This is a genomic window from Bradyrhizobium sp. ERR14, from assembly GCF_014198235.1.
Taxonomy (GTDB): Bacteria; Pseudomonadota; Alphaproteobacteria; order Rhizobiales; family Xanthobacteraceae; genus Bradyrhizobium.
Window position 1 is genome coordinate 1 of record NZ_JACIHD010000030.1, and the last position, 55,349, is coordinate 55,349.

General features: G+C 65.3%; 56 protein-coding genes and 1 tRNA gene. 29 read left to right on the top strand and 28 right to left on the bottom strand.

Annotation, left to right across the window (positions count from 1 at the left end; all coding sequences use genetic code 11):
* Positions 1-78 precede the first annotated feature (78 nt).
* Positions 79-163: transfer RNA gene (locus GGD62_RS37485), tRNA-Leu, on the bottom strand.
* A 219-nt stretch (positions 164-382) separates the two neighbouring features.
* Complete coding sequence (locus tag GGD62_RS37490) at positions 383-625, bottom strand: FliM/FliN family flagellar motor switch protein (protein WP_011088012.1); 243 nt, start codon at positions 623-625, stop codon at positions 383-385.
* Positions 626-720: 95 nt separating this feature from the next.
* Between GGD62_RS37490 and lipB the strand changes: the two genes are divergently transcribed.
* Positions 721-1,458 carry a lipoyl(octanoyl) transferase LipB gene (gene lipB / locus GGD62_RS37495; RefSeq protein ID WP_183713647.1) on the top strand — a complete coding sequence of 246 codons (738 nt, stop codon included), beginning with the start codon at positions 721-723 and terminating at the stop codon, positions 1,456-1,458.
* Positions 1,459-1,484: 26 nt separating this feature from the next.
* Here lipB and GGD62_RS37500 read toward each other — a convergent pair whose 3' ends face one another.
* Positions 1,485-1,955: a 4-oxalocrotonate tautomerase family protein gene (locus GGD62_RS37500; RefSeq protein ID WP_183713649.1), complete on the bottom strand. Its 471-nt coding sequence runs from the start codon at positions 1,953-1,955 to the stop codon at positions 1,485-1,487.
* Between the two features lie 113 nt (positions 1,956-2,068).
* On the opposite strand from GGD62_RS37500, the gene GGD62_RS37505 reads away from it, so the two are divergent.
* The gene (locus tag GGD62_RS37505) at positions 2,069-2,923 is read left to right on the top strand and encodes a LysR family transcriptional regulator (RefSeq protein ID WP_183713652.1); all 855 of its coding nucleotides are present in this window, start codon (positions 2,069-2,071) and stop codon (positions 2,921-2,923) included.
* A 4-nt stretch (positions 2,924-2,927) separates the two neighbouring features.
* Here GGD62_RS37505 and GGD62_RS37510 read toward each other — a convergent pair whose 3' ends face one another.
* Genes GGD62_RS37510 through GGD62_RS37520 form a run of 3 tightly spaced genes read right to left on the bottom strand, consistent with a single transcriptional unit; the run spans position 2,928 to position 5,600 of the window.
* Entirely contained in the window at positions 2,928-4,364 is a 1,437-nt protein-coding gene (locus tag GGD62_RS37510; protein ID WP_183713654.1) for a TIGR01777 family oxidoreductase, read from the bottom strand.
* Complete coding sequence (locus GGD62_RS37515) at positions 4,361-5,026, bottom strand: DUF4166 domain-containing protein (protein ID WP_183713657.1); 666 nt, start codon at positions 5,024-5,026, stop codon at positions 4,361-4,363. The genes GGD62_RS37510 and GGD62_RS37515 overlap by 4 nt, the downstream gene beginning before the upstream one ends.
* A 16-nt stretch (positions 5,027-5,042) precedes the next feature.
* Positions 5,043-5,600, bottom strand: a complete 558-nt coding sequence (locus GGD62_RS37520; RefSeq protein ID WP_183713660.1) for a GbsR/MarR family transcriptional regulator — start codon at positions 5,598-5,600, stop codon at positions 5,043-5,045.
* 144 nt (positions 5,601-5,744) lie between these two features.
* Between GGD62_RS37520 and GGD62_RS37525 the strand changes: the two genes are divergently transcribed.
* Positions 5,745-7,265, top strand: a complete 1,521-nt coding sequence (locus tag GGD62_RS37525; protein WP_018320638.1) for a PAS domain-containing sensor histidine kinase — start codon at positions 5,745-5,747, stop codon at positions 7,263-7,265.
* Between the two features lie 69 nt (positions 7,266-7,334).
* Here GGD62_RS37525 and GGD62_RS37530 read toward each other — a convergent pair whose 3' ends face one another.
* The 4 genes from GGD62_RS37530 to GGD62_RS37545 form a co-directional block, all read right to left on the bottom strand.
* Complete coding sequence (locus tag GGD62_RS37530; RefSeq protein ID WP_018320639.1) at positions 7,335-7,634, bottom strand: acylphosphatase; 300 nt, start codon at positions 7,632-7,634, stop codon at positions 7,335-7,337.
* On the bottom strand, positions 7,631-8,497 hold the full coding sequence (locus GGD62_RS37535) for an oxaloacetate decarboxylase (protein WP_183713663.1): 867 nt from the start codon (positions 8,495-8,497) through the stop codon (positions 7,631-7,633). Before GGD62_RS37535 ends, GGD62_RS37530 begins: the two co-directional genes overlap by 4 nt.
* A gap of 147 nt (positions 8,498-8,644) precedes the next feature.
* The gene (locus GGD62_RS37540; protein WP_018320641.1) at positions 8,645-10,660 is read right to left on the bottom strand and encodes an acetyl/propionyl/methylcrotonyl-CoA carboxylase subunit alpha; all 2,016 of its coding nucleotides are present in this window, start codon (positions 10,658-10,660) and stop codon (positions 8,645-8,647) included.
* 163 nt (positions 10,661-10,823) lie between these two features.
* Positions 10,824-11,915, bottom strand: coding sequence for a putative zinc-binding metallopeptidase (locus GGD62_RS37545; RefSeq protein WP_183713665.1), 1,092 nt, complete (start codon positions 11,913-11,915; stop codon positions 10,824-10,826).
* Positions 11,916-12,119: 204 nt separating this feature from the next.
* On the opposite strand from GGD62_RS37545, the gene GGD62_RS37550 reads away from it, so the two are divergent.
* From GGD62_RS37550 to GGD62_RS37560, 3 genes are all read left to right on the top strand, one after another.
* Positions 12,120-14,597, top strand: coding sequence for a PAS domain-containing sensor histidine kinase (locus GGD62_RS37550; protein WP_183713668.1), 2,478 nt, complete (start codon positions 12,120-12,122; stop codon positions 14,595-14,597).
* 81 nt (positions 14,598-14,678) lie between these two features.
* Positions 14,679-15,929 carry an arsenic transporter gene (locus GGD62_RS37555; RefSeq protein ID WP_183713747.1) on the top strand — a complete coding sequence of 417 codons (1,251 nt, stop codon included), beginning with the start codon at positions 14,679-14,681 and terminating at the stop codon, positions 15,927-15,929.
* Between the two features lie 127 nt (positions 15,930-16,056).
* Complete coding sequence (locus GGD62_RS37560) at positions 16,057-16,293, top strand: hypothetical protein (protein WP_183713671.1); 237 nt, start codon at positions 16,057-16,059, stop codon at positions 16,291-16,293.
* 68 nt (positions 16,294-16,361) lie between these two features.
* Here GGD62_RS37560 and GGD62_RS37565 read toward each other — a convergent pair whose 3' ends face one another.
* Positions 16,362-17,726, bottom strand: coding sequence for an MFS transporter (locus GGD62_RS37565; protein ID WP_018320646.1), 1,365 nt, complete (start codon positions 17,724-17,726; stop codon positions 16,362-16,364).
* A gap of 24 nt (positions 17,727-17,750) precedes the next feature.
* The gene (locus tag GGD62_RS37570; protein ID WP_018320647.1) at positions 17,751-18,518 is read right to left on the bottom strand and encodes a GntR family transcriptional regulator; all 768 of its coding nucleotides are present in this window, start codon (positions 18,516-18,518) and stop codon (positions 17,751-17,753) included.
* Between the two features lie 182 nt (positions 18,519-18,700).
* On the opposite strand from GGD62_RS37570, the gene GGD62_RS37575 reads away from it, so the two are divergent.
* The 3 genes from GGD62_RS37575 to GGD62_RS37585 are packed head-to-tail and all read left to right on the top strand — an operon-like array spanning position 18,701 to position 21,733.
* Positions 18,701-19,900, top strand: coding sequence for a mandelate racemase/muconate lactonizing enzyme family protein (locus GGD62_RS37575; protein WP_018320648.1), 1,200 nt, complete (start codon positions 18,701-18,703; stop codon positions 19,898-19,900).
* A 12-nt stretch (positions 19,901-19,912) separates the two neighbouring features.
* Positions 19,913-20,680 (top strand): SDR family oxidoreductase, encoded by a 768-nt coding sequence (locus GGD62_RS37580; protein WP_183713674.1) that lies wholly within the window; start codon positions 19,913-19,915, stop codon positions 20,678-20,680.
* Positions 20,681-20,701: 21 nt separating this feature from the next.
* The gene (locus GGD62_RS37585) at positions 20,702-21,733 is read left to right on the top strand and encodes an L-idonate 5-dehydrogenase (protein WP_179738502.1); all 1,032 of its coding nucleotides are present in this window, start codon (positions 20,702-20,704) and stop codon (positions 21,731-21,733) included.
* A gap of 74 nt (positions 21,734-21,807) precedes the next feature.
* Here GGD62_RS37585 and GGD62_RS37590 read toward each other — a convergent pair whose 3' ends face one another.
* Positions 21,808-22,725: a DUF3280 domain-containing protein gene (locus tag GGD62_RS37590; protein ID WP_183713677.1), complete on the bottom strand. Its 918-nt coding sequence runs from the start codon at positions 22,723-22,725 to the stop codon at positions 21,808-21,810.
* 190 nt (positions 22,726-22,915) lie between these two features.
* Between GGD62_RS37590 and GGD62_RS37595 the strand changes: the two genes are divergently transcribed.
* Positions 22,916-24,298 (top strand): sensor histidine kinase, encoded by a 1,383-nt coding sequence (locus GGD62_RS37595; protein ID WP_183713680.1) that lies wholly within the window; start codon positions 22,916-22,918, stop codon positions 24,296-24,298.
* The gene (locus GGD62_RS37600; RefSeq protein ID WP_028140919.1) at positions 24,295-24,957 is read left to right on the top strand and encodes a response regulator transcription factor; all 663 of its coding nucleotides are present in this window, start codon (positions 24,295-24,297) and stop codon (positions 24,955-24,957) included. Before GGD62_RS37595 ends, GGD62_RS37600 begins: the two co-directional genes overlap by 4 nt.
* Positions 24,958-24,986: 29 nt before the next feature.
* Here the strand turns inward: GGD62_RS37600 and GGD62_RS37605 are convergent, their stop codons facing one another.
* Positions 24,987-25,970: a VOC family protein gene (locus GGD62_RS37605; RefSeq protein ID WP_183713682.1), complete on the bottom strand. Its 984-nt coding sequence runs from the start codon at positions 25,968-25,970 to the stop codon at positions 24,987-24,989.
* Between the two features lie 144 nt (positions 25,971-26,114).
* On the opposite strand from GGD62_RS37605, the gene GGD62_RS37610 reads away from it, so the two are divergent.
* From GGD62_RS37610 to GGD62_RS37625, 4 genes are all read left to right on the top strand, one after another.
* Complete coding sequence (locus GGD62_RS37610) at positions 26,115-26,906, top strand: DNA-binding transcriptional regulator (protein WP_183234573.1); 792 nt, start codon at positions 26,115-26,117, stop codon at positions 26,904-26,906.
* 76 nt (positions 26,907-26,982) lie between these two features.
* On the top strand, positions 26,983-28,500 hold the full coding sequence (locus GGD62_RS37615; protein WP_183713685.1) for a bifunctional 3-(3-hydroxy-phenyl)propionate/3-hydroxycinnamic acid hydroxylase: 1,518 nt from the start codon (positions 26,983-26,985) through the stop codon (positions 28,498-28,500).
* A 24-nt stretch (positions 28,501-28,524) separates the two neighbouring features.
* Positions 28,525-29,376, top strand: a complete 852-nt coding sequence (locus tag GGD62_RS37620; RefSeq protein ID WP_183713688.1) for a fumarylacetoacetate hydrolase family protein — start codon at positions 28,525-28,527, stop codon at positions 29,374-29,376.
* A 43-nt stretch (positions 29,377-29,419) separates the two neighbouring features.
* The gene (locus tag GGD62_RS37625; protein WP_183713691.1) at positions 29,420-30,631 is read left to right on the top strand and encodes an ABC transporter substrate-binding protein; all 1,212 of its coding nucleotides are present in this window, start codon (positions 29,420-29,422) and stop codon (positions 30,629-30,631) included.
* Positions 30,632-30,635: 4 nt separating this feature from the next.
* On the opposite strand, the gene GGD62_RS37630 is transcribed toward GGD62_RS37625, so the two are convergent.
* Complete coding sequence (locus GGD62_RS37630) at positions 30,636-31,478, bottom strand: hypothetical protein (protein ID WP_183713694.1); 843 nt, start codon at positions 31,476-31,478, stop codon at positions 30,636-30,638.
* A 214-nt stretch (positions 31,479-31,692) separates the two neighbouring features.
* Between GGD62_RS37630 and GGD62_RS37635 the strand changes: the two genes are divergently transcribed.
* Genes GGD62_RS37635 through GGD62_RS37650 form a run of 4 tightly spaced genes read left to right on the top strand, consistent with a single transcriptional unit; the run spans position 31,693 to position 36,041 of the window.
* Complete coding sequence (locus GGD62_RS37635) at positions 31,693-32,577, top strand: IclR family transcriptional regulator (protein ID WP_183713697.1); 885 nt, start codon at positions 31,693-31,695, stop codon at positions 32,575-32,577.
* 1 nt (position 32,578) lies between these two features.
* Positions 32,579-33,775: a CaiB/BaiF CoA-transferase family protein gene (locus GGD62_RS37640; RefSeq protein ID WP_183713700.1), complete on the top strand. Its 1,197-nt coding sequence runs from the start codon at positions 32,579-32,581 to the stop codon at positions 33,773-33,775.
* Between the two features lie 39 nt (positions 33,776-33,814).
* Entirely contained in the window at positions 33,815-34,801 is a 987-nt protein-coding gene (locus GGD62_RS37645; RefSeq protein ID WP_183713703.1) for a tripartite tricarboxylate transporter substrate binding protein, read from the top strand.
* Positions 34,802-34,820: 19 nt separating this feature from the next.
* Complete coding sequence (locus tag GGD62_RS37650; protein WP_183713706.1) at positions 34,821-36,041, top strand: ABC transporter substrate-binding protein; 1,221 nt, start codon at positions 34,821-34,823, stop codon at positions 36,039-36,041.
* Positions 36,042-36,067: 26 nt separating this feature from the next.
* Here GGD62_RS37650 and GGD62_RS37655 read toward each other — a convergent pair whose 3' ends face one another.
* On the bottom strand, positions 36,068-36,334 hold the full coding sequence (locus tag GGD62_RS37655) for a hypothetical protein (protein ID WP_018320664.1): 267 nt from the start codon (positions 36,332-36,334) through the stop codon (positions 36,068-36,070).
* A 237-nt stretch (positions 36,335-36,571) separates the two neighbouring features.
* On the opposite strand from GGD62_RS37655, the gene GGD62_RS37660 reads away from it, so the two are divergent.
* The gene (locus tag GGD62_RS37660; protein ID WP_183713709.1) at positions 36,572-36,889 is read left to right on the top strand and encodes a hypothetical protein; all 318 of its coding nucleotides are present in this window, start codon (positions 36,572-36,574) and stop codon (positions 36,887-36,889) included.
* A gap of 188 nt (positions 36,890-37,077) precedes the next feature.
* Here the strand turns inward: GGD62_RS37660 and GGD62_RS37665 are convergent, their stop codons facing one another.
* Both GGD62_RS37665 and GGD62_RS37670 read right to left on the bottom strand, forming a co-directional pair.
* Complete coding sequence (locus GGD62_RS37665; RefSeq protein ID WP_018320665.1) at positions 37,078-37,569, bottom strand: SRPBCC family protein; 492 nt, start codon at positions 37,567-37,569, stop codon at positions 37,078-37,080.
* Positions 37,569-37,958 carry a helix-turn-helix transcriptional regulator gene (locus tag GGD62_RS37670; RefSeq protein ID WP_026202395.1) on the bottom strand — a complete coding sequence of 130 codons (390 nt, stop codon included), beginning with the start codon at positions 37,956-37,958 and terminating at the stop codon, positions 37,569-37,571. The genes GGD62_RS37665 and GGD62_RS37670 overlap by 1 nt, the downstream gene beginning before the upstream one ends.
* A gap of 285 nt (positions 37,959-38,243) precedes the next feature.
* On the opposite strand from GGD62_RS37670, the gene GGD62_RS37675 reads away from it, so the two are divergent.
* Positions 38,244-39,305 (top strand): serine hydrolase, encoded by a 1,062-nt coding sequence (locus GGD62_RS37675; RefSeq protein WP_183713712.1) that lies wholly within the window; start codon positions 38,244-38,246, stop codon positions 39,303-39,305.
* Positions 39,306-39,367: 62 nt separating this feature from the next.
* On the opposite strand, the gene GGD62_RS37680 is transcribed toward GGD62_RS37675, so the two are convergent.
* Entirely contained in the window at positions 39,368-40,192 is an 825-nt protein-coding gene (locus GGD62_RS37680; protein ID WP_183713715.1) for an outer membrane protein, read from the bottom strand.
* Positions 40,193-40,462: 270 nt separating this feature from the next.
* Positions 40,463-41,167, bottom strand: a complete 705-nt coding sequence (locus GGD62_RS37685) for an SDR family oxidoreductase (RefSeq protein ID WP_183713718.1) — start codon at positions 41,165-41,167, stop codon at positions 40,463-40,465.
* 101 nt (positions 41,168-41,268) lie between these two features.
* Between GGD62_RS37685 and GGD62_RS37690 the strand changes: the two genes are divergently transcribed.
* Positions 41,269-42,123: a GNAT family N-acetyltransferase gene (locus GGD62_RS37690; RefSeq protein ID WP_018320669.1), complete on the top strand. Its 855-nt coding sequence runs from the start codon at positions 41,269-41,271 to the stop codon at positions 42,121-42,123.
* A 3-nt stretch (positions 42,124-42,126) separates the two neighbouring features.
* On the opposite strand, the gene GGD62_RS37695 is transcribed toward GGD62_RS37690, so the two are convergent.
* The gene (locus GGD62_RS37695; protein ID WP_179738475.1) at positions 42,127-42,585 is read right to left on the bottom strand and encodes a hypothetical protein; all 459 of its coding nucleotides are present in this window, start codon (positions 42,583-42,585) and stop codon (positions 42,127-42,129) included.
* Between the two features lie 284 nt (positions 42,586-42,869).
* On the opposite strand from GGD62_RS37695, the gene GGD62_RS37700 reads away from it, so the two are divergent.
* Positions 42,870-43,151 carry a hypothetical protein gene (locus GGD62_RS37700; protein WP_018320671.1) on the top strand — a complete coding sequence of 94 codons (282 nt, stop codon included), beginning with the start codon at positions 42,870-42,872 and terminating at the stop codon, positions 43,149-43,151.
* Between the two features lie 56 nt (positions 43,152-43,207).
* Here the strand turns inward: GGD62_RS37700 and GGD62_RS37705 are convergent, their stop codons facing one another.
* The 6 genes from GGD62_RS37705 to GGD62_RS37730 form a co-directional block, all read right to left on the bottom strand.
* A complete protein-coding gene (locus tag GGD62_RS37705) occupies positions 43,208-43,501 on the bottom strand; it encodes a hypothetical protein (RefSeq protein ID WP_183234585.1) in 294 nt (97 codons plus the stop codon).
* Between the two features lie 12 nt (positions 43,502-43,513).
* Positions 43,514-43,945 (bottom strand): curlin, encoded by a 432-nt coding sequence (locus tag GGD62_RS37710; RefSeq protein WP_244550738.1) that lies wholly within the window; start codon positions 43,943-43,945, stop codon positions 43,514-43,516.
* 72 nt (positions 43,946-44,017) lie between these two features.
* On the bottom strand, positions 44,018-44,428 hold the full coding sequence (locus tag GGD62_RS37715; RefSeq protein WP_183713721.1) for a curlin: 411 nt from the start codon (positions 44,426-44,428) through the stop codon (positions 44,018-44,020).
* A 26-nt stretch (positions 44,429-44,454) separates the two neighbouring features.
* Positions 44,455-44,847, bottom strand: coding sequence for a curlin (locus tag GGD62_RS37720; protein WP_092260120.1), 393 nt, complete (start codon positions 44,845-44,847; stop codon positions 44,455-44,457).
* A 122-nt stretch (positions 44,848-44,969) separates the two neighbouring features.
* Positions 44,970-45,371: a hypothetical protein gene (locus tag GGD62_RS37725; protein WP_026202398.1), complete on the bottom strand. Its 402-nt coding sequence runs from the start codon at positions 45,369-45,371 to the stop codon at positions 44,970-44,972.
* 178 nt (positions 45,372-45,549) lie between these two features.
* Complete coding sequence (locus GGD62_RS37730; RefSeq protein ID WP_018320676.1) at positions 45,550-46,197, bottom strand: response regulator transcription factor; 648 nt, start codon at positions 46,195-46,197, stop codon at positions 45,550-45,552.
* 593 nt (positions 46,198-46,790) lie between these two features.
* Here GGD62_RS37730 and GGD62_RS37735 point away from each other — a divergent pair.
* The 5 genes from GGD62_RS37735 to GGD62_RS37755 all read left to right on the top strand — a co-directional run bounded on the left by GGD62_RS37735 (position 46,791) and on the right by GGD62_RS37755 (position 53,571).
* A complete protein-coding gene (locus GGD62_RS37735) occupies positions 46,791-48,215 on the top strand; it encodes an efflux RND transporter periplasmic adaptor subunit (protein WP_183713724.1) in 1,425 nt (474 codons plus the stop codon).
* Complete coding sequence (locus GGD62_RS37740) at positions 48,212-48,937, top strand: ABC transporter ATP-binding protein (protein ID WP_028140949.1); 726 nt, start codon at positions 48,212-48,214, stop codon at positions 48,935-48,937. Before GGD62_RS37735 ends, GGD62_RS37740 begins: the two co-directional genes overlap by 4 nt.
* Complete coding sequence (locus GGD62_RS37745; RefSeq protein ID WP_018320679.1) at positions 48,934-50,157, top strand: ABC transporter permease; 1,224 nt, start codon at positions 48,934-48,936, stop codon at positions 50,155-50,157. Before GGD62_RS37740 ends, GGD62_RS37745 begins: the two co-directional genes overlap by 4 nt.
* Positions 50,158-50,208: 51 nt before the next feature.
* Complete coding sequence (locus GGD62_RS37750; RefSeq protein WP_183713727.1) at positions 50,209-50,520, top strand: response regulator transcription factor; 312 nt, start codon at positions 50,209-50,211, stop codon at positions 50,518-50,520.
* A gap of 1,197 nt (positions 50,521-51,717) precedes the next feature.
* Entirely contained in the window at positions 51,718-53,571 is a 1,854-nt protein-coding gene (locus GGD62_RS37755) for an alkaline phosphatase family protein (protein ID WP_183713730.1), read from the top strand.
* A 39-nt stretch (positions 53,572-53,610) separates the two neighbouring features.
* On the opposite strand, the gene GGD62_RS37760 is transcribed toward GGD62_RS37755, so the two are convergent.
* Complete coding sequence (locus GGD62_RS37760; protein WP_018322334.1) at positions 53,611-54,183, bottom strand: hypothetical protein; 573 nt, start codon at positions 54,181-54,183, stop codon at positions 53,611-53,613.
* A gap of 392 nt (positions 54,184-54,575) precedes the next feature.
* Between GGD62_RS37760 and GGD62_RS37765 the strand changes: the two genes are divergently transcribed.
* Positions 54,576-55,235, top strand: a complete 660-nt coding sequence (locus tag GGD62_RS37765; RefSeq protein ID WP_183713732.1) for a peroxiredoxin — start codon at positions 54,576-54,578, stop codon at positions 55,233-55,235.
* Positions 55,236-55,349: the final 114 nt, after the last annotated feature.

Sequence of the window (55,349 nt, forward strand, 5' to 3'; positions counted from 1 at the left end):
AACGAAAAGCGCCGGAAAAGCGCGGCGAGGATTTCGCTGCGTTTTCAATTGGGTAGCGATTTAAGGGAGAGACTTTATTGGTGCGCTCGGAGGGACTCGAACCCCCACGATTTTACTCACTGCCACCTCAAGGCAGCGCGTCTACCAGTTCCGCCACGAGCGCTTTGGGGATGCCGGCTTGAGGCTTGAAGGCCGGCCGGATCAACGGCGCCGATCTAACAAATCCATCAGAGGGGTACAAGCCTGCAAAGGCCCTGAATTCCACAGCTTTGCAGGAAAGTTCCTGGCCTTCCCCCGAATCGGCCCTTACCGCAGGTCCAGTGCCCTACCGCATGCCCGGGCCGCGACCGCGTGCACCGGGCCCTATCGGGTCCCCGGGCCGCTACCGCGTGCCCGGCGTGCGCGGCAGCATCTGCTTGACCTCGACCGCGATCCGGTTGCGGTCGACCAGCACGACGCCGGAGGCGACCGGCAGATTATTGGCCAAAACCTTGACCTCATCGGCCTCGGTTGCGTCCAGCTCGATGATGGCGCCGCGGGAAAGACGTAATACTTGATGGATCGGCATCGTGGTCGTCCCGAGGACGACCATGAGATCCACGGTGACTTTATCGAGAGTGGGCACTGTCAGGACCGCCGCAACCAGGGACTAAGGACCAAGGACTTAGAACAAGGCCTTGGCATTTGCGCCTGCAATGATCACCACGTTATGGTTAGCCAATGGTTAATTTGCCCCAAAACCCGCGCCAAGAGCTGGATTTGACGTCGTTTTCGGCGTCCCGGGGCCAGCCCGTGGAGTGGCGAATCTCGGACGCGCCGGTGCCCTATCCGGAGGCGGTAGCCGCCATGGAAGCCCGGGTCGCCGCCATTGCCGCGGGCGAGGCCCCGGAGCTGGTCTGGCTGCTCGAACACCCCCCGCTCTACACCTCCGGCACCTCGGGCAAGGATAGCGACCTGCGCGATCCCCGATTCCCGATCTTCGCCACCGGGCGCGGCGGGCAGCTCACCTATCACGGGCCGGGCCAGCGGGTTGCCTATGTCATGCTTGACCTCAAGCGCCGTCGGCCGGACGTCCGGGCCTATGTCGCGAGCCTGGAGGAGCTGATTCTGCGCACGCTCGCCGCCTTCAATGTCCGCGGCGAGCGGCGCGAGGACCGGGTCGGCGTCTGGGTCAGGCGGCCCGACAAGGGCGAAGGTTACGAGGACAAGATCGCGGCGATCGGCGTACGGCTGAAGCGCTGGGTCTCGTTCCACGGCATCGCCATCAATATCGAGCCGGACCTGTCGCATTTCGCCGGCATCGTACCGTGCGGCGTGGTCGATCCCCGCTACGGCGTCACCTCTCTGGTCGATCTCGGCCAGCTCGTGACCATGGCTGAGGTCGACATCGCGCTTCGGCAGGCGTTCGAGGAGCTGTTCGGGCCGACCAAAGCGTTGGTGCCGGAAGCGGCCGCCTAGCATTGCTTCCTGAACAATTCCGAAGTTCAGTTCCGGGCAGCAAGCTGACGATCAGGCCGCGGGTGAGATGGCTCACCCGCGGCCTGCAGCGACACGTCGAGCTTGCCGGCGATGTAGCGGCGCTCCTGGGTGAGGCCGCCGAAACCGTAGGCATCGCCCTTGACTTCGTCGACATGCAGATAGGTCTCGGGATGCAGCGGCCCCAGAATCTCGGCCATGCGCTTGAACATGGCGGCGAGATAGGCCGCCTTTTCGTCCTTGGTGTTGGTGCCTTCGGTGACGTGGATGTCGATCCAGTAGCTGGCAAGCTTCTGCTCGGCGAGCGACTTGCCGCCGGCGAACCAGTCGCTGGCCTCGACCGACTTCACGATGATGGCAGTCACCTTGGGATCCTTGTGCAGGATCTTTGCGGTGAGCTCGGACACTGCGTTGGCGATCTCGGCCCTCAGCGAGGGCGACTGGCGGGACGAGGTGTAGGACACGGTGATCAGCGGCATGGTGGCTCTCCTCAAGATGCAGCGCGGGATTTGCGCGGCGTTGGTGAGAAGCTAGACCTTCCCTCGTCATTTTGATATCTTATCTCTATTGATACCAGTGATAACGATCCATAATGACAGCCACCCTCGACATCGCCACGATCAAAGCCTTCCTGCTGGTCGCCGACCTCCAGAGCTTCACCCGCGCCGCGGAGGCGCTCGGCACGACGCAGGCGGCGGTCAGTCTCAAACTGCAGCGGCTGGAAACATTGCTGGGAAAACGCCTCGTCGAGCGCTCGCCGCGCGCGGTCCGGCTTACGGCCGAAGGCGCCAGCTTCCTCGATCGCGCCCGCGCGCTGATGGCGGCGCATGACCGCGCGCTGTCCGGCGAGGCCCCGGCTGCGCAATCGCTCTCGCTCGGCATCTCCGATCACGCGGCAGGCCCCGAACTGGTGCCGCTGCTGGAACGCCTGCACGCGATGTCGTCAAATCTCACCCTCGCCGTCACCATCGGCTTCTCGCGCGAGATGCAGGATGCCTATGACGCCGGCGAACTGGATGCTGTGATCGTGCGCCAGGAAGGCAGCCGCCGCGGCGGCGAGAAGCTGACGGAGGACGGGTTCGGCTGGTTCGCCGCACGACGCTTCACCCTGCCGAAGGGCGAAGCGCTGCCGCTTGCGACCCTCGCCCCGCCCTGCGGCGTCCGCGCCATCGCCGTGCGCGCGCTCGACAAGGCCGGCCTCGCCTGGCGCGAGCGCTTTGTCGGCGGCGGCGTCACCGCGGTGGTCGCAGCTGCATTGGCCGGGCTTGCGATTGCGCCGCTGGCGCGGCGGATCGCGCCTCCCGGGCTGGTCGACATCGGGCCCGCGCACAAGCTGCCAAAACTCGGCAGCTCGAAGGTGATGCTGCATTCGAAGGTCAGCGATCCCGCCAAGCTCGCGGCGCTACGCGCGGTGGCGGCGACGTTCCGGAGTGCGGCCACGACCTGATGCCTCACAGGATCGCCTCGAACGCGCTACGCAGCGTCTCGTGCCGGAACACAAAGCCGCGGCTCAGCGCCTTGTTCGGCAGCACGCGCTGACCGCCAAGCAGCAGCTCGTCGGCGAAGCCGCCGCCGATCCGGCGCAACAGGCCGCCGGGAATGCGGAAGATCGCGGGCCGATGCAGGCGGCGGCCGAGCTCCTCGGTGAACTTTGCGTTGGTGACGGGGATCGGCGCGGTGGCGTTGACGGGGCCCGACAGATCGGGCGTTGCCATCACATAGGCGATCAGCCGGATCAGATCGTCGCGCTCGATCCAGGACATCCACTGCCGCCCGGTGCCGATGGGACCACCGAGGCCGAACTCGAACGGCGTCAGCATGCGCGTGACGAAGCCGCCTTCGGTGCCCAGCACGAGGCCGATGCGCAAGCAGACGACGCGGACACCAAGCTCCTCCGCCGGCCGCGCCGCTGTCTCCCACGCCGCGCAGAGCTCGTGGCTGAAACAGGCGTGCGACTTGGCGGACTCCGTCAGTACCTGGTCGGCCCACAATCCGTACCAGCCGATCGCGGAGCCGCTGACCAGCACCTCGGGCTTGCGATCGAGCCGTGCGATCAGTTTGACGACCTCACCGGTCATGTCGACGCGTGAGCCAAGAATCTTCGCCCGCTTCGCCTCGGTCCACAAGCCGTTGCCGATCGGCTCGCCGGCGAGATTCACGATGGCGTCGATCGGCGTGTCCGAAGCGAGCTGATCGAGGCTGGTGATCAGCGTGACCGGCGGCGGCAACATCTCCGCCTTGGCGGGGTTCCGGATCAGCGCGATGACGTGGTGCCCTGCCCCGCCAAAGCTCGCCGCGAGACGGCTGCCGATGAAGCCGGTGGCGCCCGTGATCAGCACGGTCTTGCGGCCGGGGAGCTTCTCGACGAGCCCCTCGGCGGGAACGCTGCGCATGCGGCCGAGCCGGCGCATCGCTGCAAAATCCCTGAGGCCGCAGAGCGCGGCGCCTACCGCGCAGGCGGTCGCGGCGATGCTGAGCAGACCCTGATAGACGACGATCACGCCAAAGGGCTGCATTGCCCAGTCGATCAGCACGGGCAGCAGCAGCACCAGAATGGCGCCGTAATTGATCGCGAGCAGCGTGTGGTTGATGCGCTCGCTCGGCGGCAGTTTCCGGCTCAGATCCTCCTCGACGAAATCCATCAGCGTGATGACGATCTCGGCGACCAGGATCGCGACGACCAGCATTGCGAGCACGCCATAGACCTCGAGCCAGCCGAGCAGCAGGAATAAGAGCGCATAGAGCATGTTGCGGATGCCATGCAGCTTGAGTTCGAAGCGCTGCGACACCCGCCAGGCCAGGCGCTCGGTAAATTCGTGGTGATAGAAGGTGTCGAACACGCCCATCACGATCTGGATGGCGATGAGCGTCCACAACAGCGGCGTCATGATACGGCCTCCCTGAAGGTGGCGGACTGGTGGATCAGCGCGCCGTAACGTGGATGAATGACATCGAGGGTGAAGCGGAATGCGCCGTCGCCGAGGTCGCGGTGCGTCACCGTGAGATCGCCCGGCGTGAGCCAGCGCGGCAAGGGGATCCACAGGCGTCCGAGCTGGAGCCCATAACCGGCGCTGCGGAAGGTCAGCGTCTGGTCCTCGACCGCGGTGCGGAGCGCCATCGAGACGCCGAAGCCGACATATTCCTCGAGCCCGGTCGGACCGGCAAAACGCTTGGCGGAATGGATCACGTGCGGAAAGCCGCGCTTGCGCGCGCAGATGCGAGTCCAGGTCTGGCCGCCCGTTGCCGCATCCTCGGTGACCGTGACGATCATCGGCACACCGGTGTCGCGGCCGGTCGGCAGCGGGCCACCAATCAGGCGCGCAGCTTGGGCGAACCACCAGCCGATCTCGCTGAAGGAGACCTCGTCGACCACGCCGACATAGACGACGCTCTCGCCGTCCGCGACGCGTTTGGAGAAACGCCGCCAGGTCGCGAGCGGCAGGCGGCCCCAATCCTCGTCCGACAGCAGCGCGCGGAAACGGCGGTCGTCGAGCAGTTTGGTGTGAGCGGAGGTCGATGCGTTGGAGCCTGATAATCGAGCCGACGTCATCGCACCCTCCTCAGCGCTATTTGGCCTTGCCCAGCGGCAGCAGGCTGACGATCTTCTCGCCAAGCCGCATCAAGGCGACCAGCCGCGGCCGCGGCACCTTCAGCATCTGCATGAACCAGTGATCGGCGAGCTCGGTGAAGGTGAGCATCTCCTTCAGCCGCTTGGCTGCGACCGGGTTGATGGTCGGATCGCCGGCGGCATCGGACACGCAGGCCCTGAGCGCCGTGATCGCCGGATCGAGCTCCCGCTCCTTGCGCCGCGCCGCTATTCTGGCGGCGACCTCCCAGATGTCGGTCTCGGCCTCGTAATGGTCGCGGCGGTCACCGAGGATCGGCACCCGCCGGATCAGGTTCCAGGCGAGCAGCTCCCTGAGCGAGTTGGAGACGTTCGAGCGGGCCATGCCAAGCGTGTCGGCGATGTCCTCAGCGGTCATCGGCGCCTCGGCGAGATAGAGCAGCCCGTGAATCTGGCTGACCGAGCGATTGACGCCCCACTCGTCCCCCATGTCGCCCCAATGCAGGATGAAGCGCTCGACGGCGGTTGGGAGTTTCTTCTTTCCGGTTATTTCTGTCATTACAGAAATATCTGACGACAACGTCCCCTTGTCAAGCGGGCTTCGTCCCGTATACGGGTGCGGGACATCTGCCTAAAAATGTCCCAACTTCAGGGAACCATCCGCTTTCTGTGGCGTTTGCTCCCGTCGAGGCAGGGTCCCGGAATGATCGGAAAGTTCAGTCAACAGCGAGACTTGTTCGAGAGCGAGCGCAGTTTCCGGCTGTTGGTTGAGGGAGTTGCGGACTACGCGCTCTACATGCTCGACCCCAGGGGGATCATCACCAGCTGGAATATCGGCGGCGAGCGCATCAAGGGCTATTCGCCCGGGGAGATCCTCGGCCAGCATTTCTCCCGCTTTTACACCGAGACCGACCGTGCCAACGGCAAGCCGGCCCGCGCGCTCGGCATCGCGCGGGAAAAGGGCCGCTATGAGGAGGAAGGCTGGCGCGTCCGCAAGGACGGCACCTTCTTCTGGGCAAGCGTCGTGATCGACCCGATCTACGAGGACGGCGAGCTGGTCGGCTTCGCCAAGATCACACGCGACATCACAGAACGACGCAATACGCAGCTCAAGCTCGAGGCGATGCAGAAGCAGCTCGCCGAGTCCCAAAAGTTCGATGCGCTGGGACAGCTCACCGGCGGGGTCGCGCACGACTTCAACAACCTCCTGATGATCATCAGCGGCAGCCTGCACATGCTGAAGCGGGGTCCCGACGACGCGGCCAAGGTTCAGCGCGCGATCTCGGCGATCGAGACCGCCACCAAGCGCGGCGCGGCGCTGACCAACCAGCTCCTCACCTTCGCGCGGCGGCAGAGCGTCAATCCGCAGGCGATCGATTTCGCCGAACGCATCGCGGAGATCCGCGAGGTGCTCGATGCCGGCGTCGGCAGTTCCGTACGCCTGGCCTTCGACATCGGCCACGATGTCTGGCCGGTCAAGACCGACGCCTCCGAGCTCGAGACCGCGATGCTCAACCTTGTCATCAATGCCCGCGACGCGATGCCCGACGGCGGCACGGTGACGATCGGCGCGCACAATGTCGTGCTGGACGAGGTGCCCCTCGCCGGCGACTTCGTCGCAATCGACGTCACCGATACCGGGCTCGGCATTCCCTCCGACGTTCTCGACAAGATCTTCGAGCCGTTCTTCACCACCAAGCCGATCGGAAAGGGCACCGGCCTTGGCCTGTCCCAGGTGCACGGCTTCGCCCATCAGGCCGGCGGCACGGTGAAGGTCGCAAGCGAGCTCGGCAAGGGCACGACGTTCACCATCCTGTTGCCGCGCGGAGAAGACACGCCGTCGCGAGAGACGGCTGGGGGACCATCCTTCCAAGGCAGCGGCACGGTGCTGCTGGTCGAGGACAATCCCGACGTTGCGCTGGTCAGCATCGGTCTCCTGGAGCAGCTGGGCTACCATGTCCGCCGGGTCGCCGACGCCGAAGCCGCCTTGCGCGAGATCGAGAAAAACGGCGTCGACTTCGTGTTCTCGGACATCGTCATGCCCGGCAAGATGGACGGGCTCAGCCTCGCCCATCGCCTCCGTCAGATCCGCCCTGGCCTGCCGATCCTGCTCGCCACCGGCTACAGCGACGTCGCCGCCGGCGTGCGCGGCGATTTCCCGATCCTGCGCAAGCCCTACGAAATCCACGAGCTGAGCGAAGCAATCGCCAAGCTGCCAAGGTGAGGCTTCGTCTTCACCTCTCCCCGTAAGAACGGGGCGAGGGAGCGCATCATCTGCGCGGCGAGAACCGCCCTACACTGTCGGCAACACCGAGAACGCTTCCCCTGCCCTGCGCAGGTTCAGCTCATCCGCGCTGGCCGTCTCACTCGTCACGCTGTCGACGCGCGAGGACGGGGGGCCATGGCGGCATAGCGCGACCATGTCGGCGACGTGCTTTGGCGCGCCCGCGAACAGCGCTTCGACACAGCCGTCGCGGCGGTTGCGGACCCAACCTTCGAGGCCGCTCGCAGTCGCCTGGTACTCGACCCAGGCCCGGTAGCCGACGCCCTGGACGCGGCCGCGGATCATCACCTGAAGGATCGCCCGGCTCATTTTTTCAGCCCGAGAAAGTCGGCGATACGCGCCTTGACGTCGGCCTCGCGCATGACGCGGCTGGTCAGGTCCGATGATGCCAGACCTCTCAGCGCCTTCGGCGCCGTGCCCTCGCGCAGCGCTTTCTGCGTTTCATACACGGCTTGCGTCGCAGCGGCGATCGGCGCGTGGCCCTGAAGCGCGATACGCACGCGCTGGCCGGCGAGATAGTCGAGCGCGCTCAGCTCCTCCGGCGCACCACCGAGCACGATCGGCAGGCGCGTGGCGGCCGCGACGGCCTCGAGCTCCGCGCGCGACTTGATGCCGGTAAAGAACAGCGCATCGACCCCGGTCGCCTCATACGCCTGCGCGCGGCGGATCGCGTCCTCGATCGAGGTGATCGAGGCAGCTCCCGTGCGGCCCATGATGACCAGCGAGGCATCGCTGCGGCCATCGAGCGCGGCCTTCATCTTGCCGACGCCTTCCTCGAGCGAGATCAGCTGCGTCCTCGCCTCACCGAAGGCGGCCGGCAGCAGCGTGTCCTCGATGGTAAGGCCGGCGGCGCCGGCCGCCTCCAGCTCCTGCACCGTGCGACGAACATTGAGCGCATTGCCGTAGCCGTGATCGGCATCGACCAGCACCGGCAGCACTGCGGCGCGCGACATCCGCCGCATCTGCTCGGCAAGCTCGGTGAGCGTGATCAGCGTGACGTCGGGGTCGCCGAGCACCGCGAGCGATGCGACCGAGCCGCCGAACATGCCGAGCGGAAAGCCGAGGTCTTCGGCGATGCGGATCGAGATCGCGTCATAGACCGAGCCTGGATGGATGCAGGCCGAGCCCGACAGGATGAGGCGCAGTTTCTCGCGGCGGGAACGAAAGGCCATGGTGCCTCACTCCAAAATCCTCATCCTGAGGAGCGCGCTCTTGCGCGCGTCTCGAAGGATGCAGGCCCGGCTGTGGCCTCGCCCTTCGAGACGCCGCGCAAGCGCGGCTCCTCAGGGTGAGGGTCGACTGTCGTGCTCCGGAGCGCCTTACGCAAACTCCAGAATCAGCGCGTCCACCGCGAGCGTCGCGCCCGCGCTGGCGTGAACCTTCTTCACGGTGCCGTCCTGCTCGGCGCGCAGCACATTCTGCATCTTCATGGCTTCGACCACCGCGAGCGTCTCGCCGGCCTTGACCTCCTGCCCTTCGGTCACCGCGATCGAGACCACGAGCCCGGGCATCGGGCACAGCAGCTTCTTGCCGGTGTCGGAGGCCGTCGTCACCGGCATCAGCCGCGCCGAGGTCGCTTCCGCTTCGGTCCAGACATACACGGGGACCTCGACGCCCTGATGCGCGAGGCGAATGCCGTTCGGAATCGGCCGCGCCTGCACCGCGACGAAGTGGCCGTCGATGGTGCCCTGCCAGACTGGATCGCCCGGCTTCCACGGCGATTGCAACAGATGCGCATTGCCGGCCTTGCCCTCGGCATCGACGAAGCGGATCGCGATCGCATCACCTTCGCGCGCGACCTCGAGCTGGATCTCCTGGCGGTCGAGCCAGACCGCGCGACGGCGCTCGCGCTGCACGACGCGGCCGCCCAACTGACCGGAGATCTGCCGCTTGCGTTCGCCGAGCACGTGATCAATGGCGGTGCCGACCGCGGCGATGCGCCGGGCGACCTCGCCTTCCGGCACGCGCACGGCAAAGCCCTTGGGAAATTCCTCGGCGATGAAGCCGGTCGAGAGCCGTCCCTCGCGCCAGCGCGGATGATGCATCAGCGCCGACAGGAACGGGATGTTGTGCCTGATGCCGTCGACATAGAACGAATCCAGCGCGGTCGCCTGCGCCTCGATCGCGGCCGCGCGCGAGGGCGCATGCGTGACGAGTTTTGCGATCATCGGATCGTAATGGATCGAGATCTCGCCGCCCTCCTGCACGCCGGTGTCGTTGCGGATGGTGATGCCGTCGTGGCTCACTTCCGCCGGCGGACGATACTTCACGAGCCGCCCGATCGAGGGCAGGAAGTTGCGGAACGGGTCTTCGGCGTAGAGGCGCGATTCCACCGCCCAGCCCGTCAGCGTGACGTCCTTCTGCGCGATGGCGAGCTTCTCGCCGGCGGCAACGCGGATCATCTGCTCGACGAGGTCGATGCCGGTGACGAGCTCGGTGACGGGATGCTCGACCTGGAGGCGCGTGTTCATCTCCAGGAAGTAGAAGCTCTTGTCCTGCCCCGCGACGAACTCGACGGTGCCGGCGGAGTCGTAATTCACCGCCTTGGCCAGCGCGACGGCCTGCTCGCCCATCTTGCGGCGGGTGGCCTCGTCGAGCAGCGGCGACGGCGCCTCCTCGATGACCTTCTGGTTGCGGCGCTGGATCGAGCACTCGCGCTCGCCGAGATAGATGACGTTGCCGTGCTTGTCGCCCAGCACCTGGATCTCGATGTGGCGGGGATCGACGATGAACTTTTCGACGAAGACACGATCATCACCGAACGAGGCCTTGGCCTCGGCCTTGGCGAGATTGAAGCCCTCGGCGACCTCGGCCTTGGAATGGGCGATGCGCATGCCCTTGCCGCCGCCGCCGGCGGAGGCCTTGATCATCACGGGGTAGCCGATCTCGTCGGCGATGCGGACCGCGTGCTTGTCGTCCTCGATGACGCCGAGATGGCCCGGCACGGTCGAGACCTTAGCCTTGGCCGCCGCCTTCTTCGACTCGATCTTGTCGCCCATCGCCGCGATCGCGCCCGGGTTCGGGCCGATGAAGACGATGCCGGCGGCTTCCAGCGCGCGCGGAAACGCCTCACGCTCGGACAGGAAGCCGTAACCGGGATGCACGGCTTGCGCGCCCGTCTTGCGGCAGGCCTCCACGATCTTCTCGATCACCAGATAGCTCTCGGCTGCCGCCGGCGGACCGATCAGCACGGCCTCGTCCGCCATCTCGACATGAAGGGCGTCGCGGTCGGCTTCGGAATAGACGGCGACCGTCTCGATTCCCATCTTGCGGGCAGTCTTGATGACCCGGCAGGCGATTTCGCCGCGATTGGCGATCAGAATGCGTTTGAACATGCTTTTCTTGAGTCTCGACCTTGGGCGGGACCCTTCCCTGGCCGTTGGGGCCTATGGGACGGGCCGTGTGGCTCCCGTGGTACATCAAAATGGGCCGGAGGCAACGGTCTAAATCCGGGCCATCTGGCGTACCAGCGCAAGACCGAAACGGGCTCGGCGAGCCCTAGGGACGCCCTGCGGCGCCCTGCGCCTTCCCAGACTTGGCGACGTCCCGGACCAGGCCATGAACGAAGCCCAGCTTGCCGACCACGGCGGGCGACAGGATGAAGGGATAGAGGTCGCGCAGGCCCATGGCGCGGTTGACGCTGTTCATGGCGAAGGTGAAGGGCAGCCATGCGTTGACCAGCGCCTCGACGTCCCTGGCCTCATAGGGGTTGAAACGGATGCGCGCCGTCAACTCCCCGTCGCGGTCGACCTTGGGACGCACCTCCATGCCGAACTCGGCGGCCATCTCCAGGGTGTCGACGATGTGAAGATAATGCGCCCAGGTCTCGGCGAAATCTTCCCAGGGGTGCATCGTGGCATAGGCCGAGACATAGTTCTGCTGCCAATCCGGCGGCGCGCCTTCGGCATAGTGACGCTGCAGGGCCTGGCCGTAATCGGCGGAATCGTCACCGAATACCGCGCGGCATTCCTCGAGCTGGCCGCCGCCCTGCACCAGCACATCCCAGAAATAGTGCCCGACCTCATGCCGGAAATGCCCGAGCAGCGTCCGATAGGGTTCGCCCATCTCGAGCCTGCGCCGCTCGCGCTCGATGTCGTCGGTCTCGGTGAGCGCGATCGTGATCAGGCCGTTGTCGTGGCCGGTCATGACCTTCTCTGCGCTGTTCGGATCGTCGGCAAGGAAATTGAAGATCAGACCATGCTCGGGATCGTCTTGCCGGGCCTGGAGCGGCAGCTTCCAGCGGATCAGGGAATAGAACAGACGGTGTTTCGCCACCTCCAGCTCGCGCCAGCCGGCAAGCTGGGCGGGGTCGGACAAATCCGGCACGATGCCGTTGTGGCGGCATGCGCGGCAATAGCCGTTGCTCTCGCCCGTATCCGTCAGCCAGTTGCAGGCATCGTACTCGGCATTCCGGCACAGCATCCGGCTTTCGCCCTTGTCGGCCAAGATTCGCCAAGCCTCTCCGTCGGGCTCGATCGCCGACATTGTCTCCTTCTCCGGCAGGAAGGCGACCCGATGGCCGCAGCGTTCGCAGGCACGGTTCTCGAAATAGAGAATGTTGCCGCAGGCCTGGCAGACAAAGAGCTTCAAGATTTATCCTCTTCGGAAAGAGAGCCTTATCAAAGACGTTCGTGACGCCTCGCGAAGACGCCTCCGCCGGCCGATCGTTCCAGTCTCCGGAACAAATTGCCAGACCCAGCGTTTCACCGCCGTCCGTTTCATGGCGCCTTTCCAAGCCCAATCCCTCTAAACAATGGCCATCACGCTCCGTCTGTGTGAATATCGGTCCGGCACGTGCGCTCCCGCATGACAACGGCCGATGCCTTGAACGATCCCTTGCCCGAGACCATCGCCGCCGAAAGGCTGCGCCAACACCTCGAAGACGTCGCGCGCGAGCGCGACAACGCCTATCGCGCGCTCCAGGAGCGCGAGGCCGAGCTGGCGCGCATCCAGCGCATCGGCAAGGTCGGCGGCGTCGAGGTCGATTTTCGCGAAGGCTTCAAGAACCGCCGCTCGCCCGAATACCTGATGATCCACGGCCTGCCGCCGGAGGCTGCGGAGGAATCGCACGAGGATTGGGTCAATCGCATCCATCCCGACGACCGCGACGCCACCGTCAAGCACTTCATCGAGGCACTCGCCGGTACGAGCGAAGACTACAGCGCCGAGTACCGCATCGTCCGCCCCAACGACGGCGAGACCCGCTGGATCCGGGTCGTCGCCAAGATCGAGCGCGACAAGGACGGCCGCGCCATCCGCCTCGTCGGCGCCCATATCGACATGACCGACCACGCGCTCGCGCGCGAGACGCTGCGCGAGAGCGAGGAGCGCTTCCGGCTGATCGCCGACAGCGCGCCGGTGCCGATCTGGGTGACCAAGCTCGATCGCAAGCGCTCCTTCGCCAACCAGGCCTATGTCGATTTCGTCGGCCTGCCCTACGATCAGGCCATCGACTTCGACTGGCGCAAGGTGCTGCACCCCGACGACCTGCCGCACGTGCTGCAGCAATCGGTCCAGGGTGAAGCGTCACTCAAGCCCTTCGTGCTGGAAGCGCGCTACAAGAATGCCGGCGGCGAATGGCGCTGGCTACGCTCGGAATCGCAGCCGCGCTGGGACCCGACCGGCAAGCATATCGGCTTCATCGGCGTCGCCCACGATATCACCGTCGCCAAGCAGGCCGAGATCGAGCTCAGGCGGCTCAACGAGACGCTGGAAGAGCGCATCGCCGAGCGCACCGCCCAGCTCGAATCCAACGAGGCGCGACTGCGCGCGATCCTGGAGACCAGCAACCAGTATCAAGGCCTGGTCAATCTCAGGGGCGAGCTGCTTTACGCCAACAACACCGCCCTCGACGGCATCGGGGCGAGCTCGTCGGATGTGATCGGAAAGCCGTTGTGGGAGACGCCCTGGTTCAGCGCGACGGAGGGCATGAGCGCGCTGGTGCGCGAAGCCTTCCACACCGTGCTCAAGGGCGAAGCCGTGCGGCTGGAGATGCGGCTGCGCCTTCCCATCGGCGAGCGCGATTTCGACTTCGGCATGCGCCCCGTGCTGGACCGTCACGGCAACATTACCGGCGCCGTCCCTGAAGCCGTCGACATTACCGAAAGCCGGCGCGGCGAGGAAGCGCTGCGGCAGTCGCAGAAGATGGAGGCGATCGGCCAGCTCACCGGCGGTGTCGCCCACGACTTCAACAATCTCCTCACCATCATCCGCTCGGCTACCGATTTCCTGCGCCGCCGCGAGCTGCCGGAGGAGCGCCGCCGCCGCTATGTCGATGCCATCTCCGAGACCGTCGAGCGCGCCTCCAAACTGACCGCCCAGCTTCTGGCGTTCGCGCGCCGGCAGCCGCTGAAGCCGCAGATCTTCAACGTCGGCAGCCAGGTCGAGGGCGTGGCGCAGCTGGTCAGGCCGCTGGTCGGCGGCCGTATCGACATCGCGGTGGAGATTCACGATGCCGACTGCTTCACCGTCGCCGACATCGCCCAGTTCGAGGCCGCGCTGATCAACCTCGCCATCAACGCCCGAGATGCCATGAACGGCGAAGGCCGCCTGATCATCGCCGTGCGCAAGGTCTCCGGGATTCCCAGCCTGCGGGCGCAATCGGCGCGCGGCGGCGACTACGTCGCGATCTCCGTCACCGACACCGGCAGCGGCATCGCGCCGGAACATCTCGACTCGATCTTCGAGCCGTTTTTCACCACCAAGGAGGTCGGCAAGGGCACCGGCCTCGGCCTCAGCCAGGCTTTTGGTTTCGCCAAGCAGTCCGAGGGCGACGTCGCGGTGACGAGCACCCAGGGCAAAGGCGCGACCTTCACCATCTATCTGCCGCAGGCACAAAGCCCCGCGACCGACAAGGAGGCCGCGGCACTGACCCATGAGGCCGCGGCCACCGGGCGCGGCTATCGCGTGCTCGTGGTCGAGGACGACGACGAGGTCGGCCGCTTCTCCACCGAGCTTCTGGAAGATCTCGGCTACGTCGTTCGCCGCGTCGCCAACGCCAACGCCGCGCTGGCGATCCTCGGCGAGAACGAATTTGCCGTCGACCTCGTGTTCTCCGACGTCATCATGCCCGGCATGAACGGCGTCGAGCTCGCCGGCATCATCCGCGAGCGCTATCCGGGCCTGCCCGTGGTGCTCACCTCCGGCTACAGCAACGTGCTCGCCGAAAACGCCCATCGCGGTTTCGAATTGATCCAGAAGCCTTATTCGGTGGAATCGCTGTCACGCATCCTGCGCAAGGCGATCACGGAGAAGCTATCGGTGGCGCGGTGACGCGAGCCGAGATTTGAGGCTGGCGGATCGATCCGGGGCACGGTAGTCAGGAGCGGTTTTCCGGAGATCAACTTGCCGACCGTGCCGTCTGACGCCATCTGGGCCTGGAGCATCATCGTCGTCGCGACAGCAGGCGTCATCATCCGCCCCTTTCGCCTGCCCGAGGCGGTCTGGGCGGTGATCGGCGCGAGCGCCCTGGTGCTATCAGGCTTGCTGCCGTGGCAAGACGCGCTTGCCGGCATCGAAAAAGGCCTCGACGTCTACCTCTTCCTGATCGGCATGATGCTGATCGCCGAGCTCGCGCGCCTCGAGGGCCTGTTCGACTATCTCGCCGCGCTCGCGGTCGAATACGCGGCCGGCTCGCCGCAACGGCTGTTCCTGCTGATCTATCTCGTCGGCACGCTCGTCACGGTGCTGCTCTCCAACGATGCCACCGCGATCGTGTTGACGCCCGCCGTCTATGCCGCGACGCGCGCAGCCGGCGCCAAGCCACTGCCCTATCTCTTCGTCTGCGCCTTCATCGCGAATGCCGCGAGCTTCGTGCTACCGATCTCCAACCCCGCCAATCTCGTCGTGTTCGGTGCGCGTATGCCGCACCTGACGGAATGGCTGCGTATGTTCGCCCTGCCATCAGTGGCCTCCATCCTGCTGACCTACGTCGTGCTGCGCCTGACCCAGCACCGGGCCCTGAAGGAGGAGACGATTGCGAGCCGCGTGCCGCATCCCAAGCTCGGCCGCGGCGGCAAGCTGACAGCGATCGGCATCGTCGCGATCGGCACCGTGCTGGTCACGGCGTCGGCGCTGGACAAGCAACTGGGCCTGCCGACCTTCATCTGCGGCGGCGTGACCGCCGCGATCGTGCTGCTGCTCAGCCGGCAATCGCCATTGCCCGTGCTGCGCGGCGTGTCCTGGAGCGTGCTGCCGCTCGTCGGCGGGCTCTTCGTCATGGTGGAGGCGCTGGTGAAGACCGGCGTGATCGGACGACTCAGCGCGCTGCTGCATGAAGCAGTCGCGCAATCCGTCCCGCAAGCCGCCTGGAGCGTCGGCATCGCGACCGCAATCGCGACCAACATCGCCAACAATTTGCCCGTGGGCCTCGTCGCTGGCTCGGTCGCGGCCAGCGATCATCTGCCCGCCCCGGTCGTCAGCGCCATCCTGATCGGCGTCGACCTCGGCCCCAATTTGTCGGTGACCGGCTCGCTCGCCACCATCCTCTGGCTGGTCGCGCTCCGGCGGGAGAAGATCGAGGTCGGCGCCTGGCCGTTCCTCAAGCTCGGCCTGCTGGTGACGCCGCCCGCCTTGATCGCGGCACTGGCGGCGGCAATCAGGTAACGCAGGCCTCGGCCCTCGAAATTCAGTGGAAGCTATTTGCGGTGCGTCAATGCCGGCGGCGACGCTGCGGCTAGAATTCCATTGTCGTGCCAATCAGACGGATATGACGCGGCAAGGAAGGTTCATCATGCAGATCCAATCGAAAGCGTTGCCGCAGAGCTCCTTTCTGCGTCGCGCGATCCGGAGCCTCACCGCAGCGAGCGAGGGCGGTGTCGAGACGGCCCATCCCCTGCTGGTCTTCTCCGCAGTGGCGTTGTTCACACTGTTCGTCATCGTGGAGGTCGACCTCCACTCCGCCCAGCTTCAGGCGCTCGGCCTGCTCGGCCATGGGATCGGAATCGATCCGGTCTTCCTGAGCCCGTAGTCGCCGGCCCCAGCGTTCCGAATTCAGTCCCGATCGCGGCGACGACGCCGCGACCGGGAAGCGCATCGTCAGTCGTTCTCGTAGCCGTAGACTTCCGGCAGGATGAAGATCGCGGCGAGCAATCCGATCAGCGGGAAGATCGCGACCATCAGCGTGGCATTCGCCTGCCCGATCGCGGCGAACACCGTCGGGAACAGGAAAATCGCCAGGAACGACGGCAGCTTCACGAACATGTAGGCGAAGCCGCTGGCGGTACCGCGATATTTCGGCTTGGCGACCATGGTCGGGATCGTCATGCAGTTCGACGCGTCCCAGTAATGGCCCCACAGCATCGCGGCGGCTGCGAACGGCAGCAGGATCTTGTTATCGGTGTAGAGCGCGAAGGCCGCGACCAATAGCGAGGCGAACACGATCGAGAAGCCGGCGATCGCGATGCCGCGGTGGCCGATCTTCGGCGTCAGCAGCGGCCCGACCCAGCCCGACAAAGCGGCGAAGGAGAACAGCGCCATCGTCACCAGGTTGATGCCGAGCACGCTCGACACGCCGACCATCACGAACAGCACCGGCAAATAGAACGCGAAGGTGGAGAACTCGCTCGCCTGGGTGAAACAGGCGATCCAGCCATACAGCGTGGCGCGCCAGCGAATCGGGTCCTTCTTGAGGTCGGCGAGGAACGCACGGGTGCTGGTTTTGGGAACCACCACGTCATGATTCGGCAGCATGTCGAGATTGTCGTTGAACATCTCGCGCGCGACCTGCTTGGCCTCGCGGTAACGTCCCTTCTGCACCAGCCACACCGCCGTCTCCGGCACGTCGTGGCGCATCAGAAGGATGATCAGCGCCGGCACCGCGCCGAGGCCGAGCGTGACCCGCCACAGCATCTCGTGCTGCATGTCGATCAAGAGGAAGATCACGATGACGCCGATGGTCAGGACCTCGCCGACCGCGAACATGAATTGCCAGCGATTGCCCATGACCTCGCGCTCGCCCTTGGCCATGGATTCCATGATGTAGGTGTAGCCAGTCGAGATGTCCGAGCCGAGCGGGATGCCGAGCAGGAAGCGGATCACGATGAGCCAGGTGACGTCAGGCACGAAGGCCTGCGCCAGCGCCAGCACGATGAACATCACCATCGTCACCAGGAACATGACGCGGCGGCCGATCTTGTCGGACAGCCAGCCGCCCAGCAGCGCACCGATCAGGGCGCCGCCCTGCGTGCCCGCCGCGGCAAGGCCCAGCATCAGCGCCGTGGGATTGTACTGCTCCTTGATGAAGATCAGCACGAAGGCGATCGAATAGAGGTCCCAGGCTTCGACCAGGATCGAGGCCATCATCAGCCAGCCGACCTTGTTGCCCTTGGGACTGTAGTTCGTGATGAGGTAGCGGACCGCGGCTTCGCTCGCGGTCGGTTGTGGCATCGCCATCGTTGTCATGCTTGGTCCTCTTTTCAAAACTCGCTACGTGCCGAGCAGCGGCTCGATGCTGCAATCGAGCAGGCGCGGATCGATCCCCGCTTCCATGCCGGTGAATATCTCGCCCATGTAGTCGATCAGCGCATCGCTCGCCTTCACAGCGTCATCGACGCGGCGGCTGGCCACCGCGGCGAGAATGGCGAGATGACAATCGATCGTGCCCGACAGATCGGCCTGCCCCGGCATGAAGCGGTGGTGGATGTAGCCGATGCGCCGGTACAGCGTGTGCAGCGGCCGCAGCGTGTGCACCAGGAACGGCTCGCCGGCGGCTTCCAGCACCAGCGCGTCGATGCGGCGGTCGATGCTGTTGAATTCGTCGAGGGTCAGGCTGGCGCGGCGCTCGCGCAGGAGACGTTCGATATGCAGCGCCTGATTGCGATGCGAGAGGCTGGCGCGATCGGCCGCAAGGCGGATCACGAACCGCTCCATGTCGCGGCGCAAGGCCAGCAGCATGCGTTCGCGCGCAAGGTCGATCGGGGCTATGTGCAGGCCGTGGCGCGGACGGATGATGATGAGCGTATCGGCGGAGAGACGATTGACGGCGTGGTGCACCGGCGTGCGCCCGAAGCCGGTGATCTGCTGCAATTCCAGCATGGTCATGAACTGACCGGGCTTGAGCTCGCAATGAACGAGGAGCTCCTCGATCCTCTGATAGGCCAGCTCGAAGAAGTTGAGACGATTGCGCCGGGAGGGCCTGCCCTCGCCGTCATCGTCGCTTCTCACCACTTCGAGCGCGCGCTTGCGCCGTGCCATGTCGTCCTCCCTGCCACCCTGCTCGCGCTGCCGAGCGGTGGCTTATTTGTGATATCCTTAAAACATGTTGTGATATATTACAAGCGGGCGTATGACTGCCTGCCGGGATCGCCGCTTTTGACCGGCATAGACACGAACAACAAGACGGGCGCGAGGCGCCTTATCATGGGAGGACTGTTGCAGTGAAGATCACTTCGATCGAGACCCTGCGCACCGAGGAATTCTCCAACGTCATCTGGGTGCGAATCCACACCGACACCGGCGTGATCGGGCTCGGCGAGACCTTCTACGGCGCGGGCGCGGTCGAGGCGCAGATCCACGACACTTTTGCCGGCCGCCTGCTCGGCCGCAATCCCCTGCACATCGAAGCCATCCACCGCGACATGCTGAACCTGCCGATGGCGCAGTCCTCCACCGGCGTCGAATACCGCGCGGCGTCCGCGATCGACATCGCGCTGTGGGACCTGTTCGGCAAGGTTTGCAATCAGCCGGTGCACCAGATGCTCGGCGGCCTCTGCCGCGACAAGCAGCGCATCTACAACACCTGCGCTGGCACGCAATATGTCCGCTCGACCAATATCAGCCCGGTCGCGAACTGGAATCTCGGGGCGTCCAAGGGCCCCTATGAAGACCTTGATGGCTTCATGAATCACGCCGATGCACTGGCCGAGAGCCTGCTGGAAAGCGGCATCTCCGCGATGAAGATCTGGCCATTCGATCCGGCGGCGCAGGAGAACAAGGGCCTTTACATCACCGCCGCGCAGATGAAGCAGGCGATCGAGCCGTTCGAGAAGATCCGCAAAGCGGTCGGCGACAAGATGGAGATCATGGTCGAGCTCCACTCGCTGTGGAACCTGCCGACCGCCAAGCAGATCGCCCGTGCGCTCGAGCCTTACAAGCCGACCTGGTACGAAGACCCGATCCGGATGAACTCGCCGCAGGCGCTGGCCGAATATGCCCGCTCGACCGACGTCTGGGTCTGCGCCAGCGAGACGCTTGGCTCGCGCTTCCCCTACAAGGACATGCTCGACCGCGACGCCATGCACGTGGTGATGGCGGATCTGTGCTGGACCGGCGGCCTCACCGAGGGCCGCAAGATCGCGGCGATGGCCGAGACCTATCACCGGCCCTTCGCGCCGCACGATTGCATCGGCCCGATCGGCTTCATCGCCGCCATCCACATGTCGTTCAGCCAGCCCAACACCCTGATCCAGGAATCGGTGCGCGCCTTCTACAAGGGCTGGTACAATGAGCTCGTCACCACCATGCCCGTGATCAAGGACGGTTTTGTCTATCCGATGGAGGGGCCCGGTCTCGGCGTCGACCTTCTGCCCGCCGTATTCGACCGCTCAGATCTCACCGTGCGCCGCTCCAACGTCTAAGGACTTTCTGACATGAGCACCTCTCTTTTCGATCTCTCCGGGCGCACGGCGCTCGTGACCGGCTCCTCCCGCGGCCTCGGCCGCGCCATCGCGGAAGGCATGGCCAAGGCCGGCGCGAAGATCATCGTCAACGGCGTCGATCCCAAGCGAGTCGAGCAGGCTGTCGCCGAGTTTCGCGCCGCCGGGCATCAGGCCGAAGGCGCAGCCTTCAACGTCACCGACGAGCCCGCAATCATCGCGGCGTTCAACGACTTCGACAAGAAGAACATCGCGGTCGACATCGTCGTCAACAATGCCGGCATCCAGCACCGCAAGCCGCTGGTGGAGTTCACCACCGACGAATGGCGCAAGGTGATCGAGACCAACCTCACCAGCGCCTTCGTGATCGGCCGCGAGGCCGCCAAGCGCATGATCCCGCGCAAGCACGGCAAGATCATCAATATCGGCTCGCTCGGCAGCGAGCTCGCCCGGCCCACCATCGCGCCCTACACCGCGGCCAAGGGCGGCATCAAGAATCTCACCCGCTCGATGGCGGTGGAATGGGCCCAGCACGGCATCCAGGCCAACGCGATCGGCCCCGGCTACATGCTGACCGACATGAACGAGGCGCTGGTCAACAACACCGATTTCAACAATTGGCTGATGGGCCGCATCCCCTCCAAGCGCTGGGGCAAGCCGGACGAGCTGGTCGGTGCCGCGATCTTCCTGGCGTCGGATGCCTCGACCTATGTCAACGGCCAGATCATCTATGTCGATGGCGGCATGATCGCCGCGATGTGATCCGCGAACCAGGAGCAAGCCATGCGCGCCGTCGTCATCCACGCCCCGAAGGATCTCCGGATCGACAATTATCCCGATCCGGCCCCCGGCCCGGGCGAAGTCCGCGTCAAGATCGCCAATGGCGGCATCTGCGGCTCCGATTTGCATTACTACCATCACGGCGGCTTCGGCGTGGTGCGCATCCAGCAGCCGATGGCGCTAGGCCATGAGATCGCCGGCGTGGTCGCGGCCGTCGGTGACGGCGTCACCGACGTGAAACCGGGCACGCGCGTTGCGGTCAATCCGAGCAGGCCGTGCGGCCAGTGCCTGCATTGCCAGGAAGGCATGCGCAACCAGTGCCTCGACATGCGCTTCCTCGGCAGTGCGATGCGCTTCCCTCATGTGCAAGGCGGCTTCCGCGAGTTCATCACGGTCGATGCCACGCAGGCGGTGCCGATCGCGGACAAGCTCTCGCTGGCGGAAGCCGCGGTCGCAGAGCCGCTCGCGGTGTGCCTGCATGCCGGCAAGCAGGCCGGCCCCCTGCTCGGCAAGCGCGTGCTGATCACGGGTTGCGGCCCGATCGGCGCGTTGATGATCCTGGTGTCGCGCTTCGGCGGCGCGGCCGAGATCGTGGTGACCGACGTGGCCGAGGCGCCGCTCGCGGTCGCCAGGAAACTCGGCGCGACGCACGCCATCAATGTCGCAGCCAATGCCAGCGCGCTCGATCCCTGGCGCGCCGGCAAGGGCGTGTTCGACACGCTGTTCGAAGCCTCCGGCAATCAGGCGGCGCTGCGCACCGCGCTCGACGTGCTCCGTCCCGGTGCGACGCTGGTGCAGCTCGGCCTCGGCGGCGAGATGACGCTGCCGATCAATTCCATCGTCGCCAAGGAATTGCAACTCCGCGGCACCTTCCGCTTCGATCCCGAATTCGAGCTCGCTGTGCGCCTGATGGGCGAAGGCCTGATCGACGTGAAGCCGTTGATCACGGCCACCATGCCGTTCGAGAACGCGGTCGCCGCGTTCGAGCTCGCCAGCGACCGCTCGCAGTCGATGAAGGTGCAGCTTACTTTCTGAGCATGATCCGGAAAAGTGTGCAGCGGTTTTCCGAAAAGATCATGCTCAAACAAAGATCTAAAGAGCGATGAGTCTCATCGCTCTTTAGCTGCGCCGGCGGCCTGCTGGCTCTCGATCAGCCGGTCGCCGACCAGCCGCACCGCGCCCCGTTTCCACGAATAATCCGCGCCGAGGCGCAGGCCGCTGTCGCCACGCGCCAGCACCGCGCCGGTGCGGGCGTCGCGCACCTGGAAGCCGAAGGTGTATTCGGTGCGGCTGACCCGCCGCACCACGCCGATCAGCGATTGATCCGCGCCGAGCTCTTTTGCAATCGCGGCCTCGCAGCCGCCGCAGTCGCGTAACGCGCGCGCCTTCGCCGCCTCGCCGCTCGCGCTGCCGACGTCGACGATGCGGTAGCGGCCGGACTGGCCGAGCACGTCACGCACGCCGCCGGTGGTCTCGGCGAGGTACGATGCGTCCGAAGCGGCCGAGGTGCCCCCCGATGCGGCCGTCATGTCCTCCAGCTCGAAATCGAACACCGCAAGCGCGACCGGCGCGGGCGTGCCGAGCGCCGCAATGACCTCGCGGGCGAGGAACGCCTCGGCACGGTCCCAGGCCTCGTCGTTGTCGCCGCGGAATGTGTAGAGCTTCTCGAACAGGACCTTCTTGGCCGCGGTATCGATCACGGCGACCCGCGCCCATTGCACCAGCGTGCTCGTCTTCTGGACGCCGCCGACGACCTTGAATTTTGCATCGGCTTGCCCGGCGGGCGTAAGCTGGTAGCGCTTGTCGGCCCCGACATCCCGCCGCAGCGCGGCCATGAACGCGCCCAGCTGCTTCTCGTGGGCGGCGGTCTGGTCGACCGGCTCGCCGGACGTATCCAGGTACTGGAAATCCTCGATCGACACGCCGGCCGGTGCTGCGGCCGCCGCCTCGGTGCCCGCGCCGGCAGGCCGGACACCCATGAGGACAGCAAGGAGAAAAGCAGGAAGGATCAACCGGGAGAGGTGCATGAGCGTGGCCTCGCAGATGGAGCGGTTGGCAAACTCGGCGGCAGCCTGACACCCTGCAACAGGGGCCGTCCCGGTGAGCGCCGGGAAAATTTCACGTCGTTGCACTGCGGTAACGCGTGGCGCTTTGCGCGGCTGGCGTTCTGCCGTTTAATGCGGCGGCGACAAGCCTGTTCGCGCTAGGTGCTGCCCGATGTGGAACCGTCCGAGATTCGATCTCAAGGTCCGTCTGACGTTGCGCGTGGCCGCCATAACGGCCGCCTGCTTCGCCGCAATCTCCGCCTATTTCCTGATCGCGGCCGACCGCGCGGTGCACGCGCGCATCGACGGCATCGCCGCGATCGTGGCGAAGTCGCTGGAGCTGCAACAGGGCAAGATCCAGTGGGTGGCCGGCCCGCGCGACTTTCCCAACCTTGATCCCGTCGCGGCCTATGTCATGACGCCCGGCCTGTGTCTGGCTTTCCGTGGCCCAAGCGGCGAGATGCTGCAGCGGTTCTGCAGCGGTGCGCCTGCCCCGGCGAGCCCGTCGCCGCAGGTCTTCGCGGCCTTCTATCGCAGCCTGTTCGACCCCGGCCGCGAAGCGGCGCGGCCCGTGATCGTGCGCGGCGCCAAGCTCGGCGAGACGGTGGTCTCGGTCGATCCGGCCGTGCAGACGGCGGAGGCCTGGCACGAGGCCGGCCGCCTGATGATCGCGTTTGCGATCGCGCTGCCGCTGCTGTGCTTGCTGGTCTACGCCGCGCTGGCGCGCGCGCTGCGCCCGACCCGCCTGATCCGCACCGGCCTCGAGCGGATCGCCGCCAACGACCTCTCGGCGCGGCTGCCGCCGTTCGATCTGGCCGAACTCTCCGCGATCCGCGACGGCTTCAACCATCTCGCCGAAAGCCTCGACAATGCGCTCGCCGAGCGCAGCGAGCTGACGCGCAAGCTGATCGCGCTGCAGGACGACGAGCGCCGCCATCTGGCGCGCGAGCTGCACGACGAGTTCGGCCAGTCGCTGGCCGCGATCCGCGCCCTCGCCTCCTCCGCCCGCCAGACCGCCGCGCAGGACTGCCCCGCTTTGCTCGGCGAATGCGATGGCATCGCGCGGACCGCGACCAGCATGATGGAGACGCTGCGCGGCGCGCTGTTCCGGCTGCGCCCGCCCGACGTCGAGGAGCTCGGGCTGGTTGCGAGCCTGGAAGGCCTCGTCGCGGGCTGGAACGGACGCAGCCGCGGCGAGACGCGCTTTTCGATCCATTTCGACGGCGCGGTCGAGACCCTGCCCGCCGCGATCAGCGCCAACCTCTACCGCATCGTGCAGGAGGCGCTCACCAACGCGGCCAAGCACGCCGGCGCCACCAAGGTGGACCTGCATTTGACGATGGCGGCAGACGAGATCGCGCTTGCTATCGACGACGATGGCCGGCCGAGCGATGCGTCGGTCAAATCCGGCATGGGCCTGCTTGGCATGCGCGAGCGCGTTGCGGCCTTGCGCGGCCGGATGAGCTTCGAAGTCGGTGCCAACGGCGGCTCGGCGCTGCGCGTCGTCATTCCGCTCACCGCCGCCGATCGGCAGGTGCTGGAGCATGCGGCATGAGCGCGGCCGATGCCTCGATCCTGCTGGTCGACGACCATTCGGTGGTCCGCGAGGGTTATCGCTCCGTGCTCCAAAAGCAGCCGGGCCTGCGCGTCATCGCCGAGGCTGCTGACGGCGCGGAGGCCTACCGGCTGTACAAATCCGAGGCGCCTGACCTCGTCATCATGGATCTGAGCATGCCCGGCATCGGCGGCATCGAGGCCGTGAGGAGGATCAGGCAATGGGACAAAGGCGCAAGGATCCTCATCTTCACCATGCATCAGAATGCGGGCTTCGCCGTGCAGGCGATCCGCGCCGGCGCTAGAGGTTATGTCACCAAGACCAGCCCGCCGGAAACGCTGGTGCGGGCCGTGATGGACGTGCTCGCCGGCAAGATCGCCATCAGCCCCGACATCGACCACGAGTTGGCGCTGAGCCGGCTCGGCGGCGAAAGCTCGGCCGCCGACGTCCTCACCGCCCGCGAGTTCGAGGTGATGCGGTTGCTACTCGCGGAGCGGACGACGGAGGAGATCGCCGAAACGCTGCATGTCAGCCCGAAGACGGTGGCGAATCTGCATTCCCTGATCAAGGACAAGCTCGGCGTCGGCTCCGACATCGAGCTGGTCCGCCTCGCGCTGCGCCAGGGACTGCTGACCGAGCCCGATCTCGGCGAAGCCTGAGCGTTCAGGCTACGCCGCGCGGCCACGGATCATTCGCGCGCGACCACGTGGTCCAGCCACGCGCAGTTAAGCGGCGGCACGCGGGGATCGGCGACGCGCACGCCGCGCGCCGCCGCTTCGAGCCGCATGTCGCGCAGGCGCTTGCGCTGTTCTTCCGGCATATGGAGGCGCTCGTGGCCCCACAGCGACGGGCCGTCGAACGTCTCATGCGGCTGCCAGGTCTCGGGATCGATGACGCGCGCGCCCCAGCCATATTCGATGAAGAAGCCGGAAGGGGTGTTCACGTAGAACGAGGTCATGTGGTCGTTGGTGTGCCGGCCCAGCGTGTAGGCGACGCGGCCTTCGTCCAGCTGCGCGAGATCGTAGCCTTGTCCGACATCGTCGAGGCTGCCGAGCTCGACCATGAAATGATGCATCGCCTTGCGCCCCGAGCCGACCATCGCGAAGCTGTGGTGGCGACCGTTGACATGGAAGAAGTACAGCCCGTACGGCTTCAGTCCGAAATCCGAGACGTGGAAGCCGAGCACGTCGCGGTAGAACGGCAGCAGGGGCTCGACATCCTCCACATTGAGCACGACGTGCCCCATGCCGAGCGCGCCGGTACGGAAGCCCGAGATCGGCCGGCCTGGCCTGAAGGGCTCGGACGCAAGCTCCGGCTTGCAAAAAGCTTCCAGCCGGTTGCCGGCGGGATCGGCGAACGAAATCAGCTCGGCGACATGCCGCTCGTCAGCGAGCGCGCGCGAGCCGCGCGTCACCTTGACGCCGTGGCTTTCGAGCCGTCCCGCCAATTGATCCAGCTCTGCCGTGGACGAAACTTCCCACCCCATCACCGCAAGGCCGGCATCGCTGCTGCCGTCCACGATCAGCCGCTGCTTGCGATCGTCCATGCGGAACGCGCACATCTTGCCGCCGCGATCGACCCGCTGCATGCCGAGCAGTCCCGTCGCCATCCGGCCCCACTGGTCGAGCTGCGATGAATTGATTGCGATATAGCCGAGCGCGGTGATTTCCATCGAATTCCTCCCGAAGGCATCGCGTGTGCCGCAATGCGGCGAACTTGATACCGGCCGCCCACGATCTTAACGTGGCGTTCCGCAATCGCTTCGCGTTCGCAACGATAATCGCGAGACCGCGCGCCACAAGGGAGGAAATGCGAAGTGTCCAAGGAGCGGACGGGGACGGCAGCCCCCCGGCAGTCGGAAGGCGTCCGCGCCTTCAAGCGCGGGCTCGACGTGCTGCGAGAGGTCAATCGCTCCGGCGGCATCCGTGCCGGCGACGTGGCCCGCGCGCTCGACCTGCCCCGCCCCACCGTCTATCGCCTGCTCGAGACCCTGGAGGAACTCGGCTATATCGCCCGCAGTGCCAGCGACGATCGTTTTCGCGTCACCCGCCGCGCGCTGAGCCTCGGCGACGGCTATGATCCCGGCGTGGTGATCTGCCAGGCGGCGGCGCCTTATCTCGCCGAGCTCAGCAAGGATCTGGTCTGGCCGGTCGATCTCTCCACTTACGAGAACGCGGCGATGGTGGTGCAGGAGACCACCCATTCCCGCAGCCCGCTCTCGATCGACCGCGGCATGATCGGCAGGCGCCTGCCGATGCTGCGGACGTCCGCGGGCCGCGCCTATCTCGCCGCCTGCCCGGCCCGCGAGCGCGACCTCATCGTCAATCATCTGCGCCGCATCGACGAGGCCGACGACCGCCCCTTTCTCGACGAAGCCCGCCTCGATCGCATGATTGCCGAGACGTCTGCGCGGGGTTACGCGATTCGCAGCGAGGGCGAGTATAATCCCAAGACGGCTTCGATCGCCGTTCCCATCGTGCGGGGCGGCGTCGTGTTCGGCTGTATCTCCATCATCTGGATTCGCTCGGCGCTGGGGATCGACGAGGCGATTGCGCAGTTTGCAGCGCGGCTTCAGGAGACGGCCGCGGCCATCCCGGTCGAGGACTAGGCGGATCCGTCCGCTGGGCGGACACTTGGCGCGGCGGCGTTGAATGGGCGGCATGGCTTGGGGAAGAGATAGCCCCATGCAAAATAAATCCGTCCCCGAAGAGTTCGATGTCGTGATCGTGGGCCGTGGTCCGGTCGGCGCCACGCTCGCCAATTTGCTCGGCCTGTGCGGCGTTCGCGCGCTGGTGCTGGAGCGCGAGGCGCGGACCTATCATTTGCCGCGCGCCGTGCATTTCGACGACGAATGCATGCGCGTGTTCCAGACCATCGGTTTAGCCGACGCGATCCTGCCGCAGACAATCCTCAGCCCCGGCATGCTGTTTCTGGACGCCAACGGAAAGATGCTGCTGGACTGGTCGCGCCCGCAGACATTGACCCCGATGGGGTGGCATCTCAGCTATCGCTTCCACCAACCCAATCTGGAGGACGTGCTGATCGGCGGTCTTGCCCGCTTTCCCAACGTCACCTTGCGCAACCGCTGCGATGTGTTCGCGCTCGATCAGGACGAGTATGGCGTGCGCGTCCGCTACGAAGACCTCTCGAACGGAACACTTACCGAAGTCCGCGCAGGCTATGTGATCGGCTGCGACGGCGCCCGCTCGCTGGTCCGCCGCTTCATCGGCTCCGGCATGGACGATCTCGGCTTCCACGAGCGCTGGCTGGTGATCGACGTGCTGCTCAAGCGCGCGCGCGACGATCTCGGCGATTACAGCCTCCAGCATTGCGATCCCAAGCGGCCGGCGACCTATGTGCGCGGCACCGGCACGCGGCGGCGCTGGGAGATCACGGTTCTCCCGGACGAGGATTCCCAGGAGATCGCGCAACCGGCAAAGACCTGGGAGCTGCTGTCGCGCTGGATCACGCCTGATGATGCCGAACTCGAACGCGCCGCGGTCTACACGTTCCATTCGGTTATCGCACAGCAATGGCGCAGCGGCCGATTGCTGCTCGCGGGCGATTCCGCACACCAGACCCCGCCCTTCCTCGGCCAGGGCATGTGCGCCGGAATCCGCGATGCCGCAAACCTCGCCTGGAAGCTCGCCGCGATCATCCGTGACGGCGCCGCACCCGATCTGCTCGACACCTATCAGAGCGAACGCCAGCCGCATGTGCGCGAATTCATCGAGCTCGCCATCCGTCTCGGCGGCGTGATCAACACCAAGGCGATCGAAGCGGGCCTTGCCGCCGGCCAGGCCCGAGCGAATGCGCCGGTGAAGCTCGAGGTGAAAAAGCCCCTGCTCGGCCCCGGGCTCGCGCTCGGCGAGCTGCCCTTGGCCGGACATCTCGCGCCGCAGTTCGAGCTACGGGACGGCCGCCGCGGCGACGACCGGATCGGTTACGGCCACGTGCTCCTCGTCGAGAGTGCGACCACGCACTCATCGCGTTTTTCGCAAGCCGGAATCCAAATCCTGACCAGCGACGATGCCGCGGGCATCGGCGACTGGCTTCGCGAGCACGGCATCATCGCCGCACTGGTCCGCCCGGACCGTTACGTGCGCGGCACTGCCCGTAACGACGCAGAACTCGACCGGCTCGTCGCCGCCCTCACGCCTCCAACCCAGATTTCTTCAAACCATGTGCCGTCCGCGGCCTGACCCAACAATTCTCAAGGATATCTCATGAAGCTGCTTTCTTTCATCGCCGACGGCCGCGCCTCTTTCGGCGCCGTCAAGGACAACGGAATCGTCGATCTCGGCGCGCGTATGGCGCCCTGCACCACGCTGCGGCAGTTGCTCGAAGCGGATCGCCTCGCCGAGGCGGCAAAGCTGGTCGCGTCCACGGCGCCCGATCATCCGCTCGACAAGATCAGCTTCGCCCCCGTGATCCCCGATCCCGGCAAGATCATCTGCGTCGGCCTGAACTACCGCGATCACGTCGCCGAAACCGGTCGCACCGTCACCGAGAAGCCGGCGCTGTTCGTCCGCTTTCCCTGCAGCCAGGTCGGCCATCTCCAGCCGATCGTGAAGCCGAAAGTGAGCGACGATTTCGACTATGAAGGCGAGCTCGCGCTGGTCATCGGCAAGGCCGGCCGCCACATTCCCGCAAGCCGCGCGTTCCATCACATCGCCGGCTATTCCTGTTACAATGAAGGCAGCATCCGCGACTGGCAGCGCCACACCAGTCAGTTCCTTGCCGGCAAGACCTTTGCCGAGAGCGGCAGCTTCGGCCCCTGGCTGGTGACGGCGGACGAGATTCCCGATCCGTCGAAGCTCGCCTTGCAGACGCGCCTGAACGGCACCGTCGTGCAGGACACCACCACCGACCTCCTGATCACAGGCATCCCCGAGCTGATCGCCTACACATCCACCATCTGTCCGCTCGTCCCCGGCGACGTCATCGTCACGGGCACGCCGGGCGGGGTCGGCGCCAAGCGGACGCCGCCGCTGTGGATGCGCCCCGGCGATACCGTCGAGGTCGAGATCTCAGGCATCGGAACCTTGCGCAACACGGTCACCGCCGAACCGGCCTGACCACGTCTTCGAACAATCAAAAACGACAAAGTCAGGAAACGCCATGGCCAACCTCCGCACGACATCCGCCGCCATCCTGCTGGTCACGCTGGCGCTCGCGGGCCCGCCTGCGCGCGCCGAGATCAAGGGCGATGCGATCCGCATCGGCGTGCTTACCGACATGAACGCCGTATTCGCCACTGCGATGGGTCCGGGCTCGGTCGAGGCGGCGCGAATGGCCGCGGAGGAGTTCGGCGGCAAGATCAACGGCAAGCCGATCGAGATCCTGCAGGCCGACCACCAGAACAAGCCGGATCTTGCGGCATCACTCGCCCGCAAATGGTTCAGCGACGGTGTCCAGGCGATCGCGGATGGTGGCAGCTCCGGCGCGGCACTCGCGGTGCAGGAGCTCGTGCGCGGCAACGGCAGGATCTTCCTCGTCTCCGGCGCCGGCGCCAATCAACTGACCGACGAGGCGTGCGCGCCGACCAGCGTGCAATGGACTCAGGATGCCTATTCCACCGCGACCGCCGTGGTCTCCGGCATCATGCAGACCAGCAAGGAGCCATGGTTCTTCATCACCGGCGACTATGCCTTCGGCCATTCGATCGAAGCGACCGCACGCGCCCGTATCGGTGAGCTCGGCGGCAAGGTCGCCGGCAGCGTCAAGGCGCAGCTCGGCACGCCCGACTACTCGTCGTTCCTGCTGCAGGCGCAGTCCTCGGGCGCCAAGATCCTCGCCATCAACGTCGCCGGCGACAACGCCACCGCAATCAAGCAGGCCGAGGAATTCGGCCTCGCCGACCAGGGCATCAAGATCGTGCCGATGTCGTTCCAGAACGTCGATATCGCGGCTGTCGGGCTGAAGGCGACCCGTGGCGACCTCATCGTCACCTCGTTCTTCGAGGACGTCTCGCCCGCCGCCCGGAAATTCTCCGACGCCTTCTATGCACGCCGCAAGGCCATGCCCTCGCAGATCCAGGCCGGCGTCTATTCCGCCGTGCGTCACTATCTGCAGGCGATCAAGGACACAGATTCCGACAACAGCGCCGCCGTGATGGCGAAGATGAAGGCGACGCCGGTGTCGGATGCCTACACCCCCAACGGCCGCATCCGCGAGGATCAGCGCATGGTGCACGATCTTTATCTGGTGCAGGTCAAGACACCCGAGGAATCCAAAGGACCCTGGGATTTCGTCAGGCTGGTCGCGACCATCCCGCCCGACCAGGCCTTCCGTCCGCTCGACCGCAGCAAGTGCAGCCTGGTCGGTAAATAACCGCTCAGGCCAAGTACCGCGCCAGATAGCCTTCCATCGCATAGAGCGCGCAGAGGGCGAGGCTCGACCACACAGCGGCGCTGAAATACAGGAACATCCAGGTCAGCTCGCCCTTCCAATGGGCGATGTCGTGAGTCACCACCCAGCGCGTCGAGACGTCATGCAGGCCTTCGAGGAAGCCCAGGAACCTGCCGCCCTCGGCGTGCCCGGCCCGCCAGCGGCTGAGATACATCGGCACGTCGACGGTGACGAGGAAGGCGAGGAAGCAGGCGATGCCGACGATGCCTGACATCAGCGCCCAGCGCACCGGGCCCTGGAATTCCGGCATCAGGCGGCACAGCGCGATGCCGGCGAGGAAGAAGGTCACCGCCCACAGCGAGTTCTCGATCGCGTTGTAGAGGAAGTTGGTCGTCACCACCGCGTACCAGGAGAAACACTCCGCGATGATGATGATCGGCACGATCACGAGCGCGATGTTCACCGCGGTCTCGGCGCCGGTCATCTTTCCGAACTGATGCAGGATGATGGCCCATTGCGCGACGAAGCAGAGCTCGGCCACGGTCGCAACCGTTCGGCCGACGACGACGCTCGAGAGCCAGGTGTCGAACAGGCAGATGCGCTGCACATCGGCGCGCGGCAGGAATGAGCGGAACGCGCAGCCGAACACATAGCCGGCACACAGCAGCAGCATCAGCCCGATATCCGAGCCGCCACCGAGGCTGCCTGCAGGCGTCGGGTAGAATTCGCGGTACAGCATGAACCACACCAGGATATTGGCGCCGCTCACGAGCGTGAGGGATCCCCACCACCACGCGAGGGGATTTGACCGCGCCTGCCACTGCAACATGAACCGCTCCGCAAAATTATCGATCTGACATGTCGTCGTAATAATCCTGTCACAACACGACATGCAATCACGACAAAAATCTGTGTGTGCGGCGCGGTCCGGCGAGTCCTTCAACGAAAACCTCGACGCGATATCGGTGTCCACATATCGGACAATTTTGCCATTTTCGCCGAATCTATTGGACAGAAGCGATTTCGCCGTCTGATATTCGGGGATGACCCCGAGAGATTCATCCAAACCGCGACATCCGCTCTCCTCCGCCGCCGCAGTGCTGGCGGAGAGTGTTGACGACGCCGCCTTCGCCACGACGCTGGCAAAGGGGCTCGTCGTGCTCGAGGCGTTCAAGGCCGGGAGCACGCTGCTGGGCAACATGGAGCTGTCGGCGCTGACCGGCATTCCGCGGCCGACGGTGGCGCGGCTGACGCACACGCTGGCCGAGCTCGGCTACCTCCGCTACGACGCCGAGCGGGCCAAGTACCGCGTCGCTGCGCGGGCACTGCGGATCGCGCATCCTCTGCTGGCCGGAATGCAATTCCGTCAGATGGCGCGGCCCCTGATGCAGGAGCTGGCGCTCAGCGTCCGCGGCACGGTCTCAATCGGCCTGCTCGACGCGACGTCGATGATCTATGTCGAGACCGCGCGCTCCGGCGACGTCGGGCCGCACGCGCCCGACATCGGCATGCCGATTCCCGTGGTGATGACGGCCATGGGCCGCGCCGCGGCGGCGACCCTGCCACCAGCCGATGCAGACCGGCTCGAACGGAACATCGGTGCTGAAGACCCCGAGCTGTGGTCGGCCTTCCGCGACAAATATCGGGCCGGGATCGCGCAATGCAAAAGCCGCGGCTTCTGCACATGCTGGGGCGAGTACATGGCCTCCATCCATGCCGTCGCCGCGCCGCTGTTTCACACGAGCGAATCGAGGCAGTCGTTCTCGATCAATTGCGGCATCCCCGCCTTCCGGCTCCAGCCGGGCCAGCTGGAAGGCGAGATCGGCCCGCGCATCGCGGCACTCGCCGACAGCATCCGCGCCATCGTCGGACAGGCCGAGCTCGCGCCGCCGCGCAAGACCAAGAAGATCACAAGCGCCGGAAAATGACATGGCTGGACCGCTCGAGGGACTGAAGGTTCTCGACATCGCGACGATCATTGCCGCGCCGTTCGCCGCCACGCTGCTGGCCGACTACGGCGCCGAGGTGCTCAAGATCGAGATGCCCGGAAACGGTGACGGCGTAAGGTCGTTTCCCCCGTTCAAGGATGGCAAGCCGCTATGGTGGAAGGCCGCCAATCGCAACAAGAAGTTTGCCACGCTCGATCTGCGCACGGGAGAAGGACTTGCGCTGTTCAAGCAGCTGCTTCCGCGCTTCGACGTGCTGATCGAGAATTTCCGTCCGGGAACGCTCGACCGATGGGGTTTGCCTAAGGAGGTGCTGTGGTCGATCCAGCCGCGCCTCGTGATCCTGCGCGCCACCGCCTTCGGGCAGGATGGACCTTATCGCGAGCGACCTGGCTTCGCCCGTATCTTCGAGGCCATGGGCGGGCTCACCTACATCACGGGCGAGAGCGATGGCGAGCCGACCCATCCGGGATACCCGATCGGGGATTCGATCGGCGGCCTGTTCGGCGCCGTTGGCGTGCTGGCGGCGCTGTGGAAACGGGCGCGCGATCCCGATGCGCCCGGCGAGGAGATCGATCTTTCGCTGACTGAGGCGACCTTCCGCCTGCTCGACGTCCTCGCCATCGAGCACGATCAGCTCGGCACCGCTCGCAGCCGGATCGGCAATTCCAACGGCTATTCGGCGCCGGCCGCCGTGTTTCGCACCAGCGACGATCATTGGGTGACGCTCGCAGGCTCGACCAACGCGCTGTTTGCGGCGAACTGCCGGGCGATCGAGCGGCCCGACCTGATCACCGATCCGCGCTTTGCCAGCAACGACCGGCGCGTCAGGCACGCCGCCGAGCTCAACGACATCTTCGCCGGCTGGTGTGCCACCCATCCCCTTGAGGAGGTCCTCGCGCGATTCAATGCCGCGCAGGGAACGCTCGCCCCGATCTATTCGATCGACCAGATCGCCGACGACCCGCAAGTGAAGGCGCGCGAGGTGATCACCCGCGTTGCCGACAAGGATTTCGGCACGGTCGCCATGACCAATGTCGTGCCGCGCTTCACCAATGACCCCGCGCGATTGCGTCACGCCGCCGGCGACGTCGGCGAGGACAATGACGAGGTGTTTCGCAATTGGCTCGGCCTTTCGGACCAGGAGATCGAAAGGCTCACCGCGCGAAAGGTGATCTGAAATTAACAAGACCAACAACAAAAAGGGAAGAAGAAAACAGTGACATCATTCACGGTCACACGCCGAACCCTGCTGGGCACGCTCGCGGGCGGGCTCGCCGCCGGCTCAGGCCTGATGGCACAGGCCGAGGATGCATGGCCCTCGCGCATGGTGCGGCTGATCTCGCCCTACGGGCCCGGCGGCTCCAACGACATCTCGTTGCGATTGCTCGCCGAAGAGTTCGGCCGCAGTCTCCGTCAGCAGTTCATCGTCGAGAACAAGCCGGGTGCCGGCACCCGCATCGCCAACGACATGGTCGCCCATGCCCCGGGCGACGGCTACACCCTTCTCTATGTCGCGGCCCCCTACGCGACCGCCGAGGCGCTGTTCGGCAAGCTGACCTACGACCGCAAGGACCTGCAGCCGGTCGCGATGGTCGTGGTCGCGCCGCTGTTTCTCATCATCAGCGCCGATGCGCAGTTCAAGACGCTCCCCGAGCTGATCGCCTACGGCAAATCGAAACCCGATGGGCTGACCTTCGCGTCTCCGGGCGCCGGCTCGCAGCCGCACCTCGCCGGAGAGCTGCTGTTTCGCGACGCCGGCGTCAAGGGCCTGAACATTCCGTTCCGGGGCGATGCCGCCTCCTACACCGAGCTGCTCGCCGGCCGCGTCGATGCCGCACTGACGGCGCTGCCGACCGCCCTGCCCTACATCCAGAGCAGCAAGTTCACCGTGCTCGGCGTCGCATCGGCCGAGCGCAGCGCGCTCTACCCCCAGGCGCCGACACTGCGCGAGCAGGGTTTTCCCAACGTGGCTGCCGCCGGCTGGTACGGCTTCATGGCGCCCGCCACGACGCCGCGCGCGATCGTCGACAAGCTCCAGGGCGAGGTCCTGCGCGCGCTCGCCGAGCCGGCGATCAAGGACAAGCTAACCGCCCAGGGCCTCGAAGTGCGCGCCGGCACTGCGGCCGAGTTCGGCCAGTTCATCGACGCCGAGAGGGAGAAATGGACCAAGCTGATCCGCGACGCCGGTCTCAAGGGCGAATGACCATCGGGAAGGATCGGACATGACAAGCACTCTTCTCAAACACATCGCGGCCTCCGCACTGCTCCTCTCGCTGTCGGGTGCGGCAGCGCAGGCGCAGAAGAAATACGATTTGGGCGCGTCCGACACGGCGATCAAGGTCGGCCAAACCGTGCCGCTCAGCGGCCCGGCTTCGGCCTATGCCGTGATCGCCAAGACCCAGGCCGCCTATATGAAGATGATCAACGACCAGGGCGGCGTGAACGGCCGCAAGGTCGAGCTGATCCAGTATGACGATGCCTATTCGCCGCCGAAGACCGTGGAGCAGACCCGCAGGCTGGTCGAAAGCGACGAGGTGCTGCTGACGTTCCAGATCATCGGCACCGCGCCGAACGTCGCCGTGAGGAAATATCTCAACGCCAAGAAAATCCCTCAGCTGTTTGCCGCGACCGGCGCCGCGCGCTTCACCGATCCCAAGAACTTTCCCTGGACCATGGGATTCAATCCCTCCTACCTGGTTGAGGGCCGCATCTACGCGCAATATTTGCTGAAGAACCACCCGAACGCGAAGATCGGCGTGCTCTACCAGAACGACGACCTCGGCAAGGATTATCTCGCCGGCCTCAAGGCCGGTCTCGGCGACAAGGCGAAGATGATCGTGGCCGAGACGTCCTACGAGATCACCGAGCCGACGATCGACTCGCAGATCCTGCGGCTGAAGGATGCCGGCGCCGACGTGCTGTTCAGCGCCACCACGCCGAAACAGGCGGCGCAGGCCATCAAGAAAGTCGCCGAGATCGGCTGGAAGCCGCTGCACATCATCGACATCAACGCCTCCTCGCTCAGCGCCGTGCTGAAGCCGGCGGGGCTGGACAATTCCAAGGGCGTCGTCAGCGTCGGTTACGTCAAGGATGCCGCCGATCCCGAATGGAAGGACGATCCCGGCATGAAGCGCTACCTCGCCTTCATGGCAAAATACTATCCCGACGGCGACAAGGATTCGAACCTGAACGTCTATGGGTACATCACCGCGCAGCTGCTGGTTCAGGTGCTGAAGCAATGCGGCGACGACCTCACTCGCGACAACGTGATGCGGCAAGCGGCCAGCCTCAAGAACGTCGAGCTCGACCTGACGCTGCCGGGAATCTCGGTCACGACCTCGCCGACCGACTATCGCGTCAACAAGCAGTTCCAGATGGTGCAGTTCGATGGCCACCGCTGGCAGAAGCTCGGCGACATCGTGACGGACGAAGCGAAAGAGTGAGGCTGTGAGAGACGCGGTGCCGGCGCTCATTGCCCTCCCGCGAGGCGGCCGCCGCTGCGGATGACATCGTCGCGTTGATCGACATGGCGCTGATATTCGGAGATCGCGCGATTGGCCATCCGGATCCGGTTCGTGTGCCCCTCCTCGACCATCATGGTGATGCGCTGCGCCAGAAACACGCAGGCCGCGAACTCATCGCCGATGGCGCCCGTCCGCGTGAGAAAGTTCCAGGCGATCTCATAGGCCTGCTCGGCGGCAGGGTTGCGGTAGTCGCTGAAGATAATGTGCGTCATCACCGGCAAAGCCGCAGGGCAGCGATCGTTCCTGTGGTCCCTGCCGACGTCCCCCAATCATGGGCTGCATTGAGTCCCCGATGGTGTTCCGGTCCCCGGAACGAAATGCACTTCCGCTGGCAGACACGTTCCGACGCTGGGTCGCAGGCCTCCAGTTCGATGCACCCGCAACGCCTCGCGTAGGAACGGTTGGCCGCGCGCGTGATTGGTCCGGCATGAACCTCAGGGAGACACAACATGCGTAAGACAATGCTGACGATCTTCACAGCTGCAATGCTCGCCGGCGCTTCCGTCGGCGCAGCATTCGCTCAAGGTGCTGGTGGCGGCGCAGGCGGCGGAGCGGGAGCCGGTGGCGCGGGGGCCGGTGGTGCGGGCGCAGGTGCTGGTGCAGGCGGTAGCGGCGCTGCCGGAGGAAGCGGAAGCGCTGGAGACGGTTCCGGCGGCGGCAGTGGTGACACCACCCATACGCAACGCGGCGGACAGGGCGCGTCCAGCGCTCCAGGCATGCGCAACGAGACCACCCCACCGACGAGCGGCACCGCACCGCGGCGCTAGCGCATGATCCGGAAAAGTGTGCGGCGGTTTTTCGAAGAAACCATGCTCAAACGATAAATAGAGCGCGATGACGATTCATCCTGATCTCATCGCGCTTCAGTCGCCTCGTTGATCGCCCTCTTCGGAAACCGATCCTTCGAGATGACGAAAGCGGTCCCCGCGAATCCTTCGCCGGGACCGCTTTGTCTTCACCGCTTCATGCCCGCCACATAGGCCGCGAGCTTGTCGAGAGTCTGGTAGCCGTATTCGACGGCGCCGAAGCCGATCATGCCATCGCGCTGCGCGGTGCTCGAGGCCAGCTGGCGCATCATCAGCACGGTCTTGCCATTGCTCTGCTCGGCAAAGGTGACGGTGAAGCGGAACATGCCGGGATCCTCGTCCTGGTCGACGCCGTGGTCCATCTCCATCAGCTGCGGCCGCTCGATGCGGCGGAAGCGCATGCGGTTCGGATAGACCGTGCCGTCGGGGCCGATCATGTTGAAACGCCAGACGCCGCCGACGCGTACGTCGATCTCGAAGGTCTCGACCTTGAATCCCTTCGGCCCGAACCATTGCGGCAGATGCTTCGGGTCGGACCACGCCTCGAACACCAGATCGCGCGGCGCGTCGATCACGCGCGACATCACGATCTCACGGTCGAGCGACCATTGCGACAGAGCGGGATTGGCAGAATTCGTCATCACTCAGAACCTTTCCGTTTGGTTGTTCGGGACGGCCGCTTGGCAGCCGCCCGCTCCTTCTCTTTCTTGAGCTTCATCACGTAGGCTTCGAACCGGTCGAGCCGAGCCTCCCAGATTGCGCGCTGCTGCTGGAACCAGTCCTCCGCACCGAGCAGCGCATCCGGGCTGAGACGGCAGGTGCGCACGCGGCCGGATTTCTCCGACAGCACGAGCCCGCTCGTCTCCAGCACATGGATGTGTTTCATGAAGCTCGGCAGCGCCATGGCGAAGGGATCGGCGAGCTCCCCGACGGAGGCCTCGCCGGCGCACAGCCGCATCACGATCGCCCGTCTGGTGGGATCGGCGAGCGCTGCGAAAACCTGGTCGAGGCGGGGCGATTGGTTAGCCATGAAGCTCACTATAGGCGACCCGCGCATCGGCGTCAACAATTGTTAGCCCACAAGCTAAGTAATTTGGATCGCAGGCCGCGCAACGGAACCTGAAACGCGCAATTGTGAATTGGGCCGCCGGGCGCTTCCCGCTAAATGCGACCGGGGGCACCATTGCATCATTCGTCAGGGCACGTGCCGCCTTTTGTCACATCATCATCGTTCACCAGGCGGGCGCTCGCCCGGGCCGCGCTTGTTCCCCTTGCGATCGCGCTTCGCCCGCGCCGCGCCTCCGCGGATTCCGACATGATCGCGCAAATGCGCGACATCGTCGCAAACGAGCTGGCGCCGACCGTAACGCCGGGCCATGCCGGCGGCCTCGCCGCCGCCCTCTATGCCGGACGGCATGTCGAATTCTTCAACTACGGTCTTGCCGATGACGCCACCAAGCGGAAGGTGACGCCGGACACGCTGTTCAACCTCGCGTCTTTAAGAAAGCCGTTCGAGGCGACGCTGGTCGCACTCGGCACGCTCCGCGGCGAGCTGCGGCTCGATGACCGCGTCCCTAAATATCTTCCCGAGCTCGACGGCGATTACATCCGCCGCGTCAGCGTCGGCGAGCTCGTCACGCACACCTCGGGGCTGTTGCTGCCGACCGACCATCCGCCCTGGCCTAACGATCAGTTCACGCGCGAGCAGTTCATCGCCATGCTGAACGCCTTCGCGCCGGCGCCCGGCGTCGCACCCGGCCGGCAGCGCATCTACACCCATGCCGGCTACGTGCTGCTTCAGCTTGTGCTCGAGCGCTGCTACGGCACGCCGATCGGCGCGTTGGTCCAGCACCGCATTCTCCGCCCCCTCGCCATGGACGCCAGCTTCATCCCCGAGCGCGGCGCGGACAATCGCGCCGTCATGGGCGGAGCCTGGATGCGGCGCGTGGTCCAGGGCTATTCCGACCAGGGCACGGCGATCGGCCCAATCGGCGACCAGCAGAGCTATTTTGATTTTCCCGGCACCGGCCAGATGTTCTCTTCCGCCCGGGATGTTGCCACCTTCGCGGCAGCCTGCGTCGACGGCCGGACGATCGATCCACAATTGCGCGAGGCGCTGCGGATGACGCAGCGTGAGGTCTTTCGCATCGACGACAAGTTCGGACAGGGCATGGCCTGGGAGACCGTGCGTCTGCCTGATGTCACCGTCATCGACAAGCCCGGCGGCCTCAACAATGCGTCCGGCTATATCGGCCTCGTTCCGTCACGGCGGATCGCCATCGTCCTGCTCGCCAACCGCGGCGAATATCCGCACGAGATCGCGCGCTACAAGATCCTGCCCGCGCTGGCGCATCTGCTGCCATCGCACGCAGGCTGAGCTTTAGAACAGAAAGCCCCGGCCAGGCCGGGGTTTTCCACGCCAGGATTGGAACGGGATGCTCAGTATCTGGCGACGACCGGTCCGCCGAACTTGTAGTTCACGCCGACGCGCACGATGTTCGACTTGAGATCCACCGAATGGGTGAAGGTCTGGGCCGGCAACGCCACACCGACGTTGAAATTATTGCTGGTCATGCTGCTGCGGCCGAGGTCGACGTAAAGATATTCGGCCTTCAGCGACCAGCCGTTGCCCACGGCGTATTCGCCGCCGACGCCTGCTGTCCAGCCGACGCGGGTGTCGCGGATCGCTCCGGACTCGGTCGCGCCAGCAAAGGTGTCGGTGAAGCTGAAATTGCCCTTTACCTCGGCGATGGCGGCGCCGCCGGTGGCGTAAATCAGCCAGCTCGGCGTCGCGAGGAAGCCAATGCGGCCGCGAATGGTGGCGAGCCAATCGGCCGAGACCGACGAATTGACAGTGAAGGTGGTCGGCGCGCAGCAGGGATACACGGCCGTGCTGCTCGCGCTGCCCTTGAAGCCGAAATAGTTGATGTCACCCTCGAGGCCGAGCACGGCGTTATTGACCTGCCAGTTGTAGCCGGCGGTGAAGCCGCCGGTCACACCGGAGCTGTTGATGTGCTGGGCGCCGACCGTCCCGATGGCGGTCACGCTCGAATCCGCGAAATAAGCGGCCACCGGAAACAGCGTGGTGGTGGCGGGGTTCGCGCTGCCCCACTGCCCGCCGACATTGCCGCCGACGTAGAAGCCGGTCCAGTTATAGACTGGCGCCATCACCGGCGCCTTGGTGTAATGCGCCGCGAGGTCGGCTGCCTGAACGGATGCGGTACCCAAGACAACAGAAGCGATCGCCAGCAAAAACTTGTTCATTCCAGTCTCCTTGCCCCACGCGATTGACCGCGCTTCGAATGCGCGCAGGTAAAAGGCAACCGGCGCAGTTAGGGCATAGGGCGGGCGCCGCTGCTCGTCTTGGGCTGCGGCGCAGTTCGCAAGGACTGTGACGTAGTGTGCGCTTCAGATCGTACGTACGGATGGCGGGTGTGACCGAGGAGCCACGCCTCGTCCATCATCAGCGGCGCGCGACGCATGCCCGTGTCGCCTCACGACAAGGCCGCCAGAAATGCGATTCGAGACTGCGCTTCAGACCGAGCGCGTCAGCCCGCCATCGACGCGGATGTTCTGGCCGGTGATGTAGGCCGCGCCGTCGGAGGCCAGGAACGAGACCGTCGCGGCGATCTCCTCGACCTTGCCGTAGCGCTTCATCGGCACACTGTCGCGGCGCGCGTCGAGCTGCGGCAGGCTGTCGATCCAACCGGGCAGGACGTTGTTCATGCGGATGTTGTCGGCCGCATGGGTATCGGTGAAGATCTTGGTGAAGGCGGCAAGGCCCGCGCGGAACACCGCCGAGGTCGGGAACATGGCGCTGGGCTCGAACGCCCAGGCGGTCGAGATGTTGATGATGGCGCCACCCTTCTGCGCCTGCATGATCGGCGTCACCAGCCGCGTCGGGCGGATCACGTTCAAGAGATACGTGTCGAGGCCGGCGTGCCACTGCTCGTCGGTGATCTCCGTGATCGGCGCACGCGGCCCGTGCCCGGCGCTGTTGACGAGCACGTCGATGCGTCCCCACTTCGCCATGGCGCCCTCGACGAGGCGCTTCAGATCGTCATTCTCCTTGTTGGAGCCGGTGACGCCGAGCCCGCCGAGCTCGGCCGCCAGCGCCTCGCCCTTGCCGGAGGACGACAGGATCGCGACGCGAAACCCGTCCGCCGCCAGCCGCCGCGCAGCCCCTGCCCCCATGCCGCTGCCGCCGGCGGTAACGAGCGCAACTTTCTCTGCTGCCATGACCGATCATCCCTTCAGTTGAGGCGAGCCGCAGGCTCGGCCTATCATGAGGCCTTCTACAGCCAGACCTGTCGGCAGGTCCATGGTCGAAGGCAACCGTCATGAGCAACCCGAGAAGTGATTTGCTGATCCGCAATCTGCGCCCCGAGGAGATCTCCCTCGCCATCGACTGGGCCGCGGCCGAGGGCTGGAATCCGGGCCATCGCGATGCCGCCTGCTTTGCGGTTCCCGACGCGCAAGGCTTCTTCGTCGGCGAGATCGATGGCGAGCCGGTGGCGACCGTCTCCTGCGTCAATTACGATGATCGCTTCGCCTTCCTCGGCTTCTACATCGTGCGCGATAGCTTTCGTGGCGCGGGCCATGGCCTGCGCATCTGGAATGCGGCGATCGCGCATGCGGGCGCGCGCGTGATCGGGCTGGACGGCGTCGTGGCGCAGCAGGACAATTACAGGAAGTCCGGTTTCCAGCTGGCCTACGCCAACATCCGCTATGGCGGCATCGTCGCCGCGCGCTCGAGAGCGCCCACTGAGGTCGTTGCGCTCGACACGATTCCGTTTGCGCTCGTGGAGGCCGACGATGCCACCGTCTTCCCGGCCCGGCGCAGCGCCTTCCTGCGCGCCTGGATCGATACATCAGGCCATGTCGGCCGCGCCCTCGTGCGCGACGGCAAGCTCGCCGCATGGGGCGTGATCCGGCCCTGCCGGACCGGCTGCAAGATCGGCCCGCTCGTCGCCGACGATCGCGCGGCGGCGGAGGCGATCGTGCAGGCTTTGCTTGCGAGCGCCGATGTCGGCGAAATCTTCCTCGACGTCCCCGCCGTCAATCGCGAGGCGATCGCGCTTGCGGAAGCGCTTGGCCTCAAGCCGGTGTTCGAGACGGCGCGGATGTACACGGGAGCGATCCCGCCGCTGCGCATCGACCGCGTCTTCGGCGTGACCAGCTTCGAGCTGGGCTAAAACTCAGTAGCAGCGCGTGATGTTGACGGTGTGCTCGCTGCCGCCGCGGCCGGGCACCGTCACCTGCTCGGTCGGGCAGCTCGGCACATAGGGCCGGTCGGACGGCACGACGTTCGGCGGGAAGCGATGCGACCAGTCCCAGGGGACATCATAGGTGTAGGTGTAGCGCACGTCGGTGGAGACCGGCTGCCCGGCATCGCCGAAGGGCTGGCTGTAGCCGGCGCCGTCGTAGAAGAACCCGCCGCCGCCCGGCCAGTAGACGAACGGGTTATTGCGCCGGTGGAACCGGGCTCCCGGCCCCATCGGGGCACGCGCCATCGCGCCGGAAGGCGCAGCGGTCACCCCATGCGGCGCGGCACCGCCGGGTCTGGCGAAACTGTCGTTGGGGCTAAGGAGCAGCGCGGCTGCGCTGAGCGAGGCGAATAGCGCCCCAACTGATCTGCCATGGGATCTGGACATCATGATACGCACCAACTCGTTTGGCTTAAGCGATAGCTCCCCGCAGCTAGGCTAGGCCCGCCCGTCGCCCGCCCGCAAACGTATAATTAATTATTGGTTAAGACACGGGATTAACCGGGGAACAGGTGCGGCAAGACGCCCGGGATTCCCGGTTGATTTCAGGCACTTCGTTCCGCGGCCCGCGCTTCATAACCAGTTGATCGGAGTTGATCGCTCCCGCCGAACGCGTCCCGGAACGCTCCCGCAGTGCAACCGTTGGCCCCCGACACAAGCAAGGAGCATCTCCAATGCAGAACAAGTCAAAACTCCTCTGCCTGATCACGGCATCACTCGTCGCCGGCACTGCGGCTGCCTCGGCGCAGGGCTACGATTGGAACGGATCGCGCATGGGCTGGGACCGCACGGCCCCTGCCTACGAACCGGTCCAGCCGCGCGCGTATTATCCTGATGTCGGGGGGCCCTATGGTGCGCTCAACGGCACCAACCATCCGACCCCGAGCTCGACGCAGGGCGACGTCGGCCCTGACGGCAACAACAACGGCACGCTGACCGGCGGCTATCGCTGGTAAGGTCCACACTCACGGCGAGGCCCGCCGTCCTTTCGCGGACGGTGGGCCTTCGTGCGTCAGCGGCCCTGCTGCTTGCGCAGCCAGTCGAGCATGTCCTGTATGTTTTCCCGCGCGTTGCCGGTGCCCTGTGTCACGATCGCGGTGTTACCGCCGCTGCGCCGGTACACCGTCGTGCGCCCCGGCTCCTTCTCGATCTTGACCTCGGCCTGTGCGGGATCGCCGCTCTGCGTGATCACCGAGGTGCCGTTCTCGTCCTGGACCACTGTGGTGTGACCGTCGGCAGCGCCGGCCGGCGCCATCGCGATCACGCTCATGAGTCCTATTCCGGATGCGAGCAGGAGCAATCTCATGTCACACCTCCATCATCGGCTGAACTGAAAGATCGCCAGCCAGTTGAAACGCCCGAACTGCCTTACCGCTCCCGTATTCATGTCTCCGATCTGGAGCAGGAGCGCGTTGGTGGAATTGCCGATCTGGGTGATCTCGGCGGTGTTGCTCGCACCGGATTGACCGATGATCGCATTGGTGGTGCCGCCCACCTGGATCACATTGGCATAGTTGCGCGTGCCGTTCTGGATGATGGTCGCATCCACCGTCCCGGTGCCGCCGATCTGGATCACCCGCGCGATATTGATGCGGCTGTTCTCTTCGATCGTCACGGGCTGAACATCGTTGCCGAACTGCACGACCGTTTCGATGCTCACGTTCCGGTTGGTCACGCTGCGCTGGACCGACCCGGCGCTCGCCTGCGTCGCCGTGCCGATGGCGGCGAGCATCGCCGCCAGCGCCAACACGTGCCTCAAGATCTGTCCGCATCGCATCGCGCTTCCCCGTTCGTTCCTGGCACCGGCGCGTTCGCTCGCGCCTTACGGGACGGTCTGCACGATCGTCGAGGCGTTGATCGTGCCGAATTGCGCCACCGTGCCCGCATTCATCGTGCCGAGCTGCGATATCAGGCTCGTCGCCGACTGCCCGGTCTGACCGACGAAGGCGAGATTGTTCGTTCCGGCCTGCCCGATCGATGCGGAATTCGTCCCGCCGAATTGCAGGACGCCCGTGGCATTGTTGGTGCCGGTCTGCGTCACTGTCGCGCTGGTGCTGCCGCCGATCATGAACACGCCGGCCATGTTGAGCTGACTGTTCTGGTTCAGCACCACCGGCGGCCCGCCGACAGAGACGATGGTCTTGATGTCGGCGGTCTGGGCACCGGCTGATCCGGTGCCCGCCGAGCACAGGGCGAGCAAGACGGCGCCCGCGCATCCCAAATGATGTTTCATGACATGCCTCGTCAGTTCGGGTCGGCTCACGGAGCCTGCTGGATAATGGTCGAGCCGTTCAGGATTCCGAGCTGACCAACTCCGGCCGTGTTGTTCGCACCGATCTGGCCGATCAGGCTCGAATTGGAGCCGCCGACCTGGCCGGCCAGCGCGGTGTTGGATGCCGTCGCGGTCGTGCCGCCCTGCCCGATCACCGAATTGTTGACGGTCAGGAGCGAGCCCGTCTGCAGGGTGGTCGCCGTATTGGTGGCGCCGAACTGCATCGTGGTCGCGTTGTTGTTGGTGCCGCCGCTCTGCGAAATGAACGAAGTGTTGGTCGTGCCGAACTGCAGCACGCTGGCGGTATTGCCGGCGTTTGCGTCGGCGGCCGTCAGCGCACCGAGCGCCACGAAAGTTGCAATGAAATAGGTGATCCGCATGTCATTTCCTCCGCGACAATGGGCGGGCCATCGCAATTGATCGGCCGGCCGGATTGCGGTGCATTCGAGAATGGCGCGGACGCAACCGCAACTGGCTGCGTCCGGCCAAACGGGGCTGTGTGTCAGTGCGCCGTCTGCGAGACGGTGCTGCCGTTGACGCCGAACACGCTGAGCTGGCCGACGCCGGCGGAGTTGTTCTGCAGCGCGGGGGGCCCGAACGAGTTCTGGGTGATCGCGCTGGTGTTGTTGCCGAACGCCACCTGGCCGGTGGTCGCCGAGTTCTGCACGCCGACCTGGTTCACCGTGCTGCCGTTGTTGAGCGAGGCAGCGCCGGTCCCCTGCATCGTGGACGCAGTGTTCACGATGCCGAGCTGGCTGGTCGTCGAGCTGTCATTGGTGAGGCCGTTCTGCGTGACGGACGAGCCGTTCACGACGCCGACTTGCACCGTGGTCGAGGTGTTGGCGGCCTGTGCCGCGGAGGACAGGGCGAACAATGCAACGGAAGCAAAAAACAATTTACGCATGGAGTATCCCTTTCTGGCCAAGTTGTCTGACTGAATTTGGATGCCGTCTTGGAGGAGGCCGACATCGTAGGGATACTGTGAACCGATCGTGGCCAGCGCGACAGACTGCAGTTCATGCTAATCGGTACGGACTAGACATTGCGCGAGATGTCGGCACGTCGAAGCGCCGAAATAGCTGCTATCCCGTGCCGGCGCGAATCGTCTCGGCTTCGCGCCCCATGCTGTCGATCAGCCGCACCACTTCGATCGGCGTGCGCAGCTCCAGCTTTCGCATCATCCTGGCGCGATGGACCTTCGCCGTCACTTCGCTCACGCCGAGCCTGGCCGCGATCTGCTTGGCAATCAGCCCTTCGGCCATCAGCAGCATGATCTCGCGCTCTCTCGCCGTCAGCGTCTCGACGCGCTGGCGGGCTTCACGCACCACATCCTCGCGTTCCAGCCGCCTGCGGTCGCGCTCGATGCCGTGCCTGATCGCATCGAGGATCTCCTGCTCGCGAAACGGTTTTGGCAGAAACTCGACCGCGCCGCGCTTCATGGCCTCGACCGAGACGCGGACGTCGGAATGGCCGCTGATGAAGACGATCGGAATGGGCACGCCCGTCTCGGCGAGTCGGCGCTGAAGCTCGAGGCCGGTCGGTGACGTCCCGGGAAAGCGGACGTCGAGCACGAGGCACGACGGCCCGGGCGAAATACTCTCCGCGAGAAACTCTTCCGTCGAGGCGAACAATTTTACCTGGTGTCCGGTCTCCTCGCAGAGATTTCCGATCGCGGTTCGAATCTGAATCTCGTCGTCAACGACATAAACGGTGGCTTGACCTGAATTCATTGCAGCAAACTCCCCGGCTTGTGACTCGATGGGCGAGCAACGAGCCGTCCATTCTTCTTGCAAGCTAACAAGGTGCTTGGATGAATCTGCGGGGATCGAACAATCAGTGTCCGTCCACCGGTTCGACGTCTTAGGGCCAATGCACGCCGGAAGCGAGTGAAGGCGTTCACACTTCGGGCTTCTTGATTGCAGGGATCTCGCCGCGCCACAGGCGGCATCACGGCGAGGCGCGCTATCGCGAATATGACGATCCGGTATCGTGGCCGCAGCGTCGCCAACTGCGTCATGGCATTGCTACCCATGTGCCGGCTTGAACGCCTGCCACCGGCACTTTGGCCGGATCATACGGGACGTTCAGTCAGCTTATCGAGTTCGATACCGCGCGCATCTTATCGATACGACGGGTATGCATTTCCGGCAAATCACGAAACGTCGCACCCGCGGACTTTACTTCTGGATCATGTTGCGCGCCCGACCGTCGCCCCGACGAGAACGACATACTGACGATCGATACTACCTTAGATAATTTACAACCATAGCGAGCTTGCCATTTTTTCCCGCAACGAAGCCATTTCAACCAGGCGGGTTTTGATATGCGATTTGTGCCAGCAATTGCCTTGCTCGGAACTGCATGCGGCCTCGCTGCGATCTACGCCGCAGGGCCAGCCGCCATCGCCGGCGCCGGGAGCGCGGCAGACACGGCGGCGCACGCCTTGGAATCGACCAGGCGCCTGCTCGTGCCCGCCGGACGCGAAGCTCCGACATTCGGGTCCGAGTCGCCCGTGTTCCGCTACGCCTCGATTCAGCGCGGCAGCATCGAGCAGACCGTCACGGTCACTGGTGCCCTGCAGCCGGTGAAGACGATCGAGGTCGGTTCCCAGCTGTCCGGGCAGCTCGCCCGGGTCTATGTCGATTTCAACGACACCGTCAGCAAGGATCAGCCGCTCGCCTTGATCGATCCGCGCAGCTTTGCGGCCAAGGTCGACGAAGCCAGGGCCGCCCTTGCCGTCTCCAATTCGCTGGTCGACATCGCCAGAGCCAAGCTCGATCGCGCCCGGATCGATCTGCAAAATGCGAGGGGCAGCCGGGACGTGCTCGTCGCCAAGCTCGAAAGCGCGCAGGCGGTGAAGTCCTCGGCGCAGAAGACCTTGCAACGGAAACTGGCGCTGCAATCGCAAAACGTGGTGGCGACCACGGCGGTCGACGATGCGCAGACCGAGTTCACCGCACGCCTCGCCCAGGAGCGCGAGGCCGAGGTCCTGATGTCCCTCAACTCCTATTCGGTTGAGGGGGCACAGGCCGACGTCCGCCGGATCGAGGCGGAGCTGCAACAGGCGCGCATGGCAGTGCCGGAGAAAGCGGCCGTTCTCGCCGCGGCCCAGGCCGATCTCGACCGCACCGTGATCCGCTCGCCGATCGACGGCGTCGTCGTCGGCAGGTTCGTCAACGAGGGCCAGACGCTCGCGGTCGGGCTGGAATCGCGCACCACCTTCGTGGTCGCCCACCGCCTCGAGGACATGGAGATTCATGCGCAGGTCGACGAAGCCGATATCGGCCGCATTGCGCCCGGCCAGCGCGCGCATTTCACCGTGGATGCCTACCCCGACCGCCGCTTCGAGGCAGTGGTGCGGCAGGTGCGCAAGGCGCCGCAGACCCAGCAGCACGTCGTCACCTACACCGTGGTCCTGGCAACCTCCAATCTCGACGGCGCGCTGCTGCCGGGAATGACGGCCCTGGTGAAGATCGTGATCGAGCGGCAGGACGACGTTCTGAAAGTGCCGCTCGCCGCACTGCGCTTCCAACCCTCCGGCACGCGGCAGGATCCAGCTGCACGCAGCGGGGTGTGGGTGCGCACCGCAAGCGGCTCGCTCCAGCGCATCGCGGTGACGGTCGGCGCGGCCGGCACCGAACAAGTCGCCCTCAAGAGCGGAGATCTCGACGAGGGCAGCCAGGTTGCCGTCGGCCAGGCCATCCGTCCCGCGGGCATGGAATTTCTCGGAATCAGGTTCGGATCATGACCGCCTCCCCGCCGCTCATCAGCCTCCAGTCGGTCGGCAGGACCTATCGCACCGACGGCGTGGCGGTCACCGCCGTCCGCAATGTCAGCTTCGACATCGCGCAAGGCGAGATCGTCGCCGTGATGGGTCCGTCCGGCTCCGGCAAGTCGACGCTGATGAACATGATCGGGCTGCTCGACCTGCCGAGCGAGGGCGCGGTCTATCTCGAAGGGGCCGATGTCGCCGATCTCTCGGAAGATCGCCGGTCGTCCTTGCGCGCCCGCAGCATCGGCTTCGTGTTCCAGTCCTACAATCTGCTCGCGCGTCACGATGCGATCGAGAACGTCGCGCTGCCGCTGGTCTATTGCGGCGTCGGCCGCAGGGAACGCCTGGCGCGCGCGGAAGCGAGCCTTCAGGCCGTCGGCATGTTGCACCGGGCCCATCATTTTCCGCGGCAGCTCTCCGGCGGCGAGCAGCAGCGCGTCGCGATCGCGCGCGCCCTGATCGCCTCCCCGCTGATCGTGCTTGCCGACGAGCCGACCGGCGCGCTCGACAGCCGTACCGGCGCCGAGATCCTGGCGCTGTTCGCCGCGCTCAACCGGACCGGCCAGACCATCGTGATGATCACGCATGATCCCGGCATCGCGGCGCAGTGCCGCCGCACGATCCACCTGCATGACGGCGAGCTCGTCGCTGACGAGACGCCGGCGCCGGCCCTGCCGAAACGGAGCGCTGCGCCATGACGATGCTCCAGGGATTCCAGATCGCCCTGCACGCCCTAAGGCTCAATCCGCTGCGCAGCTTCCTGACCATGCTCGGCATCGTGATCGGCGTCGCCTCCATCGTGACGGTGTTTGCGATCGGTTCCGGCGCGCAGCTGCGCCTGCAGGAACAGATTCGCTCGATCGGCGCCAACGTGCTGATGATCACCCCCGGCGCGGTCTACCAGGGCGGCGTGCGCCTCAAGGACGGCAGCAAGCTGACGATGACGGAGAGTGACGTGCAGGCCATCCTCGAGCAGATTCCGGAAGTCCAGGCCGCGGCCGGCTCGATTGCCGGAACGGCGCAAGTCATCCACGAGGGCAAGAACTGGAATACGACGATCAACGGCACGACGACCGGGCATTTCATGGTGCGCGACTGGCAGCTCGCGACCGGCCGCTATTTTTCCGGCACCGAGGAGGCCGGAGCAGGCAAAGTCGTGATCCTCGGCAGCACGGTCGCGCGCGAGCTGTTCGCGCCGGGCGATGATCCCATCGGCGCACAGATCCGGATCATGAAGGTTCCGTTAGAGGTGGTCGGCGTTCTCGATCGCAAGGGACCCGCACAGGACGACGTCGCCTTCGTGCCGCTCGCCACCGCCAAGCTGCGCTTTCTCGGCAGTGCCAGCAACATCAACCGGGATTCGGTCGCCTACATCATCGCCAAGGTGGCCGGTGACGGACAGATGGCGGGGGCGCGATCGGAGATCGAGAACCTGCTGCGGCAGCGTCACCGTGTCCCCGCCGGCCAGGAAGACGATTTCAAGGTCCAGGATCCGGCCGCCGCCATGGAAGCGCAGCAGGGTGCGATCCGCACCGTCGCGCTCCTGCTCGTCGCCATCGCCTCGGTCTCGCTGCTCGTCGGCGGTATCAGCATCATGAATGTCATGATCGTGTCCGTCACCGAGCGCACGCGGGAGATCGGCATCCGCCGCGCGCTGGGCGGGCGGATGCGCGACATCCGTCTGCAGTTCCTCTGCGAGGCGCTCGTGCTCTGCCTGCTCGGCGGAGCCATCGGCGTCGCCGGCGGCGTCACGCTCTCGATGACGGTCGCCCGTATGGCAGGATGGGTCACCTCGATCGACGGGCAGGCGATCGGCCTTGCCCTCGCCTTCTCGATCGCGACCGGCCTCATCTTCGGTTTTTATCCCGCGCACAAGGCGTCCAAGCTCAGCCCGATCGAGGCGCTCAAGACGGAGTGACAACATGCTGGGAGTGGCCACATCAACCCGCAGTCCAGGGAGCAACCAGCCATGAGCCGAGATCCGCAGGACTCGATTACACCGACGCCGCGCGAGCGCGAGTTGATGATGTTGATCGCACGGGGGATGCAGAACAAGAATATCGCCTACGAGCTCAAGATCTCAGAGAATACGGTGCGGGCGCATATCGGTAACATCATGCGCAAATACCGGCTTTCGAACCGAACGCAGATCGCGATCGTGTTTACCCTGCACGCAGCGCCATCCTCGCTACGCCGCGATCTCGCCAGGGTCGACCGCCCTCCGACGGCGACAAAGCCCGCGCAAGCCCCTGCACCAAGGGCGCAGACCGCGACGGATTGAACGTCCCGGCCACAATCCCTTGCGTTGCCCGACGGGCAAAACACCCGAGCCCTGGGTCAACGCCTTTGGGCAAAAATATTCCACTTTACCGAAATTCGGAAATCGCGTATGTGTCGCGGCATCCCGGCCCAACGAAGAGGGGCGTATCGCGATCGTCACGAACGCGGGCCGGGTTGCGGTGGACGTGGGTCACATCGGCGCTGAGGGTTTTGCAGGGCGGGCAACCGTGAGCAAGACCGTCGCGCACACGACCGGTGTGATCCGCGTACGGCAAAATCGTGTGGTCCTGACGCCCGGGGTCTGTGCGTCAAGTCTTGCGGTGATGTGGCGGTCCAACCGGGCACGCGCATCAGTCATCCACAAGGCGACGGGGGCAACAGTGCAACGCTCCCCGGGGAGAGTACGACATAAGCCGTAAAGCCACTGCGCAGGGAAGGCCGGGATGCTCCGGTTGCCCTGTTATCCGCTATGCATGAAGCACACGCAATCTGCTCTTCGCATGGCGGTCGATGGGAGCCAACCGGCTCCCGGCCTTCCCTGCGCCCTCTTTCATGAGAGGGTGAGGCGACGAGCAAAGCTCGGGCGAGATGCGCCGCGAGGATGCGAAGCTGCGCCGCGCTGTCTGCATGTCGAAAGCGAATAAGGAATGCTGCCACAAGCTCTATCCATCACCGTCACCCTGAGGTGCGCGCACTGCGGCGCGGCAGCGACGCAGTGCAAGCCTCGAAGGGCGACGGCCCGGCTGCACCAGCTCGGCCGTTTATCCTTCGAGGCTCCGCATGCGATGCGCTCGCATCGCACGCCTCGCACCTCAGGATGACGGGATGGATACTGTCAGTGGGGAGAGATTGTGGATGGCTTGACTTCGCGCTCCGGCGGACAAGCCGCTCGCAATGACGATGTTGATGCAGCTCTGCGCCAAACTCCGCTCTCGTGCCCCGGACGCTGCGCAGCGCCACTTCGGCGGTGCGCTGCAGAGCCGGGGCCCATGTGGCTGCGAACCGCGCGGCCCTCTGGGTCCCGGCTCTGCGCAGCAGCGTAAGAACGCTGCAGCGCGTCCGGGACACGAGACTGACAAGTCCCTCCCCCAACCCCTCTTGCACCGGCGACGGGCCTTGTAACAAAACCGTCACGCAGCGAAACTAAACGAACCGGGGGCCGCGGGTTGCGGCCGAGCCGCCTCGCAGGGAGATTTCGATGCGCCGTTCACTGGTGTTGCTGTCCGCCGGACTGACAGTGCTATCCACCGGATTTGCGTCTGCCCAGAACAACACGCCCCGCAATCTGATCCTGTTCATTCCGGACGGTCTGCGCGCGCTGAAGGTCAATCCCGACACGGCGCCCGCCATGGCTGAAATCCGCGACAAGGGCGTCAACTTCAAGAATCCGCACTCGCTATTCCCGACCTTCACCATGGCCAACGGCTCGGCGATGTCGACCGGTCACTATCTCGGCGATACCGGGGTGTTTTCCAATACGATCTGGACCAACTACACGTCCGTCCCGGCCGGCGACACCGTGGTCCCCTTCATCGAGAACGACGCCGTGCTCGGTGACATCGACGAGCATTTTAAGGGCGACTACCTCAACGAGGAGACCATCCTGAAGCTCGCCCGCGACAAGGGCCTCAGCACCGCCGCGATCGGCAAGGTCGGCCCGACCTATCAGTTCGACCACACCGACAAGCCCGAGAAGGCCGGCCTGCATTCGGTCGTGTTCGACGACGCCACCGGCGGCAAGAACGGGGTCGCGCTGTCGGACGAGGTAAAGGAAGCCCTGACCAAGGCCGGCCTGCCCACCACCACGCCGCCGCGCGGTGACAATTCCAAGGCGGGCGATGCCAAGACGCCCGGCACGACCGTCGCCAACGTCGCGCAGCAGGCCTATTTCGCCGACGTCGCCACCAAGGTGGTGCTGCCGATGTTCAAGGCGCGCAACAAGCCGTTCGTGCTGGTGTTCTGGTCGCGCGACCCCGATGGCAGCCAGCACAATACCGGTGACAGCCTCAACCAGATCATGCCCGGCATCAACGGTCCGACCTCGATGGCCGGCATCAAGAACGCCGACACCAACCTCGCCCAGCTCCGCAAGGCGCTGGACGAGCTCGGGCTTGCGGCCTCGACCAACATCATTGTCTCCGCCGACCACGGCTTCTCGACCATCTCCAAGGAAAGCAAGACCAGCCCCTCGGCCAAGGTCAGCTATGACGACACGCCGAAGGATTTCCTGCCGATGGGCTTCCTGGCGCTCGACCTCGCCAAGGCGCTCGACCTGCCGCTGTTCGATCCCAACGACAAGAACGCGAAGATCGAGGGCAACAAGCATCCCAAGGCCGGCAACGGCGTGCTCGGCAAGGATCCGGAAAAGCCCGACCTCGTCGTCGCCACCAATGGCGGCTCGGACCTCGTCTATCTCCCGAACAGGGACAAGAAGCTGGCGGCCAAGGCCATCAAGGCGCTGCTCGCGCAGGACTACGTGTCCGGCCTGTTCGTCGAGGACTCGCTCGGCCGCTTCCCCGGCACCCTGCCGCTGTCGAGCATCAATCTGCGCGGCAAGGCAGCGACGCCGACGCCGTCGATCGTCGTCAACTTCCGCTCCTATGCCAGCGAATGCGGCGAGGCGCCGACCAACTGCTCGGTGCAGGTCGCCGACACCGTGCTGCGCCAGGGCCAGGGCATGCATGGCAGCTTCAGCCGCGGCGACACCATGAACTTCATGGCGGCGATCGGCCCGGACTTCAAAGCCGGCTTCGTCGACGAGCTTCCGGTCAGCAATGCCGACGTCGGCATGACGGCCGCCCGGCTGATGGGCCTAAGCGCGACACAGAAAGGAGAGCTGGCCGGCCGCGTGATGTCGGAAGCCATGCCCAACGGCACCGTACCGAAGGCGTATGCCGGCACGATGAAGTCCAAGCCCGCGGAGGGCGGCCTGACCACCGTGCTGAACTTCCAGAGCGTCGGCAGCCAGCGCTATTTCGACGCCGCCGGCTTCCCGGGCCGCACGCTCGGCCTCGAGCCGGACGGCGGCAAACAAAAAACGGCGGGGAAATAACCCCGCCGTTCAAATGCTCCTCGTCAGAGGCGCGAAATCTTACATGCCGATGTCGAAAACGTTCGGCAATTGGCCCGCCAGGGGCAGCGCGGTGGCGCCGAGGAAGGTCGCCACCAACGCCATCAGGCGGCGGTTGTTGTGGCGCTTGCCGCGCATCTGGCCGGCGATCCACTCCAGCATCTCGCTGTTGACCTTGGAGGCATAGGACGGGGCCCAGCTCTCGATCTCGGCATCGGCCGACAGCGCGACGCTGCGCGGCGGCACTTTCAGGCCCGAGGCGCTTGCAGCATAGTGTGCAACCGCCTTGGCGAGCAGATCATCGAAGCGGCCGCCATCGGTGCGTTCAGTCGCGGCCTCGTTGATCTCGAACAGGACCTCGGCCTCAGCGCGGCTGACCGGCTGGTCGTTGACGGCGGTGGCGGTGAGGATGCGCGTGCACCAGGCGGTGTCATCGGCATCGAGCGAGCGGGAGAAATGGACCCGGCCCTTGGTCGTCGGGCCTTCGCCCGTGATCACGCCGTCGCGCACGATGGAGAGTGCATGGGCCGCGGTATCGCGGCAGGACGGTTCAAGGGACGGCGACTCAGCAGAGTTAGGCGCAGCGGCAGACATAGTTCACTTCCAGATTTCTTCTGATCGGCCAGCATTTTCATGCCGGCGTAAAGGGGTGGTTAACGATTCGATACGGGGATCGCGACTTTTCTAGATGGTTGCCAATTGGTCGCTGTCAGGACCGTTTTGGTTCTAGACGCGCCGGGCGGGCGTGATGGAAGTCATAAAAGGCATTATCGGGGCGAGCGAGACCGTGTGACCCCGGGTGGAGCTGTTTCGCCGCAGGTGCGGGTGTAACAATAAGTTGCTAGAAAATCGGCCCTTCAAGGAAGGAATTCACATTTTACTTTAACCGGTTCAGTTGGCGTTCACTTGGCGTTGCAAGACCCCTATAATGAGGGGAACGGCCACAGACAAATTCTCCAGTATATTCAATGTGATGAGGTAGAACCATGACACTCCCGATCGGCACCACCGCACCCGACTTCGAAGCCGAGACCACCGAAGGGAAGATCAAGTTCCACGACTGGATCGGCAACAACTGGGCGCTCTTGTTCTCGCACCCCAAGGACTTCACGCCGGTTTGCACGACCGAGCTCGGCGCGCTCGCCAAGCTGAAGCCGGAATTCGACAAGCGCGGCGTCAAGCTGATGGGCCTCTCGGTCGATCCGGTCGACCGCCATGCCAAATGGTCGGAAGACATCAAGGAGACGCAAGGCGCGGCCCCGAACTATCCGATGATCGGCGACGCCGATTACAACGTCTCGAAGCTCTACGGCATGCTGCCGGCCGCGATCTCAGGCGATCCCCTCACCCGCACCGCCGCCGACAACCAGACCGTCCGCAACGTCTTCATCATCGGGCCGGACAAGAAGATCAAGCTGGTGCTGGTCTATCCGATGACGACGGGCCGGAACTTCCAGGAGATCCTGCGCGTGATCGACTCGCTGCAGCTCACTGCCAAGCATCGCGTCGCGACGCCGGCCGACTGGAACCAGGGCGAGGACGTGATCATCGCAGGCTCAGTCTCCAATGACGAGGCCAAGACGATCTACCCGCAGGGCTGGAAAGAGCCGAAGCCCTACATCCGCATCGTGCCTCAGCCGAAGTAACAACGAACTGTCATTCCGGGGCGGTCCGAAGGACCGAACTATGGTGCGCACTTGCGCACCTGAGAATCTCGATATCCCGGGTCTGGTCCTTCGGACCATCCCGGGATGACGGTG

Bases quoted from the DNA above. Each gene is read 5' to 3' on its own strand.
- lipB (WP_183713647.1), top strand. From the start codon at position 721: ATGGTTAATTTGCCCCAAAACCCGCGCCAAGAGCTGGATTTGACGTCG.
- GGD62_RS37500 (WP_183713649.1), bottom strand. From the start codon at position 1,955: ATGCCGCTGATCACCGTGTCCTACACCTCGTCCCGCCAGTCGCCCTCG.
- GGD62_RS37505 (WP_183713652.1), top strand. From the start codon at position 2,069: ATGACAGCCACCCTCGACATCGCCACGATCAAAGCCTTCCTGCTGGTC.
- GGD62_RS37510 (WP_183713654.1), bottom strand. From the start codon at position 4,364: ATGACGCCGCTGTTGTGGACGCTCATCGCCATCCAGATCGTGATGGGC.
- GGD62_RS37515 (WP_183713657.1), bottom strand. From the start codon at position 5,026: ATGACGTCGGCTCGATTATCAGGCTCCAACGCATCGACCTCCGCTCAC.
- GGD62_RS37520 (WP_183713660.1), bottom strand. From the start codon at position 5,600: ATGACAGAAATAACCGGAAAGAAGAAACTCCCAACCGCCGTCGAGCGC.
- GGD62_RS37525 (WP_018320638.1), top strand. From the start codon at position 5,745: ATGATCGGAAAGTTCAGTCAACAGCGAGACTTGTTCGAGAGCGAGCGC.
- GGD62_RS37530 (WP_018320639.1), bottom strand. From the start codon at position 7,634: ATGAGCCGGGCGATCCTTCAGGTGATGATCCGCGGCCGCGTCCAGGGC.
- GGD62_RS37535 (WP_183713663.1), bottom strand. From the start codon at position 8,497: ATGGCCTTTCGTTCCCGCCGCGAGAAACTGCGCCTCATCCTGTCGGGC.
- GGD62_RS37540 (WP_018320641.1), bottom strand. From the start codon at position 10,660: ATGTTCAAACGCATTCTGATCGCCAATCGCGGCGAAATCGCCTGCCGG.
- GGD62_RS37560 (WP_183713671.1), top strand. From the start codon at position 16,057: ATGCAGATCCAATCGAAAGCGTTGCCGCAGAGCTCCTTTCTGCGTCGC.
- GGD62_RS37565 (WP_018320646.1), bottom strand. From the start codon at position 17,726: ATGACAACGATGGCGATGCCACAACCGACCGCGAGCGAAGCCGCGGTC.
- GGD62_RS37570 (WP_018320647.1), bottom strand. From the start codon at position 18,518: ATGGCACGGCGCAAGCGCGCGCTCGAAGTGGTGAGAAGCGACGATGAC.
- GGD62_RS37580 (WP_183713674.1), top strand. From the start codon at position 19,913: ATGAGCACCTCTCTTTTCGATCTCTCCGGGCGCACGGCGCTCGTGACC.
- GGD62_RS37585 (WP_179738502.1), top strand. From the start codon at position 20,702: ATGCGCGCCGTCGTCATCCACGCCCCGAAGGATCTCCGGATCGACAAT.
- GGD62_RS37590 (WP_183713677.1), bottom strand. From the start codon at position 22,725: ATGCACCTCTCCCGGTTGATCCTTCCTGCTTTTCTCCTTGCTGTCCTC.
- GGD62_RS37595 (WP_183713680.1), top strand. From the start codon at position 22,916: ATGTGGAACCGTCCGAGATTCGATCTCAAGGTCCGTCTGACGTTGCGC.
- GGD62_RS37600 (WP_028140919.1), top strand. From the start codon at position 24,295: ATGAGCGCGGCCGATGCCTCGATCCTGCTGGTCGACGACCATTCGGTG.
- GGD62_RS37605 (WP_183713682.1), bottom strand. From the start codon at position 25,970: ATGGAAATCACCGCGCTCGGCTATATCGCAATCAATTCATCGCAGCTC.
- GGD62_RS37615 (WP_183713685.1), top strand. From the start codon at position 26,983: ATGCAAAATAAATCCGTCCCCGAAGAGTTCGATGTCGTGATCGTGGGC.
- GGD62_RS37620 (WP_183713688.1), top strand. From the start codon at position 28,525: ATGAAGCTGCTTTCTTTCATCGCCGACGGCCGCGCCTCTTTCGGCGCC.
- GGD62_RS37625 (WP_183713691.1), top strand. From the start codon at position 29,420: ATGGCCAACCTCCGCACGACATCCGCCGCCATCCTGCTGGTCACGCTG.
- GGD62_RS37630 (WP_183713694.1), bottom strand. From the start codon at position 31,478: ATGTTGCAGTGGCAGGCGCGGTCAAATCCCCTCGCGTGGTGGTGGGGA.
- GGD62_RS37635 (WP_183713697.1), top strand. From the start codon at position 31,693: ATGACCCCGAGAGATTCATCCAAACCGCGACATCCGCTCTCCTCCGCC.
- GGD62_RS37640 (WP_183713700.1), top strand. From the start codon at position 32,579: ATGGCTGGACCGCTCGAGGGACTGAAGGTTCTCGACATCGCGACGATC.
- GGD62_RS37650 (WP_183713706.1), top strand. From the start codon at position 34,821: ATGACAAGCACTCTTCTCAAACACATCGCGGCCTCCGCACTGCTCCTC.
- GGD62_RS37655 (WP_018320664.1), bottom strand. From the start codon at position 36,334: ATGACGCACATTATCTTCAGCGACTACCGCAACCCTGCCGCCGAGCAG.
- GGD62_RS37660 (WP_183713709.1), top strand. From the start codon at position 36,572: ATGCGTAAGACAATGCTGACGATCTTCACAGCTGCAATGCTCGCCGGC.
- GGD62_RS37665 (WP_018320665.1), bottom strand. From the start codon at position 37,569: ATGACGAATTCTGCCAATCCCGCTCTGTCGCAATGGTCGCTCGACCGT.
- GGD62_RS37670 (WP_026202395.1), bottom strand. From the start codon at position 37,958: ATGGCTAACCAATCGCCCCGCCTCGACCAGGTTTTCGCAGCGCTCGCC.
- GGD62_RS37675 (WP_183713712.1), top strand. From the start codon at position 38,244: ATGATCGCGCAAATGCGCGACATCGTCGCAAACGAGCTGGCGCCGACC.
- GGD62_RS37680 (WP_183713715.1), bottom strand. From the start codon at position 40,192: ATGAACAAGTTTTTGCTGGCGATCGCTTCTGTTGTCTTGGGTACCGCA.
- GGD62_RS37685 (WP_183713718.1), bottom strand. From the start codon at position 41,167: ATGGCAGCAGAGAAAGTTGCGCTCGTTACCGCCGGCGGCAGCGGCATG.
- GGD62_RS37690 (WP_018320669.1), top strand. From the start codon at position 41,269: ATGAGCAACCCGAGAAGTGATTTGCTGATCCGCAATCTGCGCCCCGAG.
- GGD62_RS37695 (WP_179738475.1), bottom strand. From the start codon at position 42,585: ATGATGTCCAGATCCCATGGCAGATCAGTTGGGGCGCTATTCGCCTCG.
- GGD62_RS37700 (WP_018320671.1), top strand. From the start codon at position 42,870: ATGCAGAACAAGTCAAAACTCCTCTGCCTGATCACGGCATCACTCGTC.
- GGD62_RS37705 (WP_183234585.1), bottom strand. From the start codon at position 43,501: ATGAGATTGCTCCTGCTCGCATCCGGAATAGGACTCATGAGCGTGATC.
- GGD62_RS37715 (WP_183713721.1), bottom strand. From the start codon at position 44,428: ATGAAACATCATTTGGGATGCGCGGGCGCCGTCTTGCTCGCCCTGTGC.
- GGD62_RS37720 (WP_092260120.1), bottom strand. From the start codon at position 44,847: ATGCGGATCACCTATTTCATTGCAACTTTCGTGGCGCTCGGTGCGCTG.
- GGD62_RS37725 (WP_026202398.1), bottom strand. From the start codon at position 45,371: ATGCGTAAATTGTTTTTTGCTTCCGTTGCATTGTTCGCCCTGTCCTCC.
- GGD62_RS37730 (WP_018320676.1), bottom strand. From the start codon at position 46,197: ATGAATTCAGGTCAAGCCACCGTTTATGTCGTTGACGACGAGATTCAG.
- GGD62_RS37735 (WP_183713724.1), top strand. From the start codon at position 46,791: ATGCGATTTGTGCCAGCAATTGCCTTGCTCGGAACTGCATGCGGCCTC.
- GGD62_RS37740 (WP_028140949.1), top strand. From the start codon at position 48,212: ATGACCGCCTCCCCGCCGCTCATCAGCCTCCAGTCGGTCGGCAGGACC.
- GGD62_RS37745 (WP_018320679.1), top strand. From the start codon at position 48,934: ATGACGATGCTCCAGGGATTCCAGATCGCCCTGCACGCCCTAAGGCTC.
- GGD62_RS37750 (WP_183713727.1), top strand. From the start codon at position 50,209: ATGAGCCGAGATCCGCAGGACTCGATTACACCGACGCCGCGCGAGCGC.
- GGD62_RS37755 (WP_183713730.1), top strand. From the start codon at position 51,718: ATGCGCCGTTCACTGGTGTTGCTGTCCGCCGGACTGACAGTGCTATCC.
- GGD62_RS37760 (WP_018322334.1), bottom strand. From the start codon at position 54,183: ATGTCTGCCGCTGCGCCTAACTCTGCTGAGTCGCCGTCCCTTGAACCG.
- GGD62_RS37765 (WP_183713732.1), top strand. From the start codon at position 54,576: ATGACACTCCCGATCGGCACCACCGCACCCGACTTCGAAGCCGAGACC.